We start from the raw sequence: 48560 nt of genomic DNA, 5'->3' as shown, positions 1-48560 counted from the left end.
CAAGAGCGATAAAGCCTAAGCCATCAAAGTACCCACATAAAAAAAGAAATGCCAGTCAGCTTAACTGACTGGCATTGGGCTTATAGCCCTTTTTTTTGTATCTGGAGTTTTGTCGCGCTAGCGAAAAAGGCTTATGCCTTTAACGCTTTATCACCACGACCAATACCAACCGCACCTGAACGTACAACTTCAATAATGTCTGATTCATGACGCAGGGTATCAAGGAAAGATTCAATTTTTTCTGTGCTCGCTACAAGTTGCAGTGTGTAACTGTGGCGACCCATATCTAAAATAGCACCTTGGAACACATCAGCAACACGCGTTACCGCTGCACGAGTGGTTTCATCTTGGGCAAAAACTTTCACCAATAATAGCTCACGCTCGATGTGCGCCATTTCGGTTAAGTCAATAATCTTTAGAACATCTACCAGTTTGTTAACTTGCTTAGTAATTTGCTCAACGATGCGATCATCACCCATGGTTGTAATGGTAATACGCGAAAGAGAATGATCGTCAGTCGTGCCAACAGTCAAGCTATCGATGTTGTAAGCGCGCTGTGAAAATAAGCCTACAATGCGCGATAACGAGCCAGGTTCGTTTTCTAATAAGATTGATAAAATACGGCGCATTATGCTTTTACTCCTTTACGTAACCACATATCATCGACTGCCCCTAGCTTGATTTGCATAGGGTAAACATGTTCTTTTTCATCTACACAGATGTCTAAAAATACCAGTCTGTCGTTAATAGACATGGCTTTTTCAATAGCAGGCTGTAATTCATCAATATGATCAACACGAATACCCACGTGGCCATAGCTTTCTACTAATTTTACAAAATCAGGAAGTGATTCCATGTAAGAAGATGAGTGACGACCTGAATACATCATATCTTGCCATTGACGTACCATGCCCAGTGAGCGGTTATTCAACGACACAACTTTCACAGCCAAATTGTATTGTAAGCAAGTTGATAGCTCTTGAATGTTCATCTGAATTGAACCATCACCCGTCACGCAGATAGACTCTTTATCAGGGAAGGCAAGCTTAACGCCCATTGCCGCAGGTAAACCAAAGCCCATGGTGCCTAAGCCACCCGAATTAATCCATTGGCGAGGGTGTTTAAACGGATAATACTGAGCAGCAAACATTTGATGCTGACCTACATCAGAGCTAATGTAAGCATCTCCATTGGTTGCTTTGTAAATTGCCTCGATAACGGCTTGTGGTTTGATTTTATCGCCATCAGTGCTGTAGCTTAGGCATTTTTGTTCACGCCAGCTAATAATTTGACGCCACCAGTCTTCTTGTGCAGAACGATCAATTGAAATAGGGCTCTTATCAATCGCCGTTTGTAACTGCTCAAGCACTGTTTTCAAGCAGCCAACAACCGGGATGTGCGCTTTAATTGTTTTAGAAATAGAGGTTGGGTCAACATCAACATGAACGATAGTGGCATTAGGGCAGAACTTTTTAACGTTATTTGTTACCCGATCATCGAATCGAGCGCCTAAAGCTAGAATAACATCAGCATTTGCCATGGCTTTATTTGCCTCAAGGCTACCATGCATACCTAACATACCAATAAAGTTAGGGTGAGTACCGCTGATACCACCTAGGCCCATTAAGGTGTTAGTGATTGGCGCATTTAATGATTCAACCAAGTGAGTTAGTTGCTCAGAGGTATTTGATAGAATAATGCCGCCACCTGAGTAAATAACCAGTTTTTTAGCTTCTAAAATTGCGCTAACTGCTTTGCGAATTTGTTTTGAGTGGCCTTTAGTGTTCGGGTTATAAGTTCGAAGCTCAGTTGTTTTTGGAAATTCGAATGGGAACTTTAGCTCTGGATTAAGCATATCTTTAGGTAATTCAACCACAACCGGGCCAGGGCGGCCTGTGCTGGCTAAGTAGAATGCTTTAGCTAAGATTGCAGGGATCTCTTTTGCGCTACGACAGTTATAGCTGTGCTTTACGATAGGGCGAGAACAACCAACAATATCAGTTTCTTGGAATGCATCATCACCAATTAAACCAGTAGGAACTTGGCCAGATAACACCACCATTGGGATAGAATCCATGTACGCTGTCGCGATACCTGTTACACAGTTTGTAGCGCCAGGGCCAGAAGTTGCTAGCACCACACCGACTTCACCGGTAGCCCGGGCATAACCATCAGCCATATGAGTAGCGGCTTGTTCGTGACGTACTAAGATATGTTCAATATCTTCTTGTTGAAATAACGCGTCATATAAATCAAGAACAGACCCGCCAGGGTAGCCAAAAATATACTTAACATTCAATTCTTTAAGTGCCCGAACAACTAGTTCGGATCCATTATATTCAGTTGTACTCATCCTCATTCCTCTGTGTGGCAAGCATAAATGCATAAAAAAACCCCCGCATATGGCGGGGGTTTTTTAAAAGCGTGCTTTCACCTTTTAATAGCCTCCCGCTGGGCTTGTAACTAAGACCAGTACGAGAACGTTGACAACTAAAAGGTGACGGCGAATATTCATTATTTTTTAATTTTCTTCTAAAAAATGCACAGCCGACTAGATGGCTGCTGTTTAAAAATGTTAGGAGTATTTTTAAGCGTTTTGGAAACTGATGTCAACCGCAAATGTAGCTTTTTGCATTAATTTTTCTTTATTTTTGTTTTTTTATATTTTTGTTGCATCTACATGCTTTGTTATCATTATTTTTGGGTGTAACTATGCATTGAATTGTTCGTGTGGCAAATTGCTAACTATACCAATAGATAATGCATTTACGTTACTGCCTTGCATAACTTAGCTACTATCAGAATCGGATTCTTTTTTAAATTAGACACCCATTTTAACACCTCGCTACCATACGGTTTGGTTAATTTTTAATAGACAGCCAACTTAAATATTTAACCAGACACCCATCTTATTTTTAATAAGAATCAGCTAAAGATAGATGTGAATTATTGAGAACAAGTTGAATTGCTAGGGAAGTAGTGATTTTTCATTGTTATTAATTACATTTCAGTCTTGTGTGCTGATTTAATTTTTAGTTTTACACACTGGTCAGCGCTAGTTGCACAAGTCGTTATGCCTCTAGAATTAAAAGGATTGGATTTGTAAGATTGATTTCTAGTGTCGAATCCGTAACTAAGTAAACAAGGCTAAGCTATTAGCTATAGAGCTTCTTCGTTTTCGCTTCATATGTTTTGTATAAGCTGTGATAGCTTGTTCTTTACCTGCAGTATTTTTAAACGAGCGGGTAAAGGAAGTGGTGAGTGTAAGCCAGTTTTCTGTACAGATGTTTAATCTTTCAAGTATTGGTAATGCCTCTTCTGGGATTTTCCCAGGCTTATCTTTTCGTATTGAGCGGCCAGTCCAATCTACAAGTTGCAGATATGTCTTGAGCTCAAATGGTAGTCCCTTAGGCATATGTTTACGAGACTTACCTGCAAAGCGCATAAGCGATTTTGGTTGCTTATTATTTTGAGCTACATTAAATCTAGATTTAATACTGGTGTAGTCAGATTGCTCAGGTAAATCAGCCGCTTTTGCTCTAACAGGATTTAAATCTACATAAGCGAGGCAAGCGACAAGTGCTGCTTCATCAAGTAAAGCTTGTGATTTAAAGCGACCTTCCCAAAACCGTCCTTTACATTCATCTTCTTGATTTGCTTTTCGTGCAATACTCTCATTAAGAACACGCATAAACCAACTAATACTGCTGAGCCGTTCTCGATATAAATTTACTCTGGCATTAACCGCAGCGAGCTCTGCTTGTGTTAGCAATTCGCCATTTAAGAACCGTTGGCAAAGGAATGTACTTTTAAATAACTTGTGCCACCTAATCAGAATCGCTTTATTATTGAGACGTTTAGCTTTTGCTATATCGATGTGCAATACTAAATGAGTGTGATTACTCATAACCGCATAGGCGCAAATATCAATACAAAATATCCTGCCAAGTTGAAATAGTTTCTTTTCAACCCAATCGCGCCGGTGTTCATATGAACGACCCGTTAGTGGGTCTTGCCCGCACAAATAAGCGCGACGAACGCAGCGTGAAATACAATGATAGTAAGGCGTGTTTGAAACGCTAATTAAGTTTCTACGTGGGGTTGCCATGCTCTTCTCCTCCATGAGTTGAACAATTTAAGTTTAGCCATAATTTTAAGAAGTGAGAAATTTTAAGTTGGGTGTCTAGTTTTATGTTGAGGTTTTACTAAAAAGATAAAAGTGGATGTCCAAATAAGCTAAAAGATAAAAGTGGATGTCCAATTAAGTATTCAATTTAGTAGAGGGAATAAAAAAGCCAGTCGGAGACTGGCTTTTGGAAAGAGGTGTTTAAGGGTTATTAGCTTGTCATAAGCCTTAAACAAATGTTTTTTTATAGGCGCTCAATTACAGCTTGAGTGAAGTCTGTAGTACCGTGGCTGCCGCCTAGGTCGCGAGTTGTACGGTCGCCTGATTTGATAACATCAGCAACTGCGCTACGGATGCGCTCTGCAGTGTCGCCCATACCTAAGTGCTCTAGCATTTGGATAGATGCTAAGATCACTGACGTTGGGTTTGCAAGGTTTTTACCAGCGATGTCTGGTGCGCTACCGTGTACAGCTTCGAAAATTGCTGCATCTTCACTGATGTTTGCGCCAGGAGCCATACCTAAACCACCAACAAGACCAGCACATAAGTCAGATAGGATGTCACCGAATAAGTTTGTAGTAACAATTACATCAAACTCATCAGGAGTCATAACTAGTTTCATACAAGTTGCATCAACAATCATTTCTGTTGATTCGATTTGTGGGTAACGCTCAGCTACTTCACGTGCAACTTTTAAGAATAAACCAGATGTAGATTTAAGGATGTTAGCTTTGTGTACAGCAGTCACTTTTTTACGGCCTTCACGTACCGCTAGTTCGTATGCAAAAGTAACGATTTTTTCTGCACCTTCACGGGTGATTTTTGACATTGCTTCTGCTTCGTTACCATCTTCAGAAACCACTTGGCCAAGACCTGAGTACATGCCTTGTGTGTTTTCACGAATAGTGATGATGTCGATGTCGTCGTAACGAGCTTGTGTACCTGCGAATGATTTAACAGGACGTACGTTAGCGTAAAGGCCAAACTTTTTACGTAAAGTTACGTTGATTGAAGTAAAACCTTCACCAACTGGCGTCGTTAAAGGACCTTTTAAAGTGATCTTGTTACGCGCGATTGTGTCGATTGTTTCTTGCGGAAGTAACTCACCAGTTTTTTCTAGGGCAGCAAGGCCAGCATCAACGAATTCATAATCAAAATCGCAACCTGCAGCTTTAAGGATCTCAAGTGCTGAATCAATAATGCTAGGACCAATGCCGTCGCCTTTGATCACTGTGATGGTTTGTTTAGCCATTTACTTTTCCTATTTATGAGTAGATAAACACGTAAACTTATCGCGAAATAGCATGCGATTTACTTGTTAGAGGGTTTACGTGGATGTGTTTGAAAATTTAAGCGGCTTTTATAGCAATTTATTCAGCTTTTTGCCAGTTTATCCTGTGAATACTGACTATAAACAGACTAAAGTTCATATTTATTTAACGTTTTCGCACTTTTTAACAACACAATCTAAAAATTGTCTGCAAATTCACAGTTTTTCAGATATGCATAAAAATCTGCTTTTGATTGCCATCCAGCAGCCGATAAGCTGTCGAAAATAATCTGTTCTTGCCAACTACTAAATAGTGCTTTGGGCTGAAAAACATAATAAGTAAATAGCTTAATCGCGACCCAATGTTTTTCATTGATATCGAGTGTTTGCTTTTTATGTTGCTCACTACCAAGTAAATGCTGTGTCCAACTGTTATCGCCAATCAGTTGATTTAAATACGCCGTTAGTGGCTCTTGATTTAAGTGACTAACCCCAAACAAACAGGCAAGCGGTGGACTTATTGCCTGTTCTTCGGCCTGCTCAAATACAGTTTTACGAGAAATTCTGGTTGCTTGATGTTCGCAAAGATAAAGAACGTAGGCATATAAGGGCAAAGTAACTTGCTCAAATTGAATAGAATCGTTGTGCTTAAATAACGCCTGAATAATGCGCACCATATTCTCAAGGCGCTTAGATATATGCTGAAAAAGCGGGTGAGAGGTGGTTGCAACCAAGCGTTGAAATAATACTTTTTGGATAATAGCAGGGGCGTTATCGTATCCGACCATAGATAAACAATGGCGCAAGTCTTTAGCTCTTTGCTGCTCTTTATTGTAGGGTTTAGAAGCAACGGTAAGCTGGGTTATCAATTCAGGGTAGGGGCTTAAAAGTTTGTTTAAGCCACGAAAGCTATATTCTTGCGATACTTTTAACGTGCTAATTAACTCTAAATAGTGCTGCCTGCGCTGCTGATTTATTGGCTGTGGCTCAGCAAAGTTAATGTTTTCACTAAACCAAACTGTGTATAGCAAACGAGAGTCTTTACAATGCCTTTGTTTGTCAAAAATAGTTAAGTTTGCTTTGAAGCGATGCCAACGAATTTTTTCAGGGCGGCTGGCATCAACCAATATATGGCGGCCATGTTCATCTGTGGCTAAATAAATAAGTACTTGTTCGGCGTACTTTACTTCACTGGCCGGAAAGTAAGGGCCAATATGCGCAATCAGTGCTTTTATAGCATTTTGGGCAAATTCATTAGGGGTGCGTAAATAAATATCAGCTAAGGCTTTGTGCACACTAATGTGACCACCCGACTCGCGGTAAGTCGTATTCATGGCAATAATATTAGCCAAAGCAACTAAGGTTGTTGCGCCATCGTAAATCATAATTTTTGGCGCGCTTAATAGGGCTTGTTTATATTTATTTAAACGCGCTAATAAATGCTGAATAGAAAGCGTATGTGGGCCTGAATCTTTTAGTAATTTTGCTGCTAATTGATGACGGCACTGCCAAAGCTTTTTATCTTGAGCCGTCAGGGTCTGTCCTGCCGCTAACTTATTACTTTGTGATTGCACGCAGAGGTAATTGGCTAAACAGCAGCTAATAATTTGTTCGCTAATGGCTTGGTTGTAGTTAAGGCTGCGGCACAAAATGCAGGCTACAACACATTGGTTTACAACTAAGTTTGTGGTGTAACCATGGTTCGGTACATACAAGCTTAGTTGTGCTTGCATCCCTTTTGGGCAAGCTTGGTATATTAGGTAATAACGCTCAGCTAGGTTACTTAATAAAGGGAAAATTTGTGACCATTTTTGCTTTTTATGATAAAGCTTAAGTAGCTGGTGTGTACTATCAAATAAGCGTGCCAATTCCCGTGGCGTCACGTTTTCCATCATAAGCGGTTAGGTTTCTTGTTGATAGCTTTCATAGGCACTTGGCCCCCATAATACCAGCTGACCATTTTTAAATAGTAGGCCTGTGCATTCATCGATGGTGGTTATGCCATCAGATTTAACATGCTGAGTGCGGTAAAAAATAATCTGCCAAACATTGTCTTCGACTCGTTTAGCATAGGTTAGATCGGGGCTACCTAAATAATCAAGCACCGCATTAAGGTTTTCGGGCTTATCAATCGATAGTTTTGCGATATAGCGTTTATTAAAAGCTTCGCGGTCTTGCCAGATCATGGCTTGCGGATCATCTTTATAAAAAGTGATCACTAGGGTTGCTATCAGTGCATAAACACCTAATCCAAGTACCAGATATTGGAAAACCTTTTTAAACATGTGTAACTCTATAAAACTAACGCGAATTTTCAGTATACGCTTAGTTGGCAAACTGTGCTACGAGATTGCGACTAATTGAGCCTTAACTGCTTTAAACTAAAGCCTAAGTTAATATCGGTACGCAGCATAACAAGGTTTTTTGATATTACGAACATGTCCATTTCTGAACTCAGCTTACGTTTAAGAGTCGGGTTTAGCTCATTATCGTTCATGGCCGCTTCTATCGACTCATAATCGTTGATTAATTGCTGCGCCGACTTATTACCTATCCCTTTAACGCCCGGAATATCATTGGTTTTATCACCAGCTAAAGCCCAAAAATCAGCAAGTCGATGCTTTGGTACATCAAAGCGCTGCTTGATATCTTCAAGCTCAATATACTGTTTTTTGAAGTAATCAAATATTGCAATTTGCTCAGATAAAAACGGCAAAAACCCTTTATCGGTAGAAACGATAGTAGAATGCACATTATTAGATGCGGCCTTGTAAGCAAGAGTAGCAATTATATCGTCGGCTTCATCATTATCAGGTGAAAACACCACAATGCCAGTGTCTTCAATTGCTTGTTTAAAGCGTGATAAGTTTTGCTTGAGGATGTCAGGCATTGGTGAACGAGTGCTTTTGTAGGCCTCAAAGTAGTGATAACGCCAACTTCTTTCACCATCAAACACGGCAATCGCGTGAGTCGCATTCGTTTGCTGGCGTAACTTTTTGCAAGCATGTGCCACGCGGGCACAGCTTGCTTTTATCATATGCTCTTCACTGTGATGACTCTGATTACTATCAACAGCATAGATGCGCCTAATAAGATTTAGCGCATCTATTAAAAGTAATTGGGTTGTCACATAGGCTCCTGTTAGGCTTTGATCTCATAGCAAGGAATATACTTACTGCCAGGCAACTTCATTCGGCCTTGCTCAACAAATGCTGCCAGTAGTTTGTCCATATCAGCCATAAGCGCAGGTTCACCACTTAGCACAAATCGGCCATGTTGTTTGATGGCTTGTAAGCCTTCGTCTTTAACATTACCAGCTACAATGCCTGAAAACGCACGGCGTAAATTAGCTGCGAGTTGCTGAGTTGGTTGATCTAAATGTAAATCTAAGCTCGACATATTAGCATGAGTTGGTGCAAACGGCTGTTGGAAATCATGATCGATTTTTAGTGTCCAATTAAAGTAGTAGGCATCACCTTGGCTCTTGCGGTATTCGCGCACTTCCACCATCTTCTCTTTAAGCGTTTTACCAACGCGCTCTGGATCATCGATGATCACTTCAAACTTATCTAGCGCCGCTTTACCAAGCGTTTTTTCAACGAATTTACACAGCTCAATAAAGTAGTTTTCACTTTCTTTAGGACCAGTAAGGATCACTGGTAAACATTGTTTTTCGTTATCTGGGTGTAGCAAAATACCTAAAAGGTATAACAGCTCTTCTGCGGTACCCGCCCCACCTGGGAAGATTATAATGCCATGGGCTGTACGAATAAAAGCCTCTAAACGCTTTTCGATATCAGGCAAAATCACCAGCTCATTTACAATCGGGTTAGGTGGCTCAGCGGCAATAATACTTGGCTCGGTTAAACCTAAGTAACGATTATTAGTAATACGTTGCTTGGCATGGCCAATAGTGGCACCTTTCATTGGGCCTTTCATTGCACCAGGGCCACAGCCGGTACAAATGTTTAAGCCACGAAGGCCAAGCTCATAGCCAACTTGTTTGGTATATTTGTATTCCACTTCGTTAATAGAGTGGCCGCCCCAACAAACTATCATGCTTGGGTCACTATTTACTCTCAATGCGCCTGCGTTTCGCAGCATATCGAATACCATATGAGTAATGGCTTTTTGTTCTGTTAAATCTTTTTCGTACTTTTGACAAATAAACAGAATATCGCGAATAACCGAGAAGATATGTTCATGAATACCGGTAATAATTTCGCCGTCAACAAAGGCGGATTCGGGTGGATTTTCAAGTTCGATCTTAATCCCGCGTTCGCGGCTTAATAAGCGAATATCAAAGTCTTCGTATTTATTGTAAATTTCAGAGCTTGAATCGGTGTGGCTGCCCACATTTAGAACCGCGAGCACACAGTTCCTAAATAATTTATAGCGCTCGCTGGTGGATGATTGTTCGAGTAGATCAACTTCTAGTTGCGATAGTAAATCCAGTACACCTGTAGGATTCAGTTGTTTTAACATAAGCACTCTCCCGGCTCGTCTATGAGCCTTTATCATTGTGTGTCAAAGACCTCACATACTAGATGAGGCCTTTATTTGCTAATGCAAACTTTATTTCGTCCCTCGTTCTTGGCTTTGTATAGTGCTTCATCTGCACGGTCAAAGGCAATCAGCGGGGTATCACCTTTTTTCAACTGGGTTGCACCAAGAGAAATGGTGATTTCTACTTGCTTATTTTTAAATTTAAACGGAATGCCTTGAATTGTTTTGCGCAGTTTTTCAAGTGGCACAGCGGCATTTTCAATCGACATTCCACTCATTAGTAACACAAACTCTTCGCCGCCGTAACGGGCAATAAAGTCTGATTTACGAATTGATTTTTGTAATGCTTTAGCAATTACTTGCAGTGTTTTATCACCGGCACTGTGGCCATATTGGTCATTGATTGATTTAAAGTGGTCTACATCAATCACTACAAAGGTGATATCTGATTCTTGCACATTAAATAAGTTAAATTCATGGTTAAAGCGTTCATCAAATGCAGCACGGTTTGGCAACTTAGTTAGGCCATCGAGTAAGCTTTTAAAGCGCTGCTCATTTAGGCGCTGCTTATAGGTCGAAAGCTTGGTTTCTAAATGACTAATGCGGCTATTAATATCGTTAAAGCTAGCGAGTAAGTTTTCGCGTTCGGTTTGTTCTAGCTTTTCTTTCGCAATTAAATCATCACTTAATGATTTTAATTCTTCTTCTACAAGCTCTTTAAGCGAAGAAATAGACGTCGCTTGCTGTGTTTGCGTATGCAAGTTTTTAATTTTGCTTTCGATTTGCTTGTTAAGCGTGTCGTATTCAGCGCTCAGAGATTCTGAATGCTTGCTGGTAGAAACAATGGAATGATGTAAATCTTCGATTGTTTGATTTAATGAGATCAAAAAGCTTTGCGCTGATTGGCGCTCTTTGCTCATATTGCGCGTAACGATGCTGATAATATTCAGTGCAGAATCAAGCAGATCGTCAACACTATCATTGTGGGTTATTTTACTTTTGATAGTCTTAATTTGCTCGGCACTTTCATCTTCGAGCACTAAGTCATTGGCAAGAGAAAGCAGCTGTGTGGCAAGCTCTGGTCTTATTTGCGCCTCAGCTGTATTTGTTGTTGCAAGCTTGGCTTGTAAGGCTTGATGATAAATTAAAATCAGCTTTGAAAGTAGTGGCACAAAGTCATGATTAGACTGAATATTATTTAATTCGTGATCGAGTAAGTAACGTAGCGAACGACGTGCATCTTCAGGCAAGCCTCGTACTTTTTGCAGCTGCTTGCCTGCGTCAGTGACGCTTTCATTTAGCTCACGTTGCAGTGCCATTTGCTTAGTTTCTTGTTGTTTTAACAGGCCAAGCACATCATCGATAAAGGGGGTGAGTAATTCGAATTTAACCCCTTTTTTAAGGGCATTTCTAAATTTCGCTAAACGATTGTCTAGTTCAATGTCTAGTCCTTTACAGCTTAGCGATAGTTTCGCTGCAAACTGAGAAAGAACTTCAACTTGATGTTTGCGCGCATCTTCGACCACTGTTCGAGCGTCGATCGCTTGCTTTAACTTTTTATTAAGAACATCATGCTGTTGCTGCACCTAGTAATACCGCCATCAAAAATTCAAATTTCTATTAGCTAAGTTTACAACAAATTAATACGAAATGTAGGTTCCAAGTCAAAAACTTAGCTATTTTGTCTATCAAACTTGTTGCAATGGCTGTTTATCGGTTTTTAATTCACATTTTTTCTCGCAATTGTTAGGCTGTTTCGCAATTTTGATAGTAATAAAAAGAGTTGTTATGAAAAAGTTTTTGGCAATGTCTATTTTGGCGGCCTGTTCTAGCAGTGCGTTTGCAGATGTGAACTACTCACTGTCTATCACTCAGCCTGAGCACCATTTAGGTAATGTAAGTGTTGAGTTTCCGCAAACAGCACAAGCACATTTAGATATTAAACTTCCAGCTTGGCGTACTGGCCGTTACGAAATTTTAAATCTTGCCAATGGCGTGCGCTTTTTCGAAGCAAAAGATGATGATGGTAAGGCTTTAAAGTGGGAAAAAATTGACCACAGCACTTGGCGTGTTCATCTAAACGAACCTACTCAAGTCAATGTAGATTACCAAGTTTACGCTAACGAGCTAGGTAAACGTGCTCGTCATATTGATGACAGTCATGCCTTCATTGATGCATCTGGCTTTTTCATGTTCAGCGAATCATTCCGCCAAGACCCAGTTAAAGTTGAGCTAAATGTACCAAAAGAATGGCGCTCAGTATCGGGTATGGAAAATGCGGGTTCTAAACACAGTTTTAAGGCCGCTGATTACGATATTTTAGTTGATTCACCAATCGAAACGGGTATCAATGAGCTACATAAGTTCACTGTTGATGGTCGTGAATACGAACTCGTTATTTGGGGGGAAGGCAACTACGATGTAGAACAAATGCTAACTGACCTTAAAAAGCTAGTGACAACGGGTAACGTAATTTGGGATAACTACCCGTATGAGCGTTACGTATTTATGGTGCATGCTACGTCAGGAGCAGGCGGTGCAACAGAGCATTTAAATTCAACCATTATCCAGCGCCCACGTGACCGTTTTGGTTCTCGTAAAGATTACCTTGCGTTTATCAGCACCGCAGCTCACGAATTTATTCACACTTGGAACGTAAAAGCATACCGCCCTAAAGGTATCGCGCCGTATGACTACACCAATATTAACTACGCGAAAACATTATGGATTGCAGAGGGCTCAACCAGCTACTTTGAAGATCACTTAATGGTACGCGCTGGCATTGAAACAACTGATGAGTTCTTCGGTACGTTAACGAAAACCGTTAATCGTCACTTACAAACACCGGGTCGCGAAGTACAAAGTGCAACCGAAACAAGCTTTGATAAGTGGATTAACCAAGGCGGCGACCACGCTCGCAACTATAGCACTAATATCTATTTAGAAGGTTCATTGATTTCAATGGCACTTGATATTGATTTGCTAGAAAAAAGCGATGGCAAAATCAGTTACCGCGACGTTCACCGCGCGCTTTACAACAAGCATCGTTTACCAGATGGTTTTACGCCAGATGATGTTAAAGCAATTTTAAAAGAGCTTACAGGTCGTGATTACAGCGCTTGGTGGCAAGCGAATGTGGATGAGCCAGCTGCTATCGACTTTGATGAGCTACTTGCAAAAGTAGGTTTAGGTTTAATTCGCCCTGAAGGCGCAAAATCAGTACCTAGTATTGATTCGTTTGCAAAAAACAGCGGTGAGTTATTAACCCTAACTCATGTTCGCCGTGGTGGCGCTGCATGGCAAGCGGGCTTAACGACTGATGACAAAATCGTGGCGTTTAACAAAAAGCATGTTGGTAAAGATTTAACAGCCAGCCTTGAAACGTTTAAAGCAGGCGACACAGTGACTGTTGATTTCATTAGACGCGATGCATTACAAAGCACAACGCTAACACTTAGCGAAGACTTTGATAAAGAGAAAAAGGTCAAAGCATTAAAAGATGCAACACCAGCTCAAATGGCATTGTTTAAAGCATGGATGGGTGTTGACCACCCAAATCAAGCTAAATAACAGCCAAGCAAAATAAATCGTTAATGATTTTTGATTGGTAAGAGAGGAGCTGCGGCTCCTTTCTTTTTGTTTGGTACTTGCTGCGTTTTTACAAACTGCTTAGTGTATTTTGCGTTTAGTAGTGCACTTTGTAGCTGTTGTTTTTTACGTCGCCAAAACGACTTTTTAACTTTTACTGATCTATCACGAATATCACTTTGTGAATTATCAGGTTGTGATACCGGGTAGGGCAGCAAAGAGTATCCATAAACACCGGTTTCCCACACGTGCTGTAAATCGCAGTCAACGGGGCGGCCAAATATGGCTGTGGCTTTTAATAGCGCTTTTGCACCTTCAAAACTAACAGCAGTTGCACAGCAGCCAGACATAAGCTTTTTATGAATAACTAAGTGTTGCTCATCAGCAAGGGGCTTTGTAAAGGCAATTTCCCGATTTCGGTCTTTATAAGCGGCCAATTTTATTAGCTGCCAAGGCTGTTTTAATGTACTAATGTTTTCAATTGCACTGTGAATAGAGCGGTCGAGAACAAAGTCATCTTCTAAAATAATGGCGTAATCTAATTGCCTATCGACAATGGTTTGCCATGCTTTTCTGTGACTCAGGTAACAGCCAATTTCACCTTTACTCAATGGCTTATGGTATTTTTTTATATTTAAATCAGCACTATAGTGCTTGGCTATCTCTGTATCAGACAGCTCTCTTCCATCAATTGCATCAAGGCGTTCAAATGCCAAATTTTGTGCGTTGAGCTCATGGCTAACACGGTTTAATCGTTCAGTAGAGCTTGCTAAGTTAATTACAAAAATAGCGGTCATTATCGTTACCTGATGGTCAGTTTGAATCAGGCTAACAAGCTTTAATGACGCTTGGGTGTCAGAACTATTTCGCTTTTATGTCAGGGCGAGGAGTATTTAAAATCGCTTGCTTTTCTTGCTCGGATAAAATGATCCAATCAAAAATTTCATCATTACTGCGACCACAGCCAGTGCAATAACCATTTAGGCGATGACATTGACCGATGCAATCTGTTTTAAATTGACTGGTTGGTTTTTTTGAATTTGTCATAGTGATGTGAAGGCTAATATAGCCTTCATGAGTGTATTACTTACCTTCAATTGGCTTACCAATTTCAAGCGTGGTAGACCAAGGCTGTTTGCGTGATAGGGTTTTACCCGAATGAATTGAGATAACAGGGTTGTTTTCGTCAAGCACAAACGTGGTGCGTAACGATTCAGCTGACTCTTTTTGTGTTTGGTGCCAATTATTACCCGCTAAACAAGCTTGGGTAAAATTAACTGCACGAGTGTGATCAGCGACAGCTTGTTGCTGTTGCTCGTAGTTGCCAACACAGCGGTAGGTAACATTGTCTTTATCAAGCGCCGTGATTTGACAGTTATCGGCAATAAGGTTGTATTTCGCTGTCCATGTTTCCATGTATTTAGTATTTACACGGCTACGTTTTAAGCCTTCAAAGCGGTTGTCGTAAGCACCTAATAGGGCGTTGATTTTCTCGCAAGGGGTTAGGTTATCAATGGCCGCTTGTTGTTCAGTTGTTAGTCCTGTACAACCAGTTAAAACAAGGCCAGTTAGTAAGGCGGCGAGTGGCTTTTTCATATCAGGCTATCCTTTTAAATAGCAGTTCCTTAAACGTTTCCTAAAGGATACCTAAGCCCTTGTAAAAATGCTAATAAAGATTGGTAATTACAATTTAAAATGCCTTCGCAAAGGAAGGCATTATAGTTGCTAAAAACTATAAAAGCGTGAGCTTACATCTTGGTTTTGCCTGCAATGTTGGTTACTTTTACTGAGCCAGAGCCATCACTTAGTAACTCAAAGTTTGCTGCAGTATCAACGCGAATGCTGCCTGAGCCATCTGAAACGACAACATCACCCGAAATATCATTTAAGTCGATACCGCCAGAGCCATCATGTACTTCAATATTGCCCTGTGCGTTGGCAACATCAATATTACCTGAGCCGTCATGAATTTTAATATCACGGCTGATATTGCGTGCCTCTATGCTACCCGAACCATCATTGATTTCTAATGTGCCTGTAATGTCATTTGCGGTAATTGAACCTGAACCATCGTTGATCACAGTATTCGCAACTTTGCTAATGATAATTTCACCAGAGCCATCGTGCACATTTACATTAAATGAGCGAGGGATAGCAACGGTTAAATCAATGCGAGTTTGCTTATTGGTGTGGTAATCGCACTGGCCTGCACTAAGCGCTGCGTTATTGCCTTTGGCTTCAAGGTTTAAGCAGTATTCATCATGAGGCTTTTCTTGATAAATCTCGGCTTTAACGGTTACTTCATCACTGTCACTACCGGTAATGTGTAAAAAACCAGAGCCTGCTTCTACTTTTAAAGCGCTTAATGAGGCTGCATCTAGCGTTAGGTTTTTAGTTTCTTGTAGTGGCATATCACCCCAAGCAAATGTTTGTGCTGATAATAAGCCTGCGGCAATGAGTGAAAGCGTTTTTACTGTACTTAACATGGTTCTTCCCTTTCATATGTGTGGTGTTATTAGCTTAGTCGTAGGTGCTGATAAAAAAGGTTTAAAGGCTTTAAAAACTTTTTTACACAAATAGGCAAGAAAGCGCGAGCTTCAGGCATTTATGGTTTTTAACTATGCTTTAGACTGAAATAGTAGACCATAACCTAAGCAAGCCAAGGAGAAACATATGAGTGATTCAGCGCAAACAAACGATATGCAAGTAATTAAGTCAGGTTCTCAAGATCCAATTGCAGGGCCAGCAGAATGTTTCACAGGTAAAGTGCAAATCAGTACTTTATTTAATGCACCAGCACCTGCCCGCGTTGGTGTTGCTGTGGTGGAGTTTTCAAAAGGAGCTCGCACAAATTGGCATTCTCATCCACTCGGCCAAGTTTTATTAGTTACAGAAGGTCAAGGTTGGACACAGTGCGAGGGTGGTGAGAAAACAGTCATCAATCCAGGTGATTTAATTTGGTGTAATTGCGGGAAGCGACACTGGCATGGTGCGACTGCTGATAGTGCAATGAAGCATGTAGCAGTTCAAGAAGCACTCGATGGTAAACCTGTTGACTGGTTCGAAGCTGTTTCAGATGAAGATTATTTAGCATAAGGTACATTGAGATGTGTGACAAACATGAAACGCAAGACTTATCACGTCGTAATTTTATTAAAACGAGTTCAGCTTTAGGTGCAGGCCTGTTATTAGGTGGCTTTGCGGCGCCTTCATTTGCAGCATCATCTGAGCAGCTTGCAAATGGCAATATAAAATCTCGTGGCTATGCGGCTTTTGATAATTCAGGCTTACTAAAGCCATGGGAGTTCGAAAGACGCCCAGTAGGCGATAACGATATTTTAATCGAAATTAAATTCGCCAGTATTTGCCACTCAGATATTCATCAGATGAAAGGGCATTGGGGCGCACAGCAATACCCTCAAGTACCAGGTCATGAAATTGCAGGTATTGTAACTGCGGTCGGTAAGAATGTGACTAAGTTTAAAGTGGGCGACCGTGCTGGTGTAGGCTGTATGGTTGATAGCTGTCTTGACTGTAATAGCTGTAAAGATCAAGGCGAGCAATATTGCCCAGAAACAAAATTTACTTATGGTTACCCTGATGAGCGCTCACCGACAGGTATAACACAAGGTGGTTACTCGAATAACATTGTTGTTCGCGATCATTTTGCAGTGCATATTCCTGAAAACATTAGTTTAGAGCATGCTGCTCCTTTATTATGTGCCGGCATTACAACGTATTCTCCGCTGCTTAAATTCAACTTGAAAAAAGGCGATAAAGTAGGTGTTGTTGGTATTGGTGGGCTTGGGCACTTAGCTGTTAAATTGGCTGTGTCACAAGGTGCTGATGTCTATGCGTTCACAAGCTCAAAAGATAAAGTAGCCGATATTAAAGCCTTTGGCGCTAAAGTGGTTGTTGTTGACGGTGAAGACGCTTACAACGAGCATAAGTCGCAGCTTGATTATTTAATTAATACCTTGCCAGTGAAATATGATATCGCTAAATATGCATCATTAGTAAAACCATTCGGCACGTATACCCAAGTGGGTATGCCAGAAGAGTTTTCATTAAATATGAATGCATTAGCATTGGCTGCAAGCCGCGTAAACTTTAATGCTTCGTTAATTGGTGATATGCAAGAAACGCAAGAAGTTGTTGATTACTGTGCTAAGAATAATATTCTGCCAGCAACCCAGTTAATCAAAGCCTCTGAAATCAATAATGCATGGCAAAGCGTGGTGGAGAAAAAAGCGCGCTATCGTTATGTAATTGATGCCTCGACATTTTAAATAATTTTTAGATTGAGTAAGCCAAACGCCATACCTAGTATGGCGTTTTTTGTTGTTCCTTTTTTATTCGGTAATTTATCGCTTAAAGAGCGAATACTGCCGTAAAAACATATCATTATTTTTTTCTTTTGCTAACTTAAACTCTTTGGCCTCCATGGAGTAATAATGAAAAAAATAACCTTCCTGAGTACGTTGTTGTGCACTAGCTTTTTTGTTTGTAGCGAAGAAACAGATACAACCTTGAACGCTTATGCCGCTGGGTACGTCGCCAATTTTACCTGTAGTGCCACGTTTAACGCTGGCAAAAGCAAAGATCAAATCAATATAGATGAACTTACCGGTATTTACCCTTTAATAGCAGACACTGTAAAAACACTAAAAGCGAACATTGATACTGAGCACAAACGAGTCATTGTTGATTACGATAAAGATAAGCAGCGCATATCGGTGTGGCGGCCTCGTTTAGGCTGTGTTGATTTACCCGTAGGGGCAAGCCTTAAAGCTGCAAAACTCGTGCAAGCACCGTTTAAAGAAAACTTAGCCTACCAAAAGGATGATGGTAAGCCTTGGCAAATGCTAAATGGTGTTAATAAAGCGACGGGCAATAAGGCGCTTGATGAGGTTATTGCACAGGCTTTTACTCGTCATTATGGTGAAGGCGCACGAACTTCGGCAATTTTGATAGCAAGCCCTGATGCGATTCTAGCAGAGCAATATAAAGCAGGTTTTACACCTGAAACTGCCCAGCGTACTTGGTCTGTTGCAAAAAGTATTGGCGCGAGCATTATTGGTGTGGCGGTAGCGCAAAAGCGGCTTGATGTTACAAAGCCTACGGGGCTTGAAAGCTGGTCTCACCCGCTTGACCCACGCGGCGAAATTACCCTTGAAAACTTGCTTCACATGGCATCAGGTTTAGACAGTAATAAAGCGGGCAATCGTACGGATCGTGTCTATATGGGCGGCGGTTTAGTGTCTGATACTGCGACTCATACTGCGTTAGAAGTAAAGCCTGGTAGCCGTTGGAAATACGCCAATAACGACACCATGTTAGCGCTACGTACCTTACGAGAAACGTTCAACGATGAAGCGAGCTATTTGCGTTACCCATATGACAATTTACTCGATAAAATCGGCATGCAGCACACGTTTTTAGAGTCAGATTGGCAAAGTGACTTTATTTTGTCATCGCAAGTGTGGACTACTTCGCGGGATCTTGCTCGCTTGGGGCTATTACACCTGAATAATGGCCGCTGGCAAGGTGAGCAAATATTACCAAAAGACTGGTTAAGTTATATTAGTAAACCTGCCCCTGCTCAACCCTCTGTAACGGCACCGGGATACGGCGCACAGTGGTGGCTTTATAACGAACGTTTTCCTGAGTTACCAAACGATACCATTGCAGCGCGAGGCAACCGTGGTCAATTTTTAGTGATCATTCCAAGCGAGCAGTTAGTGATTGTTAGGCGAGGGTACGACCTTGCAGGGCTTAAAGGCTTTAGTGAGCATGATTTTGCTCGTGATGTTTTAAAAGCACTGGGCAGATAAAGTCAGGCAATAAAAAAGCTGCTTTGTGGCGTACAGAAGCAGCTTTGCTAACTGGAGAGTTAGTATCTACTACAAGGGCTCTATAGTGACATCCGCTTGGCCTAAACTTTTAAAAAACTGACTATCGCCCGTTATTTTGCCAAGTTTTATAAGACCATTTGCATAACTCTGCTGCTTATAAAAGAGCGCAAGGTTACCCCAAGGTGCGTAATAAGTGATGTCTCCTGCGCCGGCATCGGTGCCAGCAGGTAAGCCTTGTAGATTTAATTTCTCTGGTAAAGTGGCAATTTTCTCAGCATTGGCGAAGTCTTCTACTTTTAAAGTCAATGGTAGAAGTTGATAAAAATGCTTAGCGGCATTGTTACTTTCTAGCGTCGCTTGCATAGTTTTGCCGTTACTGGTGAACTTTATTTGCATTTCACTTACCATCTTTACTGCTTTTTTAAATATTGCTTATCTGTTACTGGCTCTAACCAATCAACAACCTTACCGTCTTTTGATTCTTGAATAGCTAAGTGCATCATGGCTGTTTTATCTGTAGCACCGTGCCAATGTTTAACATTAGCAGGAATATGTACAACGTCACCTGGTTTTATAACCTGAGGTTGTCCATGCCACTGATTAACCCAGCCCATACCTGATGTAACAATTAAGGTTTGGCCAACAGGGTGGGTGTGCCAGTTTGTTCGAGCGCCGGGCTCAAATGTTACCATGGCACCAGCGGCTTTCGCTTCGCCATGAGCTTGGAAACTAGGCTCGACGCGTACTTTGCCCGTGAAATACTTGTCGAGCCCAGTCATTGGGTACTGAGTGCCATTTTTTTGCACTGTGATTTGCGGTAATTCTAAACGTTGTGAAGAGGCGTTTTCTGCATGACTAAATGCACTCATCGTTATGATAAGGGTACCGATAATATACTTCATACTTTTCTCCATGTGTTTGTAACCGAACGAATCTTCATTTTGGCTAAAAACTGTGCCTTTAAAAAGTACAATGCACGCAAGTTATTGCCTATTAGTCCGAGGCGGCAAATTTATCACTGGTCAATATTGTATAACCGAGCGTATAGTTAAGTATCTTGAATTTAATTGGGTTGGTTATGCATTCAGATTATGATGCTATTGCTAAAATGAGCGCTGCTTTAGCAGACAGGATTGCGCCGCTTATTGGCCAGCAAGAAACTGCTGATAGCGTGATTGAGGATTTGTTTTTTTATCGACAAACACAGGCCGCCACCTCTTGTTCAATGTGTGTGGTTGAACCAAGTATTGCACTGGTGCTACAAGGGGCAAAAAGCATGACCTTGGGCGAAGATGTGTTCAAGTATGACCCACACAAGTATTTGATTACCTCTATTGATTTGCCTGCAAAAATGCAAGTTCTTGAAGCAAAAGACGACGCACCTTATTTAGGCTTAGTGTTAAAGCTTGATTTGGCTATGTTAGGTGAACTGATTTCGCAAATACCGCTCGACAAATTAAACAAGCAATCACTCAATAAGGGAATGACCTTAGGTGAGATGACAGAACCGCTCCTTAACGCTTTTACACGATTAATTGATCTGGTTGATGATCCTGAGTCTATGCCAGTGCTTGCGCCATTAATTAAACGCGAAATTTTTTGGCGTGTACTTAACAGTGAGCATGGGGCAGAGCTTCGCCATATAGTGTCAACAGGTAGCCAAGGGCTGAGAATTGCTCGTAGTGTTAAGTGGTTAAAAGAAAACTATGATCAACCCTTGAGTGTAGAGGACTTAGCGGGTCTTGCTAAAATGAGTAAATCGACTTTCCATCATCATTTTCGAGACCTAACTTCAATGAGTCCGTTGCAATATCAAAAGCGTTTAAGGTTAATGGAAGCTAGAAGGTTGATGGTTGGCGAGAGTATGGATGCCTCAGGTGCTGCTTTTAAGGTTGGCTACGAAAGCCCTTCACAATTTTCTCGTGAGTATTCTCGGTTTTTTGGTTTATCACCAAAACGAGATGTAGAAGCTTTTTTAGCAACGGCTAAATAGCCGGCTACTTATAATACCAATGGGCAATAATAGTTAATTAAGCGAATTGATATAAAAAACGAATGGGCATATCCCTATGTCCCATTCGTTACCATGACACGTTTTAGTTAAAGACTTGCTGTGAAAAATTCAGCAATTTTAGTGAATGGAATTAAACCCACATCATCATATAAATCAACATGACCTGCATTTGGTACAACCAATAATTGTTTAGGTTCAGCAGCTAAATCATAGGCTTGTTGGCTAAACTCAAATGAGTGAGCGTGTTCACCAGCAACAAACAGCAATGGACGTGGTGAAATAGTCTCAATATCGTTAAATGGATAAAAGTTCATAAAACGCACATTGCTGCTTAATGTTGGGTGTGTTGTTAAATCTGCTGATGAACGCTCTGGTGTATATTCACCACGCTCAGTGCGGTAAAAGTCATAAAACTCTTTTGCAATTGGGTGTGAGCTTTCATCAATGTGATGGGGGCAGCCGCCAGTGTATTGTACTTCGCCACCAAGGTACTCAACATTACGCTGCTCTGCAGCCTCATCGAGCATATCTTTACGCATATCAAGATCAATAGAGTTGCCTAAACCATTGCGCGTTGCGCCACCCATGTCATACATACTAACTGTTGCCACAGCTTTGATACGTGGGTCAATTTTTGCGGCACTAATGATGAAACCACCACTACCACATACACCTAAACCACCAATGCTTTCTTTGTTGACGTATGAACGGCTAGCAAGGTAATCGACACCGGCACTGAATGACTCTGCGTATAAATCAGGTAGTACAGTATTACGTGGTTCGCCGTCACTTTCGCCCCAGAAGCTAAGATCAACTGCCAAAGTTACAAAGCCTAGCTCTGCAAGTTTAGTTGCATATAAAGTAGCACTTTGCTCTTTTACCGCACCCATAGGATGACCAATTACAAGTGCCGGAAGATTCGCACCTTTCTCTGCATTTTTAGGTGTAAAAAGATTACCGACTACATTCATTTGTAATTGGTTTTTGAAAATTACTTTTTCAAAGTTAACAGCATCGCTTTGGTAAAAATTATCAGTTGAGGTTGTCATAACTCTCTCCTATTTTTTGCTTAACAGGGACTGCAATTTGTTTTCACAATGCAGCTTTGATGAGGTTATTGTCGGTTATTTGTGCAGTTTGGCGTTATATTAGAACAGTCGATTTATTGCCTAAAAGTGTCGAATGTATTTTTAGGTGCTTAAAATGAACATTAGGTAGCCCAAGTATGAGCCACCTAATGATTTTTTAGGGTGTTTTTATAGTGAAATAGCTGGCAATAGCTGCAAAAAATAAGATAGCTGCGCTAACAAAGAAGGTAATAGGGTAGTCATAAACATCGAATAATATGCCGCCGAATGTTGAGCCTAGCGCTATCGAAAATTGAATAATTGCTACCATCAATCCTCCTGCAACTTCAGCATCTTTTGGTAAAGCACGAGCTACCCAGCTCCACCAAGCAACAGGCGCTGCAGTTGCAATTAACCCCCATAATCCAAGTAATACGATGTTGATGTTAAAAAGAGATATTTGATTAGCTAAACAAAATGCTATTAAAGCCATAACCGCAGGAGCTGCTATTAATGCAAACGCTAAACTGAGCTTTATCACCTTGCTGATCAATAAGGTGCCAATAAAGCCTGCAAAACCGATAACAAATAACACCATAGAGACTTGTTGGCTGGTGGCTTGAAACGCTGACTCTAAAAAGGGCCTTACATAGGTAAATAAAGTAAATTGCCCCATAAATAGCAGCGCGACAGCTAGCATACCAAAACGGACGAGTGGCTTTTTAAATAACTTAAATGCAGAAAAAGGTCCTTTTGATTGCTGCTGAGCTGGCATGCTAGGCAAAGCCTGCCATTGCCAAAATACAGCAATAGCAATAAATGGCACTAAACACATAAACGCGCCTCGCCAGCCAAGAACACTGCCTAAATAACTGCCAAGTGGTGCTGCAATTATCATGGCAAGACCATTACCACCATTAAATACTGCCAGTGCTTTAGGCACTTTTTCCTCGGGAACTAAGCGCATTGCAGAAGCAGTTGAAAGTGACCAATAGCCACCAATGACTAAGCCGATTAACGCACGACCAAGCATATAAACAGCGTAACTATCAGCTACAGAGATTGTTAAAGTTGACAGTAGCATTATCAAGGTTAGAGCGACTAGTAAGGTTTTTCGATCACTTTTAGCAAATAAAGGACTCATGAATAGACTCGTGACCACCGCAAAAAAGCCAGATATTGCTAACCCCTGACCAACCATGCCTTTACTAATTGATAAATCTTCAGCCATAGGTGTTAATAAGCTTACAGGCATAAACTCGCAGGCTATTAAGGCGAAAATACATAATGTCATCGCAAAAACCCCACTCCAATTAGCTTGCTGCTCCATAGGCTGATCATCTTGATAGGTTGAGTAATTTGTCATGCTAGTCCATACAGTTAAATGTGATGGAGTATTTTTTCAGACATAGGTTGAATAGACTAGCTAATGAATACTAATATGCTTTATTAGTAATACTTATTAAAAGGCTGGTGGATGATCAAACAAAACCTCAATGAATTGAACTATTTTGTCATTGTGGCAAGAACTGGCAGTTTTACGCGTGCTGCGGCCCAGTTAGGCGTGACTCAGTCAGCTTTGAGTCAGGCTATTCGTTCACTAGAAGCAAATTTAGATATTCGTTTGTTAACCAGAACAACTCGAAGCGTATCACCGACACTCGCCGGGGAGCGTTTACTCAATGCAATAGGGCATCGTTTTGATGATATTGAAAATGAGTTAGAAGCGTTAACTGAACTCAGAGACAAACCTGCGGGTACGGTAAAAATTACCTGTGGTGACTTTATCATTCAGAACACATTACTCCCAAAACTGGCCAATGTATTAAAGCAATACCCCGATATTAATATTGAGTTTAATGTTAACTATGGCTACACAGACATTGTTGCTCAGCGTATCGACGCTGGCGTTCGTCTTGGCGAAACTATAGATAAAGATATGATTGCAGTGCCTATTGGTAAAGAGCTCAATATGGCAGCCGTTGCAAGCCCTGAGTATTTTACTAAGCATCCAAAGCCTAACACGCCAAAGGATCTTACTGCACATAATTGTATCAATATTCGCTTTCCGACTCATGGCGGTTTATATGCGTGGGAGTTTGAAAAAGAGGGTGAAGAACTTAATGTGAATGTACGCGGTCAATTAATCTTTAATACCTCTCATCATATTGTTGAGGCGGCGTTAAAGGGGTTAGGTATTGCGTTTCTACCTGAAGAAGAGTTTGGTGAGCATATAAAAAATGGTAATTTAATTAAAGTGTTGGCTGATTGGTGCCCTGCATTTCCTGGTTATTATTTGTATTACCCGAGCCGAAGGCAACCGTCTCCGGCATTTAAAATTGTGTTAGAAGCATTAAAACAGCAATAGAGTGCGGTATTTAGATACCACACTCTATAATTATTAATTATGGCGGCCTTTTAAACAGCTCACCACATCAGCCAGCGATAAGCCTTGGCGCTGTAATAACACTGTTAAGTGATACAGTAAGTCTGCTGATTCATTGGTTAATTCATCGTTATCATGTTTCATGGCTGCAAGGGCAACTTCAACACCTTCTTCACCCACTTTTTGGCAACTACGGCTTAAGTCTTTTGCAAACAAAGACGCTGTGTAGCTTTTGCTTGGATCATCGTCTTTACGCGAAACAATCACTTGTTCAAGCTCAGCTAAAAACGACAAGCTAGGTTTAGCATCATCGCCGAAGCAGCTTTGTGTACCTAGGTGGCATGTTGGCCCAAGTGGGTTTGCCAGTACTAATAGTGAGTCGTAATCGCAGTCGGTGTGTACTGAGACTACTTCAAGGTAGTTTTCTGATGTTTCGCCTTTGGTCCATAAACGCTCTTTAGAGCGCGAGTAAAAGGTTACTTTTTGCTTGTCGAAAGTGGCAGCTAATGCATCTTGATTCATAAAGCCTTGCATTAAAATTACCCCAGAGCGTGCGTCTTGCACGATAGCTGGGATCAATTCGCTTTTGGCAAAGTCGACTTGAGAAAGAGTGTCTTTGGTTAATTGCATAGTCTTGCCGCTACATTATTATCGATTAAAAATTGTTTTAGTTCGCCAATATCAATGACGTTCTTGTGAAATACGCTGGCAGCGAGCGCACCATCAACTTGGCTTTGCTGAAATACATCAACAAAGTCCTGCATCGTACCTGCGCCGCCCGATGCAATCAGAGGAATATCGCACAGTGCACGCATTTTTGATAGCTGAACATTGTCGTAGCCTTTACGCACGCCATCTTGATTCATGCAATTTAGTACGATTTCACCAGCGCCTAGGTCTTGCACGCGCTTAACCCATTCTTCGGTTTTGTAGCGAGTACGGCTTGATGCATTTGGGTCGCCAGTCAGCTGGTAGACTAAATACTCACCAGTGTTTTCATCATAAAAGCTATCAATACCCACAACTACGCATTGTTTACCAAACTCATCGTGTAATTCTTTGATAAGTTCTGGACGAGCAATTGCAGGGCTATTAATACTGATTTTATCTGCACCACGTTCTAAAACACGTGCTGCATCGGCAACAGATTTAATGCCGCCTGCCACACAAAATGGAATATCAATGTGGCGTGCAATATTCTCTACCCAATTAACATCAAGTAGGCGTTTTTCGACGCTGGCACTGATTTCATAAAACACCAGTTCATCCGCACCGGCATCGCTGTAGGCTTTGGCAAGCGTTAAAATATCACCAACCACTTCATGGCCTTTAAATTTAACACCTTTAACGACTTGGCCGTCTTTTACATCTAAACAAGGGATTATGCGTTTTGATAACATGCTAGCGCCTCCTCAACATTAAAGGCACCATCAAGCAATGATTTACCTAAGATAACACCGCCAACGCCCAGTTTTTTCAGCTTTGCAATATCATCAAGTGAGCTTACACCGCCTGAAGCTTGAACTTTAATCTCGCTGTTGTGGTTGGTTAAATCTTCATAAAGTGCAAACGAAGGACCAGTCATGGTGCCGTCTTTACTGATGTCAGTACACAGAAAATCAACCACACCCAGTGCCACGTAAAAATCAACAAGTTCGAACAAACCAAACTCAGATTCACTTAACCAACCATGTGTTGCGGGTGCCCAGCCGTTGTCAGTTTTATTAACATCCAGTGCGATAACAAAGTGAGAGCTGCCAAATTTTTCAATCCAGGCCTTTACTTGTTCGCGCTTTTCAACGGCCATTGAGCCAATCACGACTTGGTTAGCACCGGCTTCAAGCCAGTCAGCAACATCTTGCTCAGAGCGAATACCACCGCCCACTTGATAAGGCACATTAAGCGCTTTGGTTGCAGCTTGAATATGCTGCCACTGTTTTTTATTTGGATCGCGCGCGCCTTCTAAATCAACTAGGTGCAGTTTGCCTGCGCCGCTGTTTGCGTACTCTTGTAAGCGTGCGCCAAGTTCGTAAGGGTAAAATTGTGCTGTATCATACTTACCTTGGTATAAGCGCACAATTTGGTTTTGTAATACATCGAGTGCTGGAATAATCACGTTTATTTCTCTTATTTTTTGCTGCGCTTACAGCTGCCAATCTAAAAAGTTTTGTAAAAGTCGGGTGCCTACTTTGGCGCTTCGCTCTGGGTGGAACTGCATGCCTGCGTAGTTATCTTTGGCAACTATCGCTGAAAAAGCTTGCCCGTATTCACCGCTAACTAGGGTGGCATCGTTCACTGTGTGAGCAAAGCTATGCACAAAGTACACTTGATCTTGCGCCGATAACCCTTTGGTAAGGGCATGCTCTTTTAACACACTTAGGTCATTCCACCCCATGTGTGGTGAGGTTAATGTGCCCACTTCTAAGTGCTTAACAACACCCGGAATTTTACCAAGGCAATCAACGTTGCCTTCTTCAGTGCTGTCGCAAAGTAATTGCATGCCTAAACAAATGCCCATCAATGGACGCTGATATTCATCAATTGCTTGCTGCCAACCACCGTCTTTTAAGCGTTTCATGGCAACAGAAGCATGACCTACGCCAGGTAAAATCGCACGTTCAAAGCCTTTTAGTTGCTCAGGTGAGGTGATCACCTCAGGCGTTTTCCCTAAGCGCTCAAAGGCAAAACGAACTGAGTTAATGTTGGCACAACCGGTATTAATTATGGCAATCATAAACACCCCTTAGAGCTTGCTGTTTGTTGTGAGGCATCTTTTGCAATCGCAGCGCGAAGTGCTCTTGCAAACGCTTTAAAAAGGCCTTCAACTTGGTGATGACAGTTACCATCGCTAACCGACAGAATTAGGCTCATTGCGGCATTATCACTTAAGCTTTTAAAGAAGTGCTCAACCATTTGCACGTCTAAGTCGCCCACTTTTTCACGGCTAAAATCAGCATTTAATACAAACGAGGCGCGGCCCGATAAGTCAATTTGCGCTTCTGCTTTACATTCATCCATAGGGAGTGCAAAGCCATAGCGACCAATTTGCGTTTTTGTACCTAGCGCTTGTTTAAGGGCAAGGCCAAGTGCAATGCCGATATCTTCAACTAGGTGGTGCTCATCAATGTGTAAGTCGCCAGTGGCTTGAATATTAAGTCCGATATTGGCGTGTGTACGAATTTGGTCAAGCATGTGATCGAAAAAGCCAAGGCCAGTGCTAATTTCGCCATTTTTTGTTTGGTCTAAATTAACTTGCACATCAATTTGCGTTTCTTTGGTGTTACGAGTGACACGACCTTCACGGTTTGCGGTTGTCAGCTTAGTGACAATGGCATCCCAGCTGCCGTCATACAAAATTCCTTCGCAGCATAAGTTATTGGCAAGTCCGATATCTGTTTGGCGGTCACCAATCACAAATGAGCGTGCTAAATCGACTTTACCTGAGCGCATCAGCTCAGTAAGTAAACCAGTTTTTGGTTTACGGCAGTCACAATTTTGCTCATCAAAGTGCGGGCAGATCAGAACTTCATCAAATTTAATCCCTTGGCTGTTTAAGATATCCATCATCTTGTCTTGGGCAATATCAAAATCAGCGGTCGGGAAGCTATCAGTGCCTAAACCATCTTGGTTTGAAACCATCACAAGGCGGTAACCTGCCGCTTGAAGTTGTAATAGAGCAGGGATCACATTCGGCAAGAACACTAATTTTTCTAGGCTATCAACCTGTTTGTCGGTGATAGGCTCTTCGATAATCGTGCCATCGCGGTCAATAAATAAATACGGGTTGCTCATGATAATTCCTGTTCTACTGTATTGCTGGTCAGTGATAAGCCATCTAACCAAATTTTTACTTGTTCTAGTTCTTGCTCGTTACCGATAGAAATTCGTAACCAATCATTTTCGCCATATAAAGTGAAGGCACGCATCACGAGTCCTTGCTCAAGTGCGATATTAAATGATTGTTTGTCTTTTAGTTTTAAGGTGACGAAGTTACCTTCACCGCTCAGTACTTTGATAACAGCAGGTGATTGCTCAAGCCAGCTTTTCAGTTTGGCTTTTAAGCTATTTAAAATCGTTACCTGACGGCGCATTGAAGCGATGTTGTCGCTACTTAATGCATCTGCGGCAATGCTCGCAACCACCGTTGATACAGGGTAAGGCGCAATCACTTTACGAATAGGCGCAAGTAGCTCACTGTTGGCAAGCGTAAAGCCTGTTCTTAAACCCGCAAGTGCAAATGCTTTTGATAAGGTTCTTAGTACCACAAGGTTACTAAATTCGTTGATCAGGCTTGCCGCTGTTTGTTCTGGGCAAAATTCTATATAAGCTTCATCCACCACTACAATCGCTTTACCCGCAAGTTGCTGGGTGATTTTTCTGATTTTGTCTAGGCTTGTCATGCTGCCGGTAGGGTTATTTGGATTACAAATAAACACCAGCTTTGAATCAGCAACCGCAGTGACAATCTCATCAACTGTGCCTTTTAATAACAGCTCTTGAGTTAAACCGTTAATCGCAATGTTGTGGGTATCAGCAGTGACTTTGTACATGCCGTAAGTTGGCAAAAAAAGTGCAATGGTATCTTTAGCAGGGCTACAAAAAGTACGTACTAATAGTTCAATACCTTCGTCAGCACCGCGGGTCATCAGTACTTGCTCTGGCTCTAAATTAGCATAGCAAGCGTAACGGGTGATCACTTGCTGAGGCTGCGGATCTGGGTAGCGATTTAAATCAGTTAAATTGATATTTGGCGTACGTGAATACGGGCTTTCATTGGCATTTAACCACGTTGTGCCTGTTAGTTTTTCACTTTTCGCTGAACTATAGGCTGTAAGCGCTGCAATGTTATCTGGCAACAGCGTTGTTATTTTTGAATTATCGCTCATTGTTCATAGCCTCAAGACGAATTGAAACAGCATTAGCGTGAGCATCAAGCCCCTCTGCTGCGGCCAAAGGTAAAATTGCTTTAGATAATTCACGTAAGCCATTTTTACTGATGGTTTGCACTGTGTAAGTTCTAAAGAAGTCCAGTAAGTTTAAGCTCGAATAGGTCGCACTGTAACCATACGTTGGTAGTACGTGGTTCGTACCCGATGCATAGTCACCTGCAGACTCCGGAGTGTAATCACCCACAAATACTGAGCCGGCATTTTTCACTAAGCTTAAATAAGGCTGCGCATCAGCAAGCTGTAGAATAAGGTGCTCAGGACCATATTGCGCAGACACCGCAAAGGCTTGCTCAACCGAGTCGACTAATATCAAGCTTGAGTTTGCTAGGGCTTGCTCGGCAGTGTCTTTACGACTTAATTTTGCTAGTTGCTCTGTTAATGCTTGCTGTGTTTTTTCAATAATGCGTTCGCTGTTACACAGTAAAATAACCTGTGAATCAGCACCGTGCTCCGCTTGAGATAATAAATCTGCCGCAATAAACTCTGGGTTTGCACGCTCATCAGCGATCACTAGCACTTCAGAAGGGCCTGCTGGCATATCAATCGCCATGCCCGGAATAGTTTGCGCAACAAGTTGTTTTGCCATGGTGACAAAGCTATTTCCCGGGCCAAAAATCTTGTTCACTTTAGGCACTGACTCTGTACCGTAAGCCATAGCTGCAATCGCTCCGGCGCCGCCACTTTCTATAATGGTTTTAATACCACATAGTTTTGCCGCATATAAAATGGCAGGGTTGATAGTTTCATCGGCTTTCACAGGTGTAGTCAGCACAACGGTTTGTGCACCACTTAATTGTGCAAGCACCCCTTGCATGATCACGGACGATGGCAATGGCGCACTGCCACCTGGCACGTAAATACCTACCGCTTCAATGGCTTGATATTTAAGTTCACACAATACCCCTGGTTGTGTTGTTAACTTAATGTCTTTAGGTAATTGTGCTTGGTGAAAACGTTTTACATTGGCGTAGGCCGTTTCGATGGCGGCTTTTAACTCGTTTGATAATAACTGCTCAGCTTGGTTTATTTCTTCAACTGGCACTAATAAGCGAGGCGTTTCGCGCTTATCAAACTCTGTTGCCATCTTTAATAACGCTGCGTCACCTTGTGTTTTAACTGCATTTAAGATGTCGATGCAAATTGCTTCAACCTCTTTACTTGCAGTAACAGCAGGGCGGGTAAGTACCGCCTGCTGTGCTTGTTGATTTTCCTCATTCCAGCGAAACATGGATAATTACTCCATCATTTTTTCAATTGGCATAACAAGAATTGAGTTGGCACCTAGTGCTTTTAACTGTTCCATTGTTTCCCAGAAAAGGGTTTCGCTGCTAACCATGTGAAGTGCTACATAATCGTCGCTACCAGCAAGCGATAGTAAAGTCGGTTGGCCTGTGCCAGGTAGTAAGTCGCATACTTCATCAAGCTTTGCTTTTGGTGCGTGTAGCATGATGTATTTACTTTCTTTTGCTTGGCGCACACCACGTAAACGCGGCATTAACGTGTTGATTAAATCAAGTTTGCTTTGATCAGTAAGGTCTTTGTTTTGAATTAAACATGCATTTGATTCTAAGATGGTGTCGCCTTGCATCAAGCCATTAGCTTCTAAGGTTGCACCGGTAGACACTAGGTCACAAATTGCATCAGCTAAACCAGCACGCGGAGCAACTTCAACAGAGCCCGTTAACATGACTGTGCTTGCGTTAATGCCTTCGCGTTTTAGGTACTGGCTTAAGATTTCTGGGTAAGTAGTGGCAATGCGTTTACCTTCAAACCAGCTTTTATCTTGCGGACCAAGTTCTTGTGGCCATGCAAGTGCTAGGCGGCAGTAACCAAAATCAAGTTTAGAAAGTTTGTTTACTTCGAATGCCACGCCTTGGCGTTCGCGTTCGGCTTGAACTTCAACAAGTACGTTTTCACCAACGATACCTAGGTCACACACACCGTCCATTACTAGGCCCGGAATATCGTCATCGCGTACACGAAGTACGTCAATTGGCATGTTGGTAGAGTGTGCGATTAAACGTTGTTCACGAAGATTTAATTTAACACCAAGTTGCTTTAGTAACTCTTGGCAGTCTTTTGATAAGCGGCCGCCTTTTTGGATGGCGATTCGTAAACGGTTGGTATTGCTCATTATTCATTTTCCTTTAATTCAAAAACTAAAAACCCCGAGGGAACCTCAGGGCGAAAATAAATAATTTGGTTGATTGCTCGCCAGAGGTTCCTTTTAGGAATAACCTCTCAGCGAAAAACCTGACAGGCTATTCCGGTGAATGATGGTGATGATGGATAGTTGTCAGATTGAAGCGCATAATTTTTCCTGTATTGCACTCGTTTGTATAAACCAGTGCGTAAATCTGTTTAAATAAGTTACGTATATAGATAAACATGCTTTGCTAATCTTTGGCAAGCATTTTTTTGCGAAATTAAAGTATATGCTATAACTGCCGATAATAAATGGATAGATAGGAGGTACAAATGGATATCATGATCCCCTTTTTAGGTCGAATTACGCGCTTACAGTTGGAAAGTAAAGGTGCGTTCCATATTGCGGGCGTAAAAGATGCGAACGTGCAGCGAATTGAGCTCGAAAAGCGCCAAAAGCGTGAAATAGAACGCCGCAAAAAAGCCTCAAAAAAAGAAGATAAAGGCAACAAAAGTGCCATAGAAGAAGATGAAGAGGGTAATAAACACCTAGATACATGGGCTTAATACTCCATATAAGAATTTGTTTTTATGCAACTGAGTGGTTTTTTCTGCTAACGTTAAGAGACACTTGTGTTGTTACTTACAAGGCAATTCAATGGAACGACCTTTATTACCATTAAACGAGCAAGCTAGACTTGAAGAGCTTCGTTCGTTGAATGTTTTAGACTCTCAAAGTGAGCCTGCCTTTGACCGAATAACTCGCCTTGCCCAACAATTTTTCTCTGTACCCATTTGTGTTATTAGCTTAATTGACGAGCATAGACAGTGGTTTAAGTCATGTGTGGGGCTAGATGTGACAGAGACCGCAAGAGATATTTCATTTTGCGCCCATGCAATTTTATACAAAGATCCCCTAGTGGTTGAAAATGCCTTAAACGATAAGCGCTTTGCAGATAACCCACTGGTAATGGGAGACCCAAATATTCGCTTTTATGCGGGTTGCCCAATTACACTTAAATCAGGAAATAGAATTGGCACTTTGTGCCTTATCGATCATCAACCACGCAGTTTTAACAAACAAGAAATTAAAGCCTTACAAGACTTTGCAGCAATCGTCGAGCGAGAGTTTGCAATCATGCAATTAGCGACTACCGATGAGCTTACCTTACTGCCTAATCGTCGCGGCTTTATTGGCACTGCAGAGCATTACCTTGATTTATGTATTCGCCAGCACTTAAAAGCAAAATTAGTGTTTATTGATTTAGATAACTTTAAAACAATTAACGATAAATTTGGTCATGCCGCTGGCGATAGAGTACTGAAAGATTTTGCAGGGTTACTTGAAAACTGTTGTCGCAAGGCTGATTTATATGCACGTTTGAGCGGTGATGAGTTTGTGATTTTATTTACAGATTTAAATACCAGCGAATGCGATACTATAATGCAACGCTTATTGTTGTCATTCAGTGACTTACCTAATAGCTTTAATAACCAAGTTGAACTTGGCTTTTCTTATGGTATTGCCGATTTTTCTGATCAGCAACCTTGTTCACTGACGAAGTTACTCGCTGTTGCAGACGCGCGAATGTATGCCGATAAAGCACAAAAAAAGGCTCGATAATCGAGCCTTTAAGCTAAAAAGCAGTGCTTAATTTTTCGCTTCTGCGGATTGAATACTACTTTGGATCAGCGGCGAAATTGTTAAACCTTGTACGATAATCGAGAAAATCACTACTACGTAGGTGACAATAACAATTAGGTTGTGAAGATCAGAGCCTGCAATCATTACTTGATCGCGTGGGATGGCAGCTGCCATTGCCAGCGCTAAACCACCCCGCAAGCCACCCCAAGTGAGTATTTTCACTGAGTGCTTATCGTATTGGCGATACTTTTTAAAGAACACAAATGGTGCACCTACACTTATAAATCGCGCTAGTAACACCACAGGTACCATCAGTAAACCTAAACCAATTTCTTCTAGGGTAATAGGCATAGTGACAATTAGCATACCGATAATCAAAAACAGCAATGCATTTAAAAAGCTATCGGTGGCATGCCAAAAGTCTTTCACGTAGCGAGTATCTTCAGGCCCCGTACGTTCTGTTGCTTTTGAACGAGTAATATTGCCTAGTAAAATACCACTGGTGACCATAGCAAGCGCACCTGAGATTTCCCAAATATTCGCTGCTGCAAAGCCGGCTGTTGGAATGGTCAGGGTTAGTAGCAAACGAATGTTCACATCGCGGCTATTAATAATTAAAAAATGTCCGACTAAGGCAATTACGAGACCAAACACGATACCGCCAATTGCATCAACTAAGAACAATTCAGCAACGTCAGTAAAGGTGGCTTCGGTGCCATAAAAGGCCACTGAAAATATCGTTGTGAAAATCACCAAACCAATACCATCATTAAACAAAGACTCACCTTCAACTTGCACAGAAATACCTTCTGGGGCTCGCATTTGTTTAATAATGGCTAACACTGCAATCGGGTCAGTTGGGCTGATTAAAGCACCAAACAACAAGCAATAAATAAACGGTACTGGCCAGCCAACAAAAGCAAATAAATAATAGCTTAAGTAACCAACAATAACCGTTGAGGTTATGGTTGAAAATAACACTAATGCGGTAATTTCCCAGCGTTGCTTACGAAGGGCTGCTAAGTTGATTTCCAGCGCACCTGCGAACAGTAAAAACCCGAGCATGCCTTTTAATAGCAACTGATTAAAGTTGATACTTGAGACAATTTGAGTCATTTCGAGGGCCGTGCTATCACCGAGCATTTTAACGGCAAGTATAAGAAGTAAAGAAATAACAACAGAGCCAGTTGTTATAGCAATCGTGGTTTGCATTTTGAGGATGAATTGGTTAGCAAAAGCAATAAAAATAGCTAATGCTGAAAGAAAACAAATGAGGTACCAAGCATTCATTGTTTGACCTTAAATATTTGTATAACAAGACGCAGAAAGCAGTCACTTTCTGGCCGCATATAGTACGCCTCTAAAATAGGTATGTCACAGTGTTTATGCGATTTTTATGACATTTTAGAGTAAAAATTCAATGCGCTGATTGCATATGTATAATCGCTGTTAATAATGTCTCAAAAGAGACAAAATAAACCTGACAAAAGCGCAATTATGATAAGTTCAGTTAGGTCAATCAGCCTGTTTAAACTGGGCTGATTCTTGGCTGGTATTAATTGCTCTGATTGGGTAAGGGATCACAATTCCTTCTTCTGCGTAACGTTGATGTAATGCTTTGATAAAAGCAGATTTCACCCAAAAGCGGTTAAAGTACTCTTTTGCTCTTAACATCACCGTAAAATTGATGCTTGATTGATCGAATGTATGAAAGACCACAAAGGTTTCGTAATCATCAACGCCCCATTCATGGCTTTTTAATATCTGCCTAGCAACATCCAACGTAACCTGCTCAACTTTTTCAAGGTCGGAGCCATAATGCACTCCCACTTCAACGGGGACGCTGAGCTCTTTTTCTGGGTAAAAATAGTTAATGATGCGCGATTTAGACAGCTGACTATTTGGGATGACTATCATGTTATTTGGCAACATTTTTACCCAGGTTGAGCGCCAACCAATTTTCTCAACAAAGCCTTGGTCGCCACTTTCAAGCTCTATAAAGTCGCCGACCCGAATAGGTTTATCAATCACCAACTGCACGCCAGAAAAGAAGTTTTCGAGTGTCGGTTGTAAAGCCAAAGCGACGGCAAGAGAGGTAATGCCCAAAGAGGCAATAATCGGAGTGATTGATATACCCAACGTGCCTAATAACACCAATAAGCCAACACACACAATTGCACAGCGGATCAAGCCTTTAATGATGCTATGACTATTGGAAACTACCACTGAGCGGGCACTGTAATAATCAACGGTACCAAATAAGAAATGATCTAAAAATAACACTAAGGCAAAAATACAAATGGCTTTAGCGGTGGCCGCAATAGGTAAGGGGTGCTCAGCCATAAAGCCGGTGGTGTTTAATAACTGACCAAAAATGATCACAAGCACCATCATTGTGCACAAGGTCAATGGTGTAGAGAGTGAGTCAACCAGTAACGAGTCGAACACAAAGTCGGTTCGTTGGGTCCATTTCCTTAAGCAATAGATGATTACAAACTTTAATAAAAACAGGGCTATGGCGGCTAATACAGTACCACCAATGACGACCAGCCATGGCTCATTTAGCCATTCGTTTTGTATCAGATCAGTAATCATGCTTAGTCCTTAAACCCTAGATACTTGGTATTGTTGCAAGTTATGTACCCAGACTTTTTTATGGATATCTAAGCCTTTTGGCTGTGAATCACAAATAATGAGATGAGCAAAATAAAAACAAATAAAAGGTACAAATATTTATTTAATGTTATCATTTTATATCAATAAATTTACACCCCAAGCCGGCCTGTTAACAATTAATAAACTTAAAATTTTTATCCTACTGTTATTTATGAGCTTTTAATTTATAGGTAATACTTTGTTTGTAAATCTTTTGTTTCATTTTTAATTTCGCTCTATTCAATCTAGACTGGTCACCAATCGGGAACAGTGCAGTCCGGTTACTAGGAAAATATTAAATACATAACAATCTAACGGAGCGTAAACGTGAATTTATCTAAAATCACATTAGCAACTCTTGCTGCTTTTGCTTTGACTCAAGCAACAAGTGCAGTAGCTGCGAACAAGAAATACCTAAACGAACAAACAGGATTAACCAAGCTTTGCAAACCAATGCGTCATCAGTATTGAGTGCAAATCCAAATCAGTTAGTTGGTTTAGGTGCAGGGAATGATTTAGTTGTATTAAAAGAAATCAAAACCAGTAACGGCAACACTACGCGTCGTTATCAACAAATGTATCAAGGTCTACCAGTTATCGGCGATACAGTTAGCCTAACATTTGATGATAATGGTCAATTAAAACGTGCACATGGTGCAGCGGTGTATGACATTGCGGCAGACATCGACTCAGTGTCTCCGGCACTAAACAAGAAAAAAGCAATGGCGAAAGGCCTGGCTAATTCACCTGCTGCGATTAAATCGGTTGGGTTAAAAAACCATAACCTCTACAAGTAATGAAAGCTGTGTGATGTCGTTAGTTCAAACTGGCACGTATCATGTCATGGTTGAAGCGTGGAATGAGATTTCGAATGTGTCACTCACGGGAAGTTATAGCACCTCAGGTGGCGGCGAAAACGTTGACCGAACTGAGACAAACGTGAGTGTGGCTACCGGAAGTTGGCAGCGCTTTACTCAACAAATACCCGCAGGCCTCAGTAATTTAACGGTGACTATTTCTGGCGGTAGTGGCGATGCAGATTTGTATGTTAACTATGGCTCAGCGTCAACAAGTTCAAATTATCTTTGTCGGCCGTACAAAAATGGTAACGAAGAAAGTTGTCAATTTGATAACCCACAAGGTGGTACTTGGTACATAGATTTACAAGGTTACAGAGCTGCATCGGGCGTTACATTAACGATTCAAGGACAATGATTTAAACCCAATCATACTTTTAACCATGAGGAAGCAACGCTTCCTCATTTAGTCTTGCCCTTGGCAAGTCAGTTACGTAAAATCTGCCCATCACTTTTAATCTATTGGCGAAGTTTATCAAACAACTTTTCAGTGCCACTGGCCCCCTTGCACTTTCTCTTGATGGATATACTCCTCGGCAGCCACAAATTGACATGGCTGTTGCGGTTGATGATGCCTTAAAAAAACGTCACCAATTAGTGGTTGAGGCGGGCACAGGCACGGGTAAAACCTATGCTTACTTAGCGCCTGCGTTAAAATCAAAAGGCAAAACCATCATCTCAACGGGTTCAAAAGCACTACAAGAGCAGTTGTTTCACCGTGATTTACCCAATTTAGTCAAAGCACTGAGCGCCACTAAAAAAGTTGCCCTTTTAAAAGGCCGAGCGAATTATTTGTGTACTTATCGTTTAAGTCAGCATGTTGCGCATGTACCAACAGATGATCCTGATGTAATGCATCAACTTGCGATGGTGGCAAAGTTTGCAAGTGAAACCCGTTCAGGCGATTTAGCAGATTGTATTGGTATAGAAGAAGACGCCAAGGTACTGCCTTATGTTAGCTCAACGGCTGATAACTGTTTGGGTAAAGAGTGCCCCGATTTTCAAGATTGCTATATTCGTAAAGCCCGCTTAAATGCCATGGAAGCTGACGTGGTGGTGATAAACCATCATTTATTCTTTGCAGATATGGCTGTAAAAGACACAGGCTTTGCTGAATTAATGCCTACTGCAGACGCCTATATTTTTGATGAGGCTCATCAGCTCAGTGAAATTGCCAGTGACTATTTTGGTGAAAGTGTTAGCACCAAAAAGCTGGTGGATTTAATTAATGACTTACGAGCAATTTACCGTGCAGATATCCCTGATATGCTGCAATTAGGCAAAACTCTCAACAAGTTAGAAACTAGCGTGGCAGATTTACGCTTGCAGTTTGGGGTTGATGGTAGCCGTGGTGATTGGCGTGAAAAGCTGGCTGATAAAGATATTTGTGCAGCACTGCACCGGGTCATTAGCGACCTCGACTTTTTATACCAAGTATTAAAGTTATGCTTAGACCGTAGCGAAAAAATAGAGCATCCGTTTGAGCGTACGCTGGCCTTTAAAGGTCAGTTAGAGCGGGTATTTGATACCGCACAAACGGGCTATAGTTATTGGTACGAAACCACTCGCCGATACCTAACGGTAAACATTACACCGCTAAATGTATCGGCTAAATTCGCACAAATGATGAAAGACACAGGAGCAGGTTTTGTGTTTACATCGGCGACTTTATCGGTCGATAATGAATTAGAACACTTTAACGCTAGCCTTGGCTTAAAGCCAACGCAAAGCATGATTGTTGAAAGTCCGTTTGATTATCAACAACAAGCACTACTTTGTTTGCCACGCTACTTACCTGAGTCTCATGCGAATAATATGCCTCATGCTATTATCAAGCTGACCCTTGAGTTGATTAAGTCAGCAAAAGGTCGCTGCTTTGTGCTCTTTACTAGCTATCGTATGATGCACTTAGTGGCTGAAGGTTTAACCACACAAATGGATTATCCGGTTTATATGCAAGGGCAAATGTCTAAACGCATTATCCTTGAGAAGTTTACCCGTCACGGTAATGCCGTTTTACTCGGCACAGCCTCATTTTGGGAAGGCGTAGATGTTAGAGGCAGCACATTAAGTTGTGTTATCATTGATAAATTGCCGTTTGCCGCACCTGATGACCCATTATTGCAAGCAAAAATGCAAGATTGCCAGTTACAAGGCAAAGACCCATTTGCGCATATTCAATTACCTCAAGCGGTCATTGCATTAAAGCAAGGGGTAGGGCGACTTATTCGCGATAGTAAAGATAAAGGTGTGTTGGTTATTTGCGATAACCGCTTAGTAACACGCCATTACGGCCAAGTATTTTTAAAAAGTTTGCCACCCATGCGCCGCACGCGCGACTTAGCAATGGCAAACGCGTTTTTAGAACAGATCAATTAGAGTAACTTAGATGATTAAACACAATATTCTTGCCTTAGATGCATCAACTGAAGCTTTATCGCTGGTGCTACATTATCAAGGGCAAACATTTCATCATTTTGAAGAGTGCCCTCAGCAGCACAGCCAAAAGATTTTGCCTTTAATTGATGAGTTACTCGCAAAGGCGCAATGTAAACTAACCGACTTAGATGTGATTGGTTTTGGCCAAGGACCGGGTAGCTTTACGGGCGTGCGTATCAGTGTTGCGATTGCTCAAGGTTTAGCTTATGCCGCACGCTTACCTTTGGTTGGCGTATCAACATTGCAGATGATGGCGCAACAAGCGTTTGAGCAAGACCAAGCCAGCGATGTGTTTTCTGCGATTGATGCACGTATGGGTGAGATTTATTACGCTCACTATAAAGCTGATGATAATGGTTTAATGTTGCTTGTTGATGAAGAGCAAGTCATTAAACCTGAGTTGCTAACGTTACCTGAAACAGCAGCAACTGCGGTCGGTACAGGTTGGCAGACCTATCCTGCACTTGTTACAGAACTTGCAAATGTAAGTCTAAATGAAAACATTTTACTGCCTGATGCAAAGTACATGCTGGCCTCGGTTGCCACTGCATTCGCTAACGGTGATACAGTGACTGCAGCGAATGCGCAGCCTAAATATGTTCGTGATACAGTGACTTGGAAAAAGCTACCAGGCCGAGAGTAACTGAGAGAGTAACGAGACTTGCGTGCCCGTTAGTTATGGCACATAATTTAATCATGTTTAATGTGGAATTACGAGTTTGACTTTACCTATTGGCTCAGGCTTTTATACCGGTGACATTCCCGGTCAATATAGCCGTAAAAATACCGTTACTGATAAGCCTAAAGCGATATCAGACCAAACGGCTGAGCAAAAATCGTCAACAGAGTATGTTAAATCAAGCCCTCAAGCTGTTGCTATTGCTGATGAATTTAAAGCTGAGTCGCAAAGCTATCAGCAAACAATATATGATAAACCAAGCAACCCAAAAACCAGTCGCGCTATTTCAACCTATACGGAATTTGCTAACTTAGAGCGCCGCGCCGAAGTGCAAAGCCTTATTGGCGTTGATGTATATGCTTAGCTAATTGCTAATACTGAATTCATAAAAAAAAGCCTAAACAATATGTTTAGGCTTTTTTTATGATTGGACAGTATTCAATATAAATTACTGCTTAATAAAATCAATCAGCTTGTCGGCAATCGCAGTATTGTTTTGCGAACCGTAGAAATCTTCAGCACGTTTACCATAGGCAAACACTTGTACATCAATAGCGGTGTGGCCGCCAGTAGTCCAACCTGTGAAGCTGGCATGATTGATAATATCTTTTACAGCAAGTAGCAGTGCTTTCTCGCCCATTTTCTTAGCTTCGCTTAGCTTAATGCTGTTAGCATCGGTGAATTCGATATCAGAATACTTTTGCCATACTGCTTTTAAGTCATCGCTTTCAAGTAGATCTTTTGTGATAGTGCCAGCTGTTGCTTTAACACCTTTAATCACGTCTGTTTCCCACTTATATTGACCATGAGCACCGAGTGTTAAGCCACCTGTTGAGTGATCGGCAGTGATAACAAGCAGGGTATCAGGGTTTTTATCTACATACGCTTTTGCTTGTTCAATTGATTTAGCAAAGTCATCCATTTCGCCCATTGCACATGCAATGTCGTTTGCATGACCACACCAGTCAATTTGGCTGCCTTCGATCATCACAAAGAAACCTTTGTCGTTTTGATCATCAAGTAAATCAAGTGCTTTCGTTGTCATTTGCGTAAGGCGCGTTGGATTTTCGTCAAGCGCAAACGGTAAACCGACTTCAGCGAATAAACCAAGCGCTGGAACTTGCTTTAAGTCATTCATTGCTGCAAAGTCATCGCTGTACTGATAGCCAGCCGCTTTAAACTCTTCTACAAGGTTACGGTCTTCACGAACGTAATATTTCGTGCCGCCACCAAGCATTAAATCAACCGGTAATTTACCCGCGATTTTGTTATCGATATAGTCGTTAGCAATTTCGTCGTAGTTACGGCGTGATTCGTTGTGCGAAGCAAAGCTTGCTGGTGTAGCGTGGTTGATTTGCGAAGTAGCTACGAGTGCTGTTGTCATGCCACGCTCTTTAGCAACTTCAAGCATAGTTTTTACTGGTTTTTTATCAGTATCAACGGCAATTGCGCCATTATAACTTTTATGACCACTGCTCAGAGCTGTTGCACCCGCTGCGCTGTCTGTTACATAGGTATGATCATCAGGGTAGGTATGTGCCATACCACGCAAAATAGTATCGAAAACAGTTGGGTCAACAACTTTAGTATTTGGATCATCTTTAAAGTAACGATATGCAGTTGTGTACGCCGGGCCCATACCATCACCAATCATATAAATGATGTTTTTTGGTGCTGATTCAGCCATTACTGAGCCTGCTGAGCATAATAATGCTAAAAGACTTAATTTTAATTTCATTGATGTAACCTTATTATTGTGCCCTTATTTATACTGCGAGGATTATTGTATACTAGCCAGACGATAAATAAACGCCTTTAAGTTGAAACGCTTAATAAATAGGAGCAATTGTGCAACCTTTTTCTTTTCAAACTGGCACTCAGGCAATGCATGGCCTAACCTTTGGTCATGGCGAAGAGGTTGTGATTGCCTTACATGGTTGGCTTGATAACGCACATAGTTACATACCTATGTTACAAAACGCGCAGTTAAACCAGCGTTGGTATTGCCTTGATTTTCCTGGCCATGGTTTATCTGATTGGCGAAGCAGTGACGCCCACTATTACTTTATTGATTATGTTGATGATGTATATAAGTTTATTGAGTCACTTGATGTAACGAAAGTGCATTTAGTTGGCCATTCTATGGGCGCCATGGTCGCTGGTGTTTTTGCGAGCTGCTTTCCTGAAAAGGTGGCAACGGTAAACTATATTGAGGGAATTGGCTGCGTTACAACTAATAGCAATGAAGTGAGCGGCCAACTTCGTAAAGCGATTTTAAACAGAGCGCGAGTAAACAGCAAAGGCCCTCGTGCATTTGACTCAATATCGCACATTATTAGTGCAAGGCTTGCAAGTGGCGACCTTGAATACCCACAAGCAGAGCTTTTAATGACACGAAATAGTTACGAAAAAGCAGGGAAGTGGTATTTAACAACCGATCCTAAGCTTAAAAATCACTCAGGATTTCGCTTTGATGAGGCGCAATGTATTGCAACCATCAAACAAATTAACGCACCATGTCAGCTTATCCTAGGGGATAAGGGTTACCCTTTTGTTAGAGATAACCTAGAGGCATATGGTAAATATTACAAGGAGTTAAAAATTCATGAGATACCTGGAGGTCACCATTGCCATATGCAAAGTCCTGCATTAACCTTAGAGCACATTCATGCATTTATTGGGCAGTATAAAGCAAGTTAATTGTATAATTGCACCAAATGTGGGATTATCTGCACCATTAGAGTATTTACTCCATTGAGAAATGGCCTTAGTTAGATTAAGGTTATTAAAAATATAATTATAAACAGGAGCTAAGAGTGGAAAAAATCTGGTTTAAACGCTACCCAGAAGGTATGCCTGAAACAATCGACCCTGAGCATTATCACTCGCTACTCGACTTGTTTGAAAAAAGTTTTGCTGACTATAGTGACCTTCCAGCCTTTACCAACATGGGTAAAGTGTTGACCTATAGTGAGTTAGACAGTGCTACAAAACGTGTTGCGTCGTACATCCAAAACGATCTTGGTCTGAAAAAAGGCGATAAAGTAGCGGTGATGATGCCGAATCTACTGCAAACGCCCGTGACTATTTTAGGTATTCTTCGAGCGGGCTGTGTAGTGGTGAACGTAAACCCACTTTACACCGTGCGTGAATTAGAGCATCAATTAAATGACTCAGAGTCATCAGCAATTTTCATTCTTGCTAACTTTGCCGATACTCTAGAAAAAGCATTACCAAAAACCAACGTTAAGCACATTGTGGTTACCCAAGTGGGTGATATGGTGGGCGGCCTTAAAAAGCACATCGTTAATTTTGTGGTTAAGCACGTTAAGAAAATGGTGCCTAGCTACACATTACCAAATGCAATCAAATTTGCAGATGCGCTTGCTGGTAACGAAGCCAGCTATAAAAAGCCAGATGTTGATTTAAACGACTTAGCATTCTTGCAATACACAGGCGGTACAACCGGTGTATCTAAAGGTGCAATGCTTTCTCATGGCAACATGGTTGGTAACCTTGAACAAGTATCAGGTTGTTTAGATAAAGTATTAGAGCGCGGAAAAGAAGTGGTTATTACGGCACTGCCGCTTTACCACATCTTTGCACTGACAGCGAACTGCCTAACATTTATGAAATACGGTGGTTTAAACGTACTTATTACAAACCCTCGTGATATGCCTGGCTTTGTAAAAGAGTTAGCACAACACAAATTTACTGCTGTAACGGGTGTAAATACGCTATTTAACGGTTTACTAAATACCCCAGGTTTTGCTGAGCTTGATTTCTCAACGTTAAAAATGTCACTTGGCGGTGGCATGGCGGTACAGCGTCCAGTTGCTGAAAAATGGCAAGCTGTAACAAAAACCAAATTAATGGAAGGTTATGGCTTAACTGAGTGTGCACCACTTGTAACTGTTAGCCCTTACGACCTTGAAGGTTATAACGGCTCAATTGGTTTACCTGCTCCTAGCACTGATATTAAGCTTATGCTTGAAAATGGTGAAGAAGCAGCAAAAGGGGAGCCAGGCGAGCTTTGGGTTAAAGGCCCACAAGTTATGCAAGGTTACTATAACCGCCCAGATGCAACAGCCGAATGCTTAAAAGACGGTTGGTTTGCAACGGGTGATATTGCAACTTACGATGATGAAGGTTTCTTCTATATTGTTGATCGTAAGAAAGACATGATTATCGTATCTGGTTTCAACGTGTTCCCAAATGAGATCGAAGAAGTTGTTGCTATGCACGATGGCGTGCTTGAAGTAGCGGCAATCGGTATCCCTCATGAGGTCAGTGGCGAACAAGTTAAAGTTTTTGTCGTGAAAAAAGATCAATCTTTAACTGAAAAAGATATAATAAAGCACTGTCGTGATAATTTAACGAACTATAAGGTGCCTAAACTCGTTGAGTTTAGAGATGAACTACCAAAAACAAACGTTGGTAAGATTCTAAGAAGAGCCTTAAAGGACGAACAAAAATAATTAAAGCCGGCATTAGCCGGCTTTTTTATGGTAAAGAAAGGGGTATAAGTGCAATATCAACTGATCGAAACGCAAAATCAATTAAATGATTTTGTAGAAAAAATAACAGGAAAACCGGTACTGGCAATTGATACCGAGTTTATGCGTCGCCGTACGCTTTACCCTGAAGTTGCACTTATTCAAGTATACGATGGTGAGCATTTAGCGTTAATCGACCCACTGGCTGAGTTGTCGCTTTTTGATTTTTGGCAAGTACTTAAAAACCCAGAGGTGTTAAAAGTATTGCATTCACCGTCAGAAGATATTGAAGTGTTTCAAAAATACGCTGGATTTGTACCAACACCGCTGTTTGATACCCAATTTGCTCTACAAATACTAGGTCATGGTAACTGTATGGGCTTTGCCCACATGGTGAAAGAGTTACTTGATATCGAAATTGATAAAAGCGAATCACGGACTAACTGGCTACAGCGCCCACTCACAGAAAAGCAGCTAGATTATGCCGCTGCCGATACGTACCACTTACTGCCTTGTTTTGAAATTATTAAAAAACAAATTGATGAAGCTGGCTTTTTTGACATTGTGATCAGCGAAAGCGAGTTAGTCGCGCAAAAACGTGCTTACCAACCACCTGCAGAGCAGCTTTACAAAGATATTAAAAATGCTTGGCAATTACGACCGCACGATTTAGCTGTATTGCGCGAACTTGCCGCATGGCGCCGTGAAAAGGCAGAGCGCAAAAACCTCGCCCTTAACTTCGTGGTAAAAGAGCACAACATGGTTGAAATTGCTAAGCGCAAGCCTGCAAGTTTAAATGCGTTACGCAGAGTGCCAGGTGTTGAGCCAATGGAAGTGAATCGTTCGGGCGTAGAAATTTTAAAATGTATTGAGCGTGGTAAAGCCGTTCCTGTCAGCGAACAACCTGCACAACTAAAACGTTTAATCGATTTTCCGGCATATAAAAAAGCCGCTAAAGATATTAAACAAAAAATTACCAAAGCTGCAAAAGAGCAGGGCATTCCTGAAGATGTATTGGCCTCTAAAAAACAGATTAACCAGCTGATCAGCTGGAATTGGAAGCTCGATGCCGATGAGCGTAAAGCCGCATCAAAGCCAGATCTGTTTAACTCATGGCGCTATGAGTATGTGAAAGACGTACTTAAAGAGTGGCAAAACTAAGTAACTAACTTTTTAAAGGGCTTTTTATGCTTTGACTTGCATTAAAAGCCCTGAAACTTGCTGCGTTTACGCGTAACCTTTAACCAATGCAGTAAGTTATTATCATATCGTTTTAATCGTTGTTTTTGTTTCGACGTTAAATAATAAAATGGCGCGAATATAAAGTAGCCATGACCAATGATTACCACACAATTAAAACCATATTTAGAAAATTGTTTAATTTGTTTAGTTTTGTTCGGTTCAATATGAACATTCCCAAACGCAGAGCTATAAAAAATACCATGGCGACAAATGGTAAGTTTTTTCTTGCTACTTAACATTAAAAATACAACCACAAACGAAATAACTGTAAAAGCCAGTAAAAGTAGCTCGTAGAATGGATGGATTTTTGATGCTGATTTTAATATGAAAAGTAATAAGGCTGCTAAAGTGATAAGCACTGCAAGCGTGCTTTTCTCTGAACTCTTCCTTAAATTCAATACTTTCATTCTCAATCCTTGAGAGGCTTTTTTAATATAGTACTCCGCCACTTAGATAATTCAATCTGCCAAAAAAATGAAAGTAAAAGCTTTTTTTAATGTTTTATTATTAATTTTCAATGCTGTGTTTTATTTAGCTTGTTGAAATAAAATGAGATATTTAAAATTAAATTTTGTATTGAGTTGTAAGTGTGAGTTTTTAATGGTGGGGTTAATAAGTGACTGTTGATTGCTTTGTTTATTTTAGGTTTAATATTAAAAATAGAACCGAGTTTTTTGGGTTCTTGGATAAATTAATAAACTACTTAATAAGTCTAGGCTATATTAAAAGTAAATTTTAGAAGGTAAACTTACTCGCTGATTCACATCGAGCATCTAGTGCTTTTGTGTTGAAAACGACTATGTAAAAAACTGCTTGTCGCATTCATAGTTTATGGAATGCATCTTTATTGTATAACTTAAGAGGGATTAAATGTCATTTATCACTAGTTTTAAAAATATGGATAATAAATTTGCATGGTCATTTTTGGTCATTTTTGGTCATTTTTGGGCTTTTGATGGCTATTTTGTTTGGCGGTGTAACATTGTATTTGGGTTTTATTAAAGAGAATAAACCCGATTTGAATTATATAGTAACAGCTGATTCAAGTGTTTTAGATATTAAGGAGCAATTAGGTAGCCTAGATGTTTTATATGAAGGAGAAAGCCTTAGCAAAAGAAAGCAAGACTTAAGGTATATTACATTTAAAGTTATAAATAAAGGGGATTCTGCAATACTATCAAATCTTTACGATACAAACTTTCCGATAGGCTTTAAAATTGAAAATGGTGAAATGGCAGATGATCCAGTTTTATTGAGTGCTAGTAACAATTACTTAAAGGAAAAACTTGTCGCTAAAAAACAAAGTAAAAAGAGTGTATGATTCTCTAATGTCATACTTGAGCCTAATGAATATTTTGAAATAAAAATTTTAGTCCTGCATGAGATAGGAAAGGCTCCTACAATAAAAGCTTTTGGTAAAGTGGCAACTGTAGATAAAATTGATGTACTCCGAGTCTTTTCAGAAGTTAATGAACAATCATTTATAGAAAAAACATTTGGTGGAGGCCTTTGGGTTAATATAATAAGAATATTTGTTTATGGACTGATTTTTTATTTGGAATAATTGCTCTTTTCACAATTGAAGAAAGAAATTCTGCTAAAAATGAGAGAATGAGAAAAGAGAAGCTTATTCAGACGTTTAAAGACTATGATAGCGAGAAAATAACAGAAAAAGATGAATTCTTTTTTGATTATTATTTATCACGAAGTGTTAGTAAGCTTAAAACTATCAAAGATATCTTAAATGACCCTAGTGAAATTGATGAGTATGATCGCAAACTTTTTGAAGAGTTAATGAGCGAAGGATTAATTAAAGTTAATAATGAAAAATATATCGTCGATGAAAGTAGGCTGGCAGTACTAGCTAATTTCATCAACTATTTGAATAGGAAAGGTGAGTTTAAAGATAAATGGATTGTCCTTGATGATGAAGAAGCTAAGGCTGATTTAAGAAAAAAATCTGATAGCAAATAACCTGTTATAAATACCCTCAGCTCGACTAAATAGATTGGTCATTATTTAATTCCTGATTTTTGTTAGGATTCAGAAATATCCTTATATTTGTTTTCTTTATATGAGCTCACGTGTTTAAAGCGAGCTCATTCCTAAAGTAACCCTACAAACCAAGTAAAATCTTATCTAAATTTTGTTTTGATTTAGCAACGCTTTGTAGTGGGGTTAATCCGTTTGGATATTCTTCTTGCTCAAGCACTAACCACTTGGTGTTGCCGTGCGACTCTAAAGTATCGATGATGGCAGGTCAATCAATGTTGTTTTCGCCGATAATCGTGCTCATGTTGCTTCCCTCAATCGTACGAACTTTAATGTGCGTAGCAAGAGTGCGGTTAGGGTACTTTTTAATAAAGTAGATTGGATCTTTAGCAGCGTAATTGACCCAGCCAATATCTAACTGCAATGGCATGGTCTTGGGTGTATTACTGGCAATGTAATCCCAAAACGTTGCATTATTAAATGAACTGGTTTAATTGAGCCGGACACTTTAATAATGGACAATGTTCCAATATTGAGGTGTTAAATGACAAAACGTAAAAATAAATCTTATGCAACCGAATTTAAGCAAGAAGCAGTTGCTTTAGTCACTGAGCAAGGCTATTCAGTTTCAGAGGCCGCAGCCTCTTTA

The 48560-nt window shown here is 40.9% G+C and carries 49 protein-coding genes and 1 pseudogene; 20 read left to right on the top strand and 30 right to left on the bottom strand.

What is annotated here, in order from left to right:
- Nucleotides 1-131: 131 nt before the first annotated feature.
- From ilvN to HUS62_RS17835, 9 genes are all read right to left on the bottom strand, one after another.
- Nucleotides 132-629, bottom strand: a complete 498-nt coding sequence (ilvN, locus tag HUS62_RS17875) for an acetolactate synthase small subunit (protein ID WP_054551998.1) — start codon at nt 627-629, stop codon at nt 132-134.
- Nucleotides 629-2353 (bottom strand): acetolactate synthase 3 large subunit, encoded by a 1725-nt coding sequence (locus HUS62_RS17870; protein WP_175080662.1) that lies wholly within the window; start codon nt 2351-2353, stop codon nt 629-631. The genes ilvN and HUS62_RS17870 overlap by 1 nt, the downstream gene beginning before the upstream one ends.
- Before the next feature lie 780 nt (nt 2354-3133).
- Complete coding sequence (locus HUS62_RS17865) at nt 3134-4108, bottom strand: transposase (protein WP_175080661.1); 975 nt, start codon at nt 4106-4108, stop codon at nt 3134-3136.
- A 262-nt stretch (nt 4109-4370) separates the two neighbouring features.
- A complete protein-coding gene (locus HUS62_RS17860; protein WP_054563906.1) occupies nt 4371-5378 on the bottom strand; it encodes an isocitrate dehydrogenase in 1008 nt (335 codons plus the stop codon).
- A 215-nt stretch (nt 5379-5593) separates the two neighbouring features.
- Nucleotides 5594-7279 carry a hypothetical protein gene (locus tag HUS62_RS17855; protein WP_175080660.1) on the bottom strand — a complete coding sequence of 562 codons (1686 nt, stop codon included), beginning with the start codon at nt 7277-7279 and terminating at the stop codon, nt 5594-5596.
- An 18-nt stretch (nt 7280-7297) separates the two neighbouring features.
- Nucleotides 7298-7681 carry a DUF3192 domain-containing protein gene (locus tag HUS62_RS17850; RefSeq protein WP_054563904.1) on the bottom strand — a complete coding sequence of 128 codons (384 nt, stop codon included), beginning with the start codon at nt 7679-7681 and terminating at the stop codon, nt 7298-7300.
- A gap of 71 nt (nt 7682-7752) precedes the next feature.
- Entirely contained in the window at nt 7753-8526 is a 774-nt protein-coding gene (gene xni, locus HUS62_RS17845; RefSeq protein ID WP_175080659.1) for a flap endonuclease Xni, read from the bottom strand.
- A gap of 11 nt (nt 8527-8537) precedes the next feature.
- A complete protein-coding gene (ppnN, locus tag HUS62_RS17840) occupies nt 8538-9881 on the bottom strand; it encodes a nucleotide 5'-monophosphate nucleosidase PpnN (protein ID WP_175080658.1) in 1344 nt (447 codons plus the stop codon).
- Between the two features lie 71 nt (nt 9882-9952).
- Complete coding sequence (locus HUS62_RS17835; RefSeq protein ID WP_175080657.1) at nt 9953-11488, bottom strand: GGDEF domain-containing protein; 1536 nt, start codon at nt 11486-11488, stop codon at nt 9953-9955.
- 202 nt (nt 11489-11690) lie between these two features.
- Here HUS62_RS17835 and HUS62_RS17830 point away from each other — a divergent pair, with 202 nt between their 5' ends.
- Nucleotides 11691-13472, top strand: a complete 1782-nt coding sequence (locus HUS62_RS17830) for a M61 family metallopeptidase (protein ID WP_175080656.1) — start codon at nt 11691-11693, stop codon at nt 13470-13472.
- A 20-nt stretch (nt 13473-13492) separates the two neighbouring features.
- Here the strand turns inward: HUS62_RS17830 and HUS62_RS17825 are convergent, their stop codons facing one another.
- The 4 genes from HUS62_RS17825 to HUS62_RS17810 form a co-directional block, all read right to left on the bottom strand.
- Nucleotides 13493-14287, bottom strand: coding sequence for a glycosyltransferase family 25 protein (locus tag HUS62_RS17825; protein ID WP_175080655.1), 795 nt, complete (start codon nt 14285-14287; stop codon nt 13493-13495).
- A gap of 64 nt (nt 14288-14351) precedes the next feature.
- Nucleotides 14352-14537 carry a DUF1289 domain-containing protein gene (locus tag HUS62_RS17820; protein WP_138557701.1) on the bottom strand — a complete coding sequence of 62 codons (186 nt, stop codon included), beginning with the start codon at nt 14535-14537 and terminating at the stop codon, nt 14352-14354.
- 36 nt (nt 14538-14573) lie between these two features.
- Nucleotides 14574-15086: a hypothetical protein gene (locus tag HUS62_RS17815; RefSeq protein ID WP_175080654.1), complete on the bottom strand. Its 513-nt coding sequence runs from the start codon at nt 15084-15086 to the stop codon at nt 14574-14576.
- 152 nt (nt 15087-15238) lie between these two features.
- Entirely contained in the window at nt 15239-15976 is a 738-nt protein-coding gene (locus HUS62_RS17810; protein WP_175080653.1) for a hypothetical protein, read from the bottom strand.
- Nucleotides 15977-16163: 187 nt separating this feature from the next.
- Between HUS62_RS17810 and HUS62_RS17805 the strand changes: the two genes are divergently transcribed.
- From HUS62_RS17805 to HUS62_RS17795, 3 genes are all read left to right on the top strand, one after another.
- Entirely contained in the window at nt 16164-16586 is a 423-nt protein-coding gene (locus HUS62_RS17805) for a cupin domain-containing protein (RefSeq protein WP_055021700.1), read from the top strand.
- 11 nt (nt 16587-16597) lie between these two features.
- Entirely contained in the window at nt 16598-17779 is a 1182-nt protein-coding gene (locus HUS62_RS17800) for an NAD(P)-dependent alcohol dehydrogenase (RefSeq protein WP_054563894.1), read from the top strand.
- Nucleotides 17780-17944: 165 nt separating this feature from the next.
- Nucleotides 17945-19324: a serine hydrolase gene (locus HUS62_RS17795; protein WP_175080652.1), complete on the top strand. Its 1380-nt coding sequence runs from the start codon at nt 17945-17947 to the stop codon at nt 19322-19324.
- Between the two features lie 69 nt (nt 19325-19393).
- On the opposite strand, the gene HUS62_RS17790 is transcribed toward HUS62_RS17795, so the two are convergent.
- Both HUS62_RS17790 and HUS62_RS17785 read right to left on the bottom strand, forming a co-directional pair.
- A complete protein-coding gene (locus HUS62_RS17790; protein ID WP_175080651.1) occupies nt 19394-19741 on the bottom strand; it encodes a cyclophilin-like fold protein in 348 nt (115 codons plus the stop codon).
- Nucleotides 19742-19755: 14 nt separating this feature from the next.
- Nucleotides 19756-20247 carry a cupin domain-containing protein gene (locus tag HUS62_RS17785; protein WP_175080650.1) on the bottom strand — a complete coding sequence of 164 codons (492 nt, stop codon included), beginning with the start codon at nt 20245-20247 and terminating at the stop codon, nt 19756-19758.
- A 176-nt stretch (nt 20248-20423) separates the two neighbouring features.
- On the opposite strand from HUS62_RS17785, the gene HUS62_RS17780 reads away from it, so the two are divergent.
- Nucleotides 20424-21338 (top strand): AraC family transcriptional regulator, encoded by a 915-nt coding sequence (locus HUS62_RS17780; RefSeq protein ID WP_175080649.1) that lies wholly within the window; start codon nt 20424-20426, stop codon nt 21336-21338.
- A 107-nt stretch (nt 21339-21445) separates the two neighbouring features.
- Here HUS62_RS17780 and HUS62_RS17775 read toward each other — a convergent pair whose 3' ends face one another.
- Both HUS62_RS17775 and HUS62_RS17770 read right to left on the bottom strand, forming a co-directional pair.
- The gene (locus HUS62_RS17775) at nt 21446-22408 is read right to left on the bottom strand and encodes an alpha/beta hydrolase (RefSeq protein WP_058584162.1); all 963 of its coding nucleotides are present in this window, start codon (nt 22406-22408) and stop codon (nt 21446-21448) included.
- 196 nt (nt 22409-22604) lie between these two features.
- Nucleotides 22605-23792, bottom strand: a complete 1188-nt coding sequence (locus tag HUS62_RS17770; protein WP_175080648.1) for an MFS transporter — start codon at nt 23790-23792, stop codon at nt 22605-22607.
- A gap of 111 nt (nt 23793-23903) precedes the next feature.
- Between HUS62_RS17770 and HUS62_RS17765 the strand changes: the two genes are divergently transcribed.
- Nucleotides 23904-24794, top strand: coding sequence for a LysR family transcriptional regulator (locus tag HUS62_RS17765; RefSeq protein WP_175080647.1), 891 nt, complete (start codon nt 23904-23906; stop codon nt 24792-24794).
- Nucleotides 24795-24827: 33 nt separating this feature from the next.
- Here HUS62_RS17765 and hisIE read toward each other — a convergent pair whose 3' ends face one another.
- Genes hisIE through hisG form a run of 8 tightly spaced genes read right to left on the bottom strand, consistent with a single transcriptional unit; the run spans nt 24828 to nt 31895 of the window.
- Nucleotides 24828-25442, bottom strand: a complete 615-nt coding sequence (hisIE, locus tag HUS62_RS17760) for a bifunctional phosphoribosyl-AMP cyclohydrolase/phosphoribosyl-ATP diphosphatase HisIE (RefSeq protein ID WP_175080646.1) — start codon at nt 25440-25442, stop codon at nt 24828-24830.
- The gene (gene hisF, locus HUS62_RS17755; RefSeq protein WP_055021694.1) at nt 25433-26212 is read right to left on the bottom strand and encodes an imidazole glycerol phosphate synthase subunit HisF; all 780 of its coding nucleotides are present in this window, start codon (nt 26210-26212) and stop codon (nt 25433-25435) included. Before hisF ends, hisIE begins: the two co-directional genes overlap by 10 nt.
- A complete protein-coding gene (locus tag HUS62_RS17750) occupies nt 26194-26928 on the bottom strand; it encodes a 1-(5-phosphoribosyl)-5-[(5-phosphoribosylamino)methylideneamino] imidazole-4-carboxamide isomerase (protein ID WP_063707479.1) in 735 nt (244 codons plus the stop codon). The genes hisF and HUS62_RS17750 overlap by 19 nt, the downstream gene beginning before the upstream one ends.
- Nucleotides 26929-26955: 27 nt before the next feature.
- On the bottom strand, nt 26956-27546 hold the full coding sequence (gene hisH, locus HUS62_RS17745) for an imidazole glycerol phosphate synthase subunit HisH (protein WP_063707478.1): 591 nt from the start codon (nt 27544-27546) through the stop codon (nt 26956-26958).
- Complete coding sequence (gene hisB, locus HUS62_RS17740) at nt 27543-28604, bottom strand: bifunctional histidinol-phosphatase/imidazoleglycerol-phosphate dehydratase HisB (protein WP_054563884.1); 1062 nt, start codon at nt 28602-28604, stop codon at nt 27543-27545. The genes hisH and hisB overlap by 4 nt, the downstream gene beginning before the upstream one ends.
- Nucleotides 28601-29698, bottom strand: coding sequence for a histidinol-phosphate transaminase (gene hisC, locus HUS62_RS17735; RefSeq protein ID WP_175080645.1), 1098 nt, complete (start codon nt 29696-29698; stop codon nt 28601-28603). The genes hisB and hisC overlap by 4 nt, the downstream gene beginning before the upstream one ends.
- Nucleotides 29688-30989 carry a histidinol dehydrogenase gene (hisD, locus tag HUS62_RS17730; protein ID WP_175080644.1) on the bottom strand — a complete coding sequence of 434 codons (1302 nt, stop codon included), beginning with the start codon at nt 30987-30989 and terminating at the stop codon, nt 29688-29690. The genes hisC and hisD overlap by 11 nt, the downstream gene beginning before the upstream one ends.
- A 6-nt stretch (nt 30990-30995) precedes the next feature.
- Nucleotides 30996-31895 (bottom strand): ATP phosphoribosyltransferase, encoded by a 900-nt coding sequence (gene hisG, locus HUS62_RS17725; RefSeq protein ID WP_054563881.1) that lies wholly within the window; start codon nt 31893-31895, stop codon nt 30996-30998.
- Nucleotides 31896-32239: 344 nt separating this feature from the next.
- On the opposite strand from hisG, the gene HUS62_RS17720 reads away from it, so the two are divergent.
- Together HUS62_RS17720 and HUS62_RS17715 are read left to right on the top strand one after the other, a co-directional pair.
- The gene (locus HUS62_RS17720) at nt 32240-32473 is read left to right on the top strand and encodes a hypothetical protein (RefSeq protein WP_175080643.1); all 234 of its coding nucleotides are present in this window, start codon (nt 32240-32242) and stop codon (nt 32471-32473) included.
- Nucleotides 32474-32564: 91 nt separating this feature from the next.
- Nucleotides 32565-33530, top strand: coding sequence for a sensor domain-containing diguanylate cyclase (locus HUS62_RS17715; protein WP_175080642.1), 966 nt, complete (start codon nt 32565-32567; stop codon nt 33528-33530).
- 27 nt (nt 33531-33557) lie between these two features.
- Here the strand turns inward: HUS62_RS17715 and HUS62_RS17710 are convergent, their stop codons facing one another.
- Both HUS62_RS17710 and HUS62_RS17705 read right to left on the bottom strand, forming a co-directional pair.
- Nucleotides 33558-34841, bottom strand: coding sequence for a sodium:proton antiporter (locus HUS62_RS17710; protein WP_175080641.1), 1284 nt, complete (start codon nt 34839-34841; stop codon nt 33558-33560).
- A 225-nt stretch (nt 34842-35066) separates the two neighbouring features.
- On the bottom strand, nt 35067-36146 hold the full coding sequence (locus tag HUS62_RS17705; RefSeq protein WP_175080640.1) for a mechanosensitive ion channel family protein: 1080 nt from the start codon (nt 36144-36146) through the stop codon (nt 35067-35069).
- Between the two features lie 387 nt (nt 36147-36533).
- On the opposite strand from HUS62_RS17705, the gene HUS62_RS23220 reads away from it, so the two are divergent.
- The 6 genes and pseudogenes from HUS62_RS23220 to HUS62_RS17685 all read left to right on the top strand — a co-directional run bounded on the left by HUS62_RS23220 (nt 36534) and on the right by HUS62_RS17685 (nt 40545).
- Entirely contained in the window at nt 36534-36677 is a 144-nt protein-coding gene (locus tag HUS62_RS23220; protein WP_258536811.1) for a hypothetical protein, read from the top strand.
- The gene (locus tag HUS62_RS23215; protein WP_258536810.1) at nt 36650-37003 is read left to right on the top strand and encodes a hypothetical protein; all 354 of its coding nucleotides are present in this window, start codon (nt 36650-36652) and stop codon (nt 37001-37003) included. Before HUS62_RS23220 ends, HUS62_RS23215 begins: the two co-directional genes overlap by 28 nt.
- A pseudogene (locus tag HUS62_RS23210) lies at nt 36990-37421 on the top strand (PPC domain-containing protein); the annotation flags it as partial. The gene HUS62_RS23215 and the pseudogene HUS62_RS23210, both read left to right, overlap by 14 nt.
- Before the next feature lie 104 nt (nt 37422-37525).
- Entirely contained in the window at nt 37526-39442 is a 1917-nt protein-coding gene (locus HUS62_RS17695; protein ID WP_054563876.1) for an ATP-dependent DNA helicase, read from the top strand.
- 10 nt (nt 39443-39452) lie between these two features.
- On the top strand, nt 39453-40145 hold the full coding sequence (tsaB, locus tag HUS62_RS17690) for a tRNA (adenosine(37)-N6)-threonylcarbamoyltransferase complex dimerization subunit type 1 TsaB (RefSeq protein WP_175080639.1): 693 nt from the start codon (nt 39453-39455) through the stop codon (nt 40143-40145).
- A 76-nt stretch (nt 40146-40221) separates the two neighbouring features.
- A complete protein-coding gene (locus tag HUS62_RS17685) occupies nt 40222-40545 on the top strand; it encodes a hypothetical protein (RefSeq protein ID WP_062565644.1) in 324 nt (107 codons plus the stop codon).
- Nucleotides 40546-40629: 84 nt separating this feature from the next.
- Here HUS62_RS17685 and HUS62_RS17680 read toward each other — a convergent pair whose 3' ends face one another.
- On the bottom strand, nt 40630-41919 hold the full coding sequence (locus HUS62_RS17680) for an alkaline phosphatase (protein ID WP_175080638.1): 1290 nt from the start codon (nt 41917-41919) through the stop codon (nt 40630-40632).
- Nucleotides 41920-42029: 110 nt separating this feature from the next.
- Between HUS62_RS17680 and HUS62_RS17675 the strand changes: the two genes are divergently transcribed.
- The 3 genes from HUS62_RS17675 (at nt 42030) to rnd (ending at nt 45838) form a co-directional block, all read left to right on the top strand.
- Nucleotides 42030-42881, top strand: coding sequence for an alpha/beta fold hydrolase (locus HUS62_RS17675; RefSeq protein WP_175080637.1), 852 nt, complete (start codon nt 42030-42032; stop codon nt 42879-42881).
- A gap of 116 nt (nt 42882-42997) precedes the next feature.
- Nucleotides 42998-44659, top strand: coding sequence for a long-chain-fatty-acid--CoA ligase FadD (gene fadD / locus HUS62_RS17670; protein ID WP_175080636.1), 1662 nt, complete (start codon nt 42998-43000; stop codon nt 44657-44659).
- A gap of 48 nt (nt 44660-44707) precedes the next feature.
- Nucleotides 44708-45838, top strand: coding sequence for a ribonuclease D (gene rnd / locus HUS62_RS17665; RefSeq protein ID WP_058584178.1), 1131 nt, complete (start codon nt 44708-44710; stop codon nt 45836-45838).
- Nucleotides 45839-45879: 41 nt separating this feature from the next.
- Here the strand turns inward: rnd and HUS62_RS17660 are convergent, their stop codons facing one another.
- A complete protein-coding gene (locus HUS62_RS17660; protein ID WP_175080635.1) occupies nt 45880-46326 on the bottom strand; it encodes a hypothetical protein in 447 nt (148 codons plus the stop codon).
- 440 nt (nt 46327-46766) lie between these two features.
- Here HUS62_RS17660 and HUS62_RS17655 point away from each other — a divergent pair, with 440 nt between their 5' ends.
- Both HUS62_RS17655 and HUS62_RS17650 read left to right on the top strand, forming a co-directional pair.
- Entirely contained in the window at nt 46767-47240 is a 474-nt protein-coding gene (locus HUS62_RS17655; RefSeq protein ID WP_175080634.1) for a hypothetical protein, read from the top strand.
- 290 nt (nt 47241-47530) lie between these two features.
- A complete protein-coding gene (locus HUS62_RS17650; RefSeq protein ID WP_175080633.1) occupies nt 47531-47893 on the top strand; it encodes a hypothetical protein in 363 nt (120 codons plus the stop codon).
- 286 nt (nt 47894-48179) lie between these two features.
- Here the strand turns inward: HUS62_RS17650 and HUS62_RS17645 are convergent, their stop codons facing one another.
- The gene (locus HUS62_RS17645; RefSeq protein ID WP_175080632.1) at nt 48180-48341 is read right to left on the bottom strand and encodes a hypothetical protein; all 162 of its coding nucleotides are present in this window, start codon (nt 48339-48341) and stop codon (nt 48180-48182) included.
- Between the two features lie 114 nt (nt 48342-48455).
- Between HUS62_RS17645 and HUS62_RS17640 the strand changes: the two genes are divergently transcribed.
- Nucleotides 48456-48560: transposase (locus HUS62_RS17640; RefSeq protein ID WP_175080631.1), on the top strand; the 105-nt coding region annotated here is incomplete at its 3' end.

The organism is Pseudoalteromonas sp. 0303, assembly GCF_013349995.1.
GTDB lineage: Bacteria > Pseudomonadota > Gammaproteobacteria > Enterobacterales > Alteromonadaceae > Pseudoalteromonas.
This window is presented reverse-complemented; position numbering and strand designations above follow the sequence as displayed.

What these genes read in the sequence shown, in the direction of transcription:
- ilvN (WP_054551998.1), bottom strand. Translation starts at nt 629, where the DNA reads ATGCGCCGTATTTTATCAATCTTATTAGAAAACGAACCTGGCTCGTTA.
- HUS62_RS17870 (WP_175080662.1), bottom strand. Translation starts at nt 2,353, where the DNA reads ATGAGTACAACTGAATATAATGGATCCGAACTAGTTGTTCGGGCACTT.
- HUS62_RS17865 (WP_175080661.1), bottom strand. Translation starts at nt 4,108, where the DNA reads ATGGCAACCCCACGTAGAAACTTAATTAGCGTTTCAAACACGCCTTAC.
- HUS62_RS17860 (WP_054563906.1), bottom strand. Translation starts at nt 5,378, where the DNA reads ATGGCTAAACAAACCATCACAGTGATCAAAGGCGACGGCATTGGTCCT.
- HUS62_RS17850 (WP_054563904.1), bottom strand. Translation starts at nt 7,681, where the DNA reads ATGTTTAAAAAGGTTTTCCAATATCTGGTACTTGGATTAGGTGTTTAT.
- ppnN (WP_175080658.1), bottom strand. Translation starts at nt 9,881, where the DNA reads ATGTTAAAACAACTGAATCCTACAGGTGTACTGGATTTACTATCGCAA.
- HUS62_RS17830 (WP_175080656.1), top strand. Translation starts at nt 11,691, where the DNA reads ATGAAAAAGTTTTTGGCAATGTCTATTTTGGCGGCCTGTTCTAGCAGT.
- HUS62_RS17825 (WP_175080655.1), bottom strand. Translation starts at nt 14,287, where the DNA reads ATGACCGCTATTTTTGTAATTAACTTAGCAAGCTCTACTGAACGATTA.
- HUS62_RS17820 (WP_138557701.1), bottom strand. Translation starts at nt 14,537, where the DNA reads ATGACAAATTCAAAAAAACCAACCAGTCAATTTAAAACAGATTGCATC.
- HUS62_RS17815 (WP_175080654.1), bottom strand. Translation starts at nt 15,086, where the DNA reads ATGAAAAAGCCACTCGCCGCCTTACTAACTGGCCTTGTTTTAACTGGT.
- HUS62_RS17810 (WP_175080653.1), bottom strand. Translation starts at nt 15,976, where the DNA reads ATGTTAAGTACAGTAAAAACGCTTTCACTCATTGCCGCAGGCTTATTA.
- HUS62_RS17805 (WP_055021700.1), top strand. Translation starts at nt 16,164, where the DNA reads ATGAGTGATTCAGCGCAAACAAACGATATGCAAGTAATTAAGTCAGGT.
- HUS62_RS17800 (WP_054563894.1), top strand. Translation starts at nt 16,598, where the DNA reads ATGTGTGACAAACATGAAACGCAAGACTTATCACGTCGTAATTTTATT.
- HUS62_RS17795 (WP_175080652.1), top strand. Translation starts at nt 17,945, where the DNA reads ATGAAAAAAATAACCTTCCTGAGTACGTTGTTGTGCACTAGCTTTTTT.
- HUS62_RS17790 (WP_175080651.1), bottom strand. Translation starts at nt 19,741, where the DNA reads ATGCAAATAAAGTTCACCAGTAACGGCAAAACTATGCAAGCGACGCTA.
- HUS62_RS17785 (WP_175080650.1), bottom strand. Translation starts at nt 20,247, where the DNA reads ATGAAGTATATTATCGGTACCCTTATCATAACGATGAGTGCATTTAGT.
- HUS62_RS17780 (WP_175080649.1), top strand. Translation starts at nt 20,424, where the DNA reads ATGCATTCAGATTATGATGCTATTGCTAAAATGAGCGCTGCTTTAGCA.
- HUS62_RS17775 (WP_058584162.1), bottom strand. Translation starts at nt 22,408, where the DNA reads ATGACAACCTCAACTGATAATTTTTACCAAAGCGATGCTGTTAACTTT.
- HUS62_RS17770 (WP_175080648.1), bottom strand. Translation starts at nt 23,792, where the DNA reads ATGACAAATTACTCAACCTATCAAGATGATCAGCCTATGGAGCAGCAA.
- HUS62_RS17765 (WP_175080647.1), top strand. Translation starts at nt 23,904, where the DNA reads ATGATCAAACAAAACCTCAATGAATTGAACTATTTTGTCATTGTGGCA.
- hisIE (WP_175080646.1), bottom strand. Translation starts at nt 25,442, where the DNA reads ATGCAATTAACCAAAGACACTCTTTCTCAAGTCGACTTTGCCAAAAGC.
- hisF (WP_055021694.1), bottom strand. Translation starts at nt 26,212, where the DNA reads ATGTTATCAAAACGCATAATCCCTTGTTTAGATGTAAAAGACGGCCAA.
- hisH (WP_063707478.1), bottom strand. Translation starts at nt 27,546, where the DNA reads ATGATTGCCATAATTAATACCGGTTGTGCCAACATTAACTCAGTTCGT.
- hisB (WP_054563884.1), bottom strand. Translation starts at nt 28,604, where the DNA reads ATGAGCAACCCGTATTTATTTATTGACCGCGATGGCACGATTATCGAA.
- hisC (WP_175080645.1), bottom strand. Translation starts at nt 29,698, where the DNA reads ATGAGCGATAATTCAAAAATAACAACGCTGTTGCCAGATAACATTGCA.
- hisD (WP_175080644.1), bottom strand. Translation starts at nt 30,989, where the DNA reads ATGTTTCGCTGGAATGAGGAAAATCAACAAGCACAGCAGGCGGTACTT.
- hisG (WP_054563881.1), bottom strand. Translation starts at nt 31,895, where the DNA reads ATGAGCAATACCAACCGTTTACGAATCGCCATCCAAAAAGGCGGCCGC.
- HUS62_RS17720 (WP_175080643.1), top strand. Translation starts at nt 32,240, where the DNA reads ATGGATATCATGATCCCCTTTTTAGGTCGAATTACGCGCTTACAGTTG.
- HUS62_RS17715 (WP_175080642.1), top strand. Translation starts at nt 32,565, where the DNA reads ATGGAACGACCTTTATTACCATTAAACGAGCAAGCTAGACTTGAAGAG.
- HUS62_RS17710 (WP_175080641.1), bottom strand. Translation starts at nt 34,841, where the DNA reads ATGAATGCTTGGTACCTCATTTGTTTTCTTTCAGCATTAGCTATTTTT.
- HUS62_RS17705 (WP_175080640.1), bottom strand. Translation starts at nt 36,146, where the DNA reads ATGATTACTGATCTGATACAAAACGAATGGCTAAATGAGCCATGGCTG.
- tsaB (WP_175080639.1), top strand. Translation starts at nt 39,453, where the DNA reads ATGATTAAACACAATATTCTTGCCTTAGATGCATCAACTGAAGCTTTA.
- HUS62_RS17680 (WP_175080638.1), bottom strand. Translation starts at nt 41,919, where the DNA reads ATGAAATTAAAATTAAGTCTTTTAGCATTATTATGCTCAGCAGGCTCA.
- HUS62_RS17660 (WP_175080635.1), bottom strand. Translation starts at nt 46,326, where the DNA reads ATGAAAGTATTGAATTTAAGGAAGAGTTCAGAGAAAAGCACGCTTGCA.
- HUS62_RS17650 (WP_175080633.1), top strand. Translation starts at nt 47,531, where the DNA reads ATGAGAAAAGAGAAGCTTATTCAGACGTTTAAAGACTATGATAGCGAG.
- HUS62_RS17645 (WP_175080632.1), bottom strand. Translation starts at nt 48,341, where the DNA reads ATGCCATTGCAGTTAGATATTGGCTGGGTCAATTACGCTGCTAAAGAT.